General features: G+C 62.2%; 52 protein-coding genes and 1 tRNA gene. 31 read left to right on the top strand and 22 right to left on the bottom strand.

The genetic code is table 11. The features are described 5' to 3' along the window. Window positions 1-294 precede the first annotated feature (294 nt). Together RCO31_RS02725 and RCO31_RS02720 are read left to right on the top strand one after the other, a co-directional pair. On the top strand, window positions 295-882 hold the full coding sequence (locus tag RCO31_RS02725; RefSeq protein ID WP_308966666.1) for an N-acetyltransferase: 588 nt from the start codon (window positions 295-297) through the stop codon (window positions 880-882). Window positions 883-989: 107 nt separating this feature from the next. Further along, window positions 990-1,274 (top strand): cyclophilin-like family protein, encoded by a 285-nt coding sequence (locus RCO31_RS02720; RefSeq protein WP_308966683.1) that lies wholly within the window; start codon window positions 990-992, stop codon window positions 1,272-1,274. Here RCO31_RS02720 and RCO31_RS02715 read toward each other — a convergent pair whose 3' ends face one another. The 5 genes from RCO31_RS02715 to RCO31_RS02695 all read right to left on the bottom strand — a co-directional run bounded on the left by RCO31_RS02715 (window position 1,275) and on the right by RCO31_RS02695 (window position 6,289). Further along, entirely contained in the window at window positions 1,275-2,024 is a 750-nt protein-coding gene (locus tag RCO31_RS02715; RefSeq protein WP_308966664.1) for an SDR family oxidoreductase, read from the bottom strand. A gap of 55 nt (window positions 2,025-2,079) precedes the next feature. Beyond that, window positions 2,080-2,826, bottom strand: a complete 747-nt coding sequence (locus RCO31_RS02710; protein WP_308966662.1) for a peptidase — start codon at window positions 2,824-2,826, stop codon at window positions 2,080-2,082. 120 nt (window positions 2,827-2,946) lie between these two features. After that, entirely contained in the window at window positions 2,947-3,774 is an 828-nt protein-coding gene (locus tag RCO31_RS02705) for a transglutaminase family protein (protein WP_308966661.1), read from the bottom strand. A 149-nt stretch (window positions 3,775-3,923) separates the two neighbouring features. Next, window positions 3,924-4,868, bottom strand: coding sequence for an alpha-E domain-containing protein (locus tag RCO31_RS02700; protein ID WP_308966660.1), 945 nt, complete (start codon window positions 4,866-4,868; stop codon window positions 3,924-3,926). 2 nt (window positions 4,869-4,870) lie between these two features. After that, window positions 4,871-6,289 (bottom strand): circularly permuted type 2 ATP-grasp protein, encoded by a 1,419-nt coding sequence (locus RCO31_RS02695; RefSeq protein WP_308966658.1) that lies wholly within the window; start codon window positions 6,287-6,289, stop codon window positions 4,871-4,873. Window positions 6,290-6,512: 223 nt separating this feature from the next. Between RCO31_RS02695 and RCO31_RS02690 the strand changes: the two genes are divergently transcribed. Together RCO31_RS02690 and gpt are read left to right on the top strand one after the other, a co-directional pair. Then, the gene (locus RCO31_RS02690; protein ID WP_308966657.1) at window positions 6,513-7,250 is read left to right on the top strand and encodes a molybdopterin-binding protein; all 738 of its coding nucleotides are present in this window, start codon (window positions 6,513-6,515) and stop codon (window positions 7,248-7,250) included. Between the two features lie 205 nt (window positions 7,251-7,455). Continuing rightward, window positions 7,456-7,968, top strand: coding sequence for a xanthine phosphoribosyltransferase (gene gpt / locus RCO31_RS02685; protein WP_308966656.1), 513 nt, complete (start codon window positions 7,456-7,458; stop codon window positions 7,966-7,968). 63 nt (window positions 7,969-8,031) lie between these two features. Here gpt and RCO31_RS02680 read toward each other — a convergent pair whose 3' ends face one another. Then, window positions 8,032-9,054, bottom strand: coding sequence for a methionine synthase (locus tag RCO31_RS02680; RefSeq protein WP_308966655.1), 1,023 nt, complete (start codon window positions 9,052-9,054; stop codon window positions 8,032-8,034). A gap of 138 nt (window positions 9,055-9,192) precedes the next feature. Between RCO31_RS02680 and RCO31_RS02675 the strand changes: the two genes are divergently transcribed. Both RCO31_RS02675 and RCO31_RS02670 read left to right on the top strand, forming a co-directional pair. Further along, the gene (locus tag RCO31_RS02675; RefSeq protein WP_308966654.1) at window positions 9,193-9,807 is read left to right on the top strand and encodes a 2-hydroxychromene-2-carboxylate isomerase; all 615 of its coding nucleotides are present in this window, start codon (window positions 9,193-9,195) and stop codon (window positions 9,805-9,807) included. A gap of 167 nt (window positions 9,808-9,974) precedes the next feature. Then, window positions 9,975-10,955, top strand: coding sequence for an NADPH:quinone oxidoreductase family protein (locus RCO31_RS02670; protein ID WP_308966653.1), 981 nt, complete (start codon window positions 9,975-9,977; stop codon window positions 10,953-10,955). A 161-nt stretch (window positions 10,956-11,116) separates the two neighbouring features. Here the strand turns inward: RCO31_RS02670 and RCO31_RS02665 are convergent, their stop codons facing one another. Continuing rightward, a complete protein-coding gene (locus RCO31_RS02665) occupies window positions 11,117-12,007 on the bottom strand; it encodes a crotonase/enoyl-CoA hydratase family protein (RefSeq protein WP_308966652.1) in 891 nt (296 codons plus the stop codon). A gap of 182 nt (window positions 12,008-12,189) precedes the next feature. On the opposite strand from RCO31_RS02665, the gene RCO31_RS02660 reads away from it, so the two are divergent. Next, window positions 12,190-12,278 (top strand) — tRNA-Leu (locus RCO31_RS02660). A gap of 34 nt (window positions 12,279-12,312) precedes the next feature. On the opposite strand, the gene RCO31_RS02655 is transcribed toward RCO31_RS02660, so the two are convergent. Both RCO31_RS02655 and RCO31_RS02650 read right to left on the bottom strand, forming a co-directional pair. Next, window positions 12,313-12,723 (bottom strand): VOC family protein, encoded by a 411-nt coding sequence (locus RCO31_RS02655; protein WP_308966651.1) that lies wholly within the window; start codon window positions 12,721-12,723, stop codon window positions 12,313-12,315. 13 nt (window positions 12,724-12,736) lie between these two features. Next, window positions 12,737-13,351, bottom strand: coding sequence for an HAD family hydrolase (locus tag RCO31_RS02650; protein ID WP_374991410.1), 615 nt, complete (start codon window positions 13,349-13,351; stop codon window positions 12,737-12,739). A gap of 264 nt (window positions 13,352-13,615) precedes the next feature. Here RCO31_RS02650 and RCO31_RS02645 point away from each other — a divergent pair, with 264 nt between their 5' ends. The 4 genes from RCO31_RS02645 to RCO31_RS02630 all read left to right on the top strand — a co-directional run bounded on the left by RCO31_RS02645 (window position 13,616) and on the right by RCO31_RS02630 (window position 18,859). Beyond that, window positions 13,616-14,077, top strand: coding sequence for a GNAT family N-acetyltransferase (locus tag RCO31_RS02645; RefSeq protein WP_308966649.1), 462 nt, complete (start codon window positions 13,616-13,618; stop codon window positions 14,075-14,077). A 224-nt stretch (window positions 14,078-14,301) separates the two neighbouring features. Further along, a complete protein-coding gene (locus tag RCO31_RS02640; RefSeq protein WP_308966647.1) occupies window positions 14,302-15,414 on the top strand; it encodes a MaoC family dehydratase N-terminal domain-containing protein in 1,113 nt (370 codons plus the stop codon). A 36-nt stretch (window positions 15,415-15,450) separates the two neighbouring features. After that, a complete protein-coding gene (locus RCO31_RS02635) occupies window positions 15,451-17,856 on the top strand; it encodes a CoA transferase (protein ID WP_308966644.1) in 2,406 nt (801 codons plus the stop codon). Then, on the top strand, window positions 17,750-18,859 hold the full coding sequence (locus RCO31_RS02630; protein ID WP_308966643.1) for a tripartite tricarboxylate transporter substrate binding protein: 1,110 nt from the start codon (window positions 17,750-17,752) through the stop codon (window positions 18,857-18,859). Before RCO31_RS02635 ends, RCO31_RS02630 begins: the two co-directional genes overlap by 107 nt. A 57-nt stretch (window positions 18,860-18,916) precedes the next feature. On the opposite strand, the gene RCO31_RS02625 is transcribed toward RCO31_RS02630, so the two are convergent. Then, window positions 18,917-19,828: a LysR family transcriptional regulator gene (locus tag RCO31_RS02625; protein WP_308966642.1), complete on the bottom strand. Its 912-nt coding sequence runs from the start codon at window positions 19,826-19,828 to the stop codon at window positions 18,917-18,919. Between the two features lie 122 nt (window positions 19,829-19,950). On the opposite strand from RCO31_RS02625, the gene RCO31_RS02620 reads away from it, so the two are divergent. Both RCO31_RS02620 and RCO31_RS02615 read left to right on the top strand, forming a co-directional pair. Continuing rightward, window positions 19,951-20,991: a tripartite tricarboxylate transporter substrate binding protein gene (locus RCO31_RS02620; RefSeq protein ID WP_308966641.1), complete on the top strand. Its 1,041-nt coding sequence runs from the start codon at window positions 19,951-19,953 to the stop codon at window positions 20,989-20,991. Window positions 20,992-21,049: 58 nt separating this feature from the next. Then, complete coding sequence (locus tag RCO31_RS02615; protein WP_308966640.1) at window positions 21,050-22,231, top strand: CoA transferase; 1,182 nt, start codon at window positions 21,050-21,052, stop codon at window positions 22,229-22,231. 98 nt (window positions 22,232-22,329) lie between these two features. Here the strand turns inward: RCO31_RS02615 and RCO31_RS02610 are convergent, their stop codons facing one another. From RCO31_RS02610 to RCO31_RS02600, 3 genes are all read right to left on the bottom strand, one after another. Beyond that, window positions 22,330-23,127 (bottom strand): N-acetylmuramoyl-L-alanine amidase, encoded by a 798-nt coding sequence (locus RCO31_RS02610; RefSeq protein WP_308966639.1) that lies wholly within the window; start codon window positions 23,125-23,127, stop codon window positions 22,330-22,332. 14 nt (window positions 23,128-23,141) lie between these two features. Then, window positions 23,142-24,188, bottom strand: a complete 1,047-nt coding sequence (locus tag RCO31_RS02605) for a LysR family transcriptional regulator (protein WP_308966637.1) — start codon at window positions 24,186-24,188, stop codon at window positions 23,142-23,144. Window positions 24,189-24,259: 71 nt separating this feature from the next. Continuing rightward, window positions 24,260-24,877, bottom strand: coding sequence for a hypothetical protein (locus tag RCO31_RS02600; RefSeq protein WP_308966636.1), 618 nt, complete (start codon window positions 24,875-24,877; stop codon window positions 24,260-24,262). Between RCO31_RS02600 and RCO31_RS02595 the strand changes: the two genes are divergently transcribed. The 5 genes from RCO31_RS02595 to ggt all read left to right on the top strand — a co-directional run bounded on the left by RCO31_RS02595 (window position 24,864) and on the right by ggt (window position 28,547). After that, a complete protein-coding gene (locus tag RCO31_RS02595) occupies window positions 24,864-25,475 on the top strand; it encodes a GNAT family N-acetyltransferase (protein ID WP_308966635.1) in 612 nt (203 codons plus the stop codon). The two genes, RCO31_RS02600 and RCO31_RS02595, sit on opposite strands and share 14 nt — an antisense overlap. Window positions 25,476-25,491: 16 nt before the next feature. Beyond that, complete coding sequence (locus RCO31_RS02590) at window positions 25,492-26,061, top strand: isochorismatase family protein (protein ID WP_308966633.1); 570 nt, start codon at window positions 25,492-25,494, stop codon at window positions 26,059-26,061. Then, window positions 26,058-26,345 carry a hypothetical protein gene (locus RCO31_RS02585; protein WP_308966632.1) on the top strand — a complete coding sequence of 96 codons (288 nt, stop codon included), beginning with the start codon at window positions 26,058-26,060 and terminating at the stop codon, window positions 26,343-26,345. Before RCO31_RS02590 ends, RCO31_RS02585 begins: the two co-directional genes overlap by 4 nt. A gap of 82 nt (window positions 26,346-26,427) precedes the next feature. Next, window positions 26,428-26,814: a helix-turn-helix transcriptional regulator gene (locus RCO31_RS02580; protein ID WP_308966630.1), complete on the top strand. Its 387-nt coding sequence runs from the start codon at window positions 26,428-26,430 to the stop codon at window positions 26,812-26,814. 50 nt (window positions 26,815-26,864) lie between these two features. Continuing rightward, the gene (gene ggt / locus RCO31_RS02575) at window positions 26,865-28,547 is read left to right on the top strand and encodes a gamma-glutamyltransferase (protein ID WP_308966629.1); all 1,683 of its coding nucleotides are present in this window, start codon (window positions 26,865-26,867) and stop codon (window positions 28,545-28,547) included. Between the two features lie 8 nt (window positions 28,548-28,555). Here the strand turns inward: ggt and RCO31_RS02570 are convergent, their stop codons facing one another. Beyond that, entirely contained in the window at window positions 28,556-29,362 is an 807-nt protein-coding gene (locus tag RCO31_RS02570) for an NAD(P)-dependent oxidoreductase (protein ID WP_308966628.1), read from the bottom strand. A 32-nt stretch (window positions 29,363-29,394) separates the two neighbouring features. Further along, on the bottom strand, window positions 29,395-30,171 hold the full coding sequence (locus RCO31_RS02565; protein ID WP_308966627.1) for an FCD domain-containing protein: 777 nt from the start codon (window positions 30,169-30,171) through the stop codon (window positions 29,395-29,397). A gap of 165 nt (window positions 30,172-30,336) precedes the next feature. Here RCO31_RS02565 and RCO31_RS02560 point away from each other — a divergent pair, with 165 nt between their 5' ends. The 4 genes from RCO31_RS02560 (at window position 30,337) to RCO31_RS02545 (ending at window position 33,723) form a co-directional block, all read left to right on the top strand. After that, the gene (locus tag RCO31_RS02560; protein WP_308966626.1) at window positions 30,337-31,329 is read left to right on the top strand and encodes a TRAP transporter substrate-binding protein; all 993 of its coding nucleotides are present in this window, start codon (window positions 30,337-30,339) and stop codon (window positions 31,327-31,329) included. Window positions 31,330-31,416: 87 nt separating this feature from the next. Then, window positions 31,417-31,935 (top strand): TRAP transporter small permease, encoded by a 519-nt coding sequence (locus RCO31_RS02555; RefSeq protein ID WP_308966625.1) that lies wholly within the window; start codon window positions 31,417-31,419, stop codon window positions 31,933-31,935. 9 nt (window positions 31,936-31,944) lie between these two features. Then, window positions 31,945-33,231 (top strand): TRAP transporter large permease, encoded by a 1,287-nt coding sequence (locus RCO31_RS02550; RefSeq protein ID WP_308966624.1) that lies wholly within the window; start codon window positions 31,945-31,947, stop codon window positions 33,229-33,231. Window positions 33,232-33,321: 90 nt separating this feature from the next. Then, a complete protein-coding gene (locus RCO31_RS02545; RefSeq protein ID WP_308966622.1) occupies window positions 33,322-33,723 on the top strand; it encodes a twin-arginine translocation pathway signal in 402 nt (133 codons plus the stop codon). Window positions 33,724-33,730: 7 nt separating this feature from the next. On the opposite strand, the gene RCO31_RS02540 is transcribed toward RCO31_RS02545, so the two are convergent. Beyond that, window positions 33,731-34,954, bottom strand: a complete 1,224-nt coding sequence (locus RCO31_RS02540) for an FAD-dependent monooxygenase (protein ID WP_308966621.1) — start codon at window positions 34,952-34,954, stop codon at window positions 33,731-33,733. Then, complete coding sequence (locus RCO31_RS02535) at window positions 34,927-35,172, bottom strand: zinc-finger domain-containing protein (protein WP_308966620.1); 246 nt, start codon at window positions 35,170-35,172, stop codon at window positions 34,927-34,929. Before RCO31_RS02535 ends, RCO31_RS02540 begins: the two co-directional genes overlap by 28 nt. Before the next feature lie 287 nt (window positions 35,173-35,459). Between RCO31_RS02535 and RCO31_RS02530 the strand changes: the two genes are divergently transcribed. From RCO31_RS02530 to RCO31_RS02515, 4 genes are all read left to right on the top strand, one after another. Further along, a complete protein-coding gene (locus RCO31_RS02530) occupies window positions 35,460-36,563 on the top strand; it encodes a hypothetical protein (protein WP_308966619.1) in 1,104 nt (367 codons plus the stop codon). 46 nt (window positions 36,564-36,609) lie between these two features. Beyond that, window positions 36,610-37,362 carry an alpha/beta hydrolase gene (locus RCO31_RS02525; protein WP_308966618.1) on the top strand — a complete coding sequence of 251 codons (753 nt, stop codon included), beginning with the start codon at window positions 36,610-36,612 and terminating at the stop codon, window positions 37,360-37,362. A 211-nt stretch (window positions 37,363-37,573) separates the two neighbouring features. Next, window positions 37,574-38,395: a serine O-acetyltransferase gene (gene cysE / locus RCO31_RS02520; RefSeq protein ID WP_308966617.1), complete on the top strand. Its 822-nt coding sequence runs from the start codon at window positions 37,574-37,576 to the stop codon at window positions 38,393-38,395. A gap of 108 nt (window positions 38,396-38,503) precedes the next feature. After that, a complete protein-coding gene (locus tag RCO31_RS02515) occupies window positions 38,504-38,719 on the top strand; it encodes a DUF3126 family protein (RefSeq protein WP_308966616.1) in 216 nt (71 codons plus the stop codon). Window positions 38,720-38,735: 16 nt separating this feature from the next. Here RCO31_RS02515 and RCO31_RS02510 read toward each other — a convergent pair whose 3' ends face one another. After that, on the bottom strand, window positions 38,736-39,443 hold the full coding sequence (locus tag RCO31_RS02510) for a hypothetical protein (protein WP_308966615.1): 708 nt from the start codon (window positions 39,441-39,443) through the stop codon (window positions 38,736-38,738). 369 nt (window positions 39,444-39,812) lie between these two features. Here RCO31_RS02510 and RCO31_RS02505 point away from each other — a divergent pair, with 369 nt between their 5' ends. From RCO31_RS02505 to RCO31_RS02490, 4 genes are all read left to right on the top strand, one after another. Beyond that, window positions 39,813-40,142 carry a DUF6949 family protein gene (locus RCO31_RS02505; RefSeq protein WP_308966614.1) on the top strand — a complete coding sequence of 110 codons (330 nt, stop codon included), beginning with the start codon at window positions 39,813-39,815 and terminating at the stop codon, window positions 40,140-40,142. A 68-nt stretch (window positions 40,143-40,210) separates the two neighbouring features. After that, window positions 40,211-40,822, top strand: coding sequence for a class I SAM-dependent methyltransferase (locus RCO31_RS02500; protein ID WP_308966613.1), 612 nt, complete (start codon window positions 40,211-40,213; stop codon window positions 40,820-40,822). A 97-nt stretch (window positions 40,823-40,919) separates the two neighbouring features. Then, window positions 40,920-41,450 (top strand): gamma carbonic anhydrase family protein, encoded by a 531-nt coding sequence (locus tag RCO31_RS02495; RefSeq protein ID WP_308966612.1) that lies wholly within the window; start codon window positions 40,920-40,922, stop codon window positions 41,448-41,450. Between the two features lie 295 nt (window positions 41,451-41,745). Further along, complete coding sequence (locus RCO31_RS02490) at window positions 41,746-42,597, top strand: alpha/beta hydrolase (RefSeq protein WP_308966611.1); 852 nt, start codon at window positions 41,746-41,748, stop codon at window positions 42,595-42,597. A gap of 132 nt (window positions 42,598-42,729) precedes the next feature. Here RCO31_RS02490 and RCO31_RS02485 read toward each other — a convergent pair whose 3' ends face one another. The 4 genes from RCO31_RS02485 to RCO31_RS02475 form a co-directional block, all read right to left on the bottom strand. Further along, window positions 42,730-43,350 carry a transglutaminase-like cysteine peptidase gene (locus RCO31_RS02485; RefSeq protein ID WP_308966610.1) on the bottom strand — a complete coding sequence of 207 codons (621 nt, stop codon included), beginning with the start codon at window positions 43,348-43,350 and terminating at the stop codon, window positions 42,730-42,732. Window positions 43,351-43,681: 331 nt separating this feature from the next. Beyond that, window positions 43,682-44,299: a PilZ domain-containing protein gene (locus RCO31_RS02480; protein WP_308966608.1), complete on the bottom strand. Its 618-nt coding sequence runs from the start codon at window positions 44,297-44,299 to the stop codon at window positions 43,682-43,684. Between the two features lie 122 nt (window positions 44,300-44,421). After that, window positions 44,422-44,598: a hypothetical protein gene (locus RCO31_RS34655; RefSeq protein ID WP_374991412.1), complete on the bottom strand. Its 177-nt coding sequence runs from the start codon at window positions 44,596-44,598 to the stop codon at window positions 44,422-44,424. 144 nt (window positions 44,599-44,742) lie between these two features. Continuing rightward, entirely contained in the window at window positions 44,743-45,318 is a 576-nt protein-coding gene (locus RCO31_RS02475; protein ID WP_308966607.1) for a PAS domain-containing protein, read from the bottom strand. 367 nt (window positions 45,319-45,685) lie between these two features. Between RCO31_RS02475 and RCO31_RS02470 the strand changes: the two genes are divergently transcribed. Next, window positions 45,686-46,447 carry a rhomboid family intramembrane serine protease gene (locus RCO31_RS02470; protein ID WP_308966606.1) on the top strand — a complete coding sequence of 254 codons (762 nt, stop codon included), beginning with the start codon at window positions 45,686-45,688 and terminating at the stop codon, window positions 46,445-46,447. Window positions 46,448-46,492 lie beyond the last annotated feature (45 nt).

The following is a 46,492-nucleotide window of genomic DNA, read 5'->3' as shown; positions in this document are numbered from 1 at the left end:
GCGAATTTCTGATCCATAAACGACACTAGAATCATAAACTTGCTAGTGTCCTGATCGAATCCGAAGTTCGCTCTGAGCTCGCTGCAAAGTACGGCGAACTTCGGATTCGGGACACTAGAGCATTTTCCGGAAAGGTGGATACCGGCTTTCCGCAAGAAAATGCGACCACTGAAAGGAATCTGGAGCGTATTCCGTTCAAACTGAACCGAATACGCTCTCATGTTCCTTTTCGTGTGTACATGAGCGATACTTTGCACGCCAGATCGCCAGGTCGCTGAGAGGCGGGAGGACGCCATGAATTCTTCAACCGTGAGCGAGATGACGCCGGCTGACGAACCGCTGGCGAGCGACATCATGCTGCTTGCTTTCGCGGCCGATCCGGCCACGCGATGGACCTGGCCGCGTTCGGACGTCTACCTCGCCACCATGCCGCGGCTCGTGCATGCATTCGGAGGAAAGGCGTTCACCTGCGGTGGCGCGCACTGCGTCGGCGATGGCGCCGGCGCTGCGCTCTGGCTGCCGCCCGGCGTCGAGCCTGACCAGGATGGTCTTGCGGAGGTGATGCAGAGCTCGCTCTCCCCAACCCAACTCGAAAGCGCACTTGCCTTGTTTCAGCAGATGGCCGCCTACCATCCGCACGAGCCGCATTGGTATCTGCCCCTGATCGGCGTCGATCCGGCGCAGCAGGGCAAAGGGTTCGGCGACGCCCTGATGTCCTATGCGCTGGAGCGCTGCGATCGCGACCGCGCGCCGGCCTACCTTGAATCCTCAAACCCTCGAAACATACCGCTCTACCGCCGCCACGGTTTCGAGCCGTTGGGCGAAATCCGTGCCGCCTCGTCACCAACGATTGTTCCAATGCTACGACGGGCGCGCCGTTGAGAGCGCCGCTTGCAAGGATCTGCCATGCGCGTTCGCTTCGATTTCGGCCAGCTTTCGCTTGACGCTGAACTGCTGGATACGCCGACCGCGAAAGCGATCGCGCGGCGCTGCCGATCACTGGCGCCGCGTCGGCCTGGGGTGAAGAGGTCTATTTCGCCGTCCCGGTGAAAGTGCCACGCGAGAAGGATGCGCGTCCGGTTATCGTCCCCGGCGAGATCGCCTACTGGCCTGAAGGCAACGCCATCGCCATCGGTTATGGGCGGACGCCAATCTCAGAAGGCGACGAGACGCGGCTCGTCAGCCCCTGCAACGTCTGGGCAAGGGCGCTCGGCGATGTGAAGACCCTCGCGAAGGTGAGGGCGGGGAGGACGATCAAGGTGACCGCCGTTTAGTCATCCCCGTCCGACGAACGGCATCTTGGTCGCCATGATGTTCAGGAACAGCGCGTTGGCGTCCGGTGGGCGTGTCGCCATGAAGACGATGGCGTCGCCGACATTCTGCACGTCCATGCGTGGCTCCGGCACGGTCTGTCCGTTCGGCTGCAGCTGACCGGCCGACGATCGCTCGGTCATCGGCGTGAGCGCGTTGCCGATATCGATCTGGCCGCAGGCGATGTCGTAGGCCCGGCCGTCGAGTGCGGTCGCGCGCGTCAGTCCGGATATGGCATGCTTGGTCGACGTGTAGGGCGCGGAAAACGGCCGCGGCGCGTAGGCCGAGATCGAGCCGTTGTTGATGATTCGGCCGCCGCGCGGCGTCTGATCCTTCATGATGCGAAACGCGTGCTGCGTGCAGAGGAACGGCGCGGTGAGGTTGGTGTCGACCGTGGTCTTCCATTGTTCGAGCGTGAGATTTTCCAAAGGCATCGGCGGGGTGCCGACGCCGGCATTGTTGAACAGCACGTCGAGCCGACCGTAGGCCTCCATCGTCTTGGCGAACAGCGCGTCGATCTGCTCCGGCTTCGTCATGTCGGAGACGACGACGAGGCTCATGCCTGCGGGGCCGGCCTTGGCGGTCTCTTCGAGCTTGTCCTTGCGGCGTCCGGTGAGCACCACATGATAGCCCGCCTTCATCAGTCCCAGCGATGCGGCGCGACCGACGCCGGTGCCTGCGCCGGTGACGAGGGCAATCTTCTTTTCAGCCATGGGAATCCTCCGAAGTCTCTTGTTGGTTGCAGGATCGAATTGCGATTGATCGCCGTCAGGTCGTGCCTTTGTAGGGCGGCCGTGGAATATTCTGGTGCGCGGCGCGCAGTGCCGCGGACCAGCGCGAGCGAAGGTCGTGGAAATAGGGCTCGCCGGCCTCGATGCGGTAGTCGAGGTCGGCGCCGGCGGTGTCGGGCCGCACCACCAGCACGTCGATCGGCATGCCGACGCCGAGGTTCGAGCGCATGGTAGAGTCCATCGAGATCAGGCCGATCTTCAGCGCGTCGTAGACGTCGACATCGTAGGAGATGGCGCGGTCGAGCACCGGCTTGCCGTATTTGTGTTCGCCGATCTGCAGGTAGGGCGTGTCGGTGGTGCATTCGATAAAGTTGCCCGCCGGATAGATCATGAACAGGCGCATGCGCGAGCCTTTGATCTGCCCGCCGAACAGGAACGACACGTCGAAACTGATATCCTCGCTCTGCAATACCTTGCCTTCGGTGGCGTTGAGCTGCCGGATGACGGCGCCGATGCGCTGCGCCGCCTTGAACATGGTCGGCGCGTCCATCAGCGTTTCGATGTTGCCGGTATCCGGGTTCTCCACACCTTCGTTGAGCGTGGAGAGCACCGACTGGCTGATCGCCAGGTTGCCCGCGGTCGCAATCGCCATGATGCGCTCGCCGGGCCTGCTATAGACATGCAGCTTGCGGAAAGTAGAAATGTTGTCGAGCCCCGCATTGGTGCGGGTGTCGGCGATCATCACCAACCCGTCGCGCACCAGAATTCCGCAGCAGTAAGTCATTGCACTGTCCTGTCGTCGCTTTTCCTTCAGCTCCCCAGTCGGCTCCATTGGGGGAGACAGTCGACCGCATGTGTCGCAAAGGCGCGATGCTCTTACAAGGTCACTATTGCAGGCAATGAACTAGTTCTGGCTCTGCCGGCCGGCCTGGTCGATCTTGACGGCGACCGACAGGGTCTCTCCGCCGCCGCCGAAATAGGTGCCGCGCACCGGGGCGGCGCCGAGATAGTCGAGGCCGACCGCGACGCGCGCATGGGCGTCGGTGGTGCAGACGCCATTGACAGGATCGAAACCGACCCAGCCGAGTTGCGGTACGAAAGCTTCGGCCCAGGCGTGCCCCTCGCGCGATTGTTTTCCATCGGCGCTGTAGAAATGCCCCGAGACAAAGCGGGCTGGAACGCCGGCGGCGCGCGCACAGGCCGCAAAGATGTGCGCGTGGTCCTGGCAGCCGCCTCGCTTGTGCTTGAAGGCTTCCGTTGCCGAAGCGGCTCCAGCGTCGGCTGCGGCGCTGGCGTCGAAGGTCAGGCGGGCGCCGAGCTGAGCCAGCAGGGCGTGCAGAAAATCCAGCGTGTCGCCGCCGGCGTCGGCCAGCAACCTGCGCGACAAGTCCGCCATCTCGGCGCAGGCGCCGGTAAGTGCTGTCGCGCGCAGGAAGAAGCCCGGCGGAAACCGCTCGATGGTTCCTTTCAGCACGCCGCCCGTGTCCTGCGTCTCGACGAGGCCCGAGACATGCACCGTCAGCTCGCTGAGTGGGCCATGGCTGAACACATGCGTCACATTGCTGAACGCATCGTGCTGCATATGCAGCCGCGCATCGACCGACACGTCCACGTGCCAGTCGGCGACGTATTGCCCGTCATGATTGCCGGGCGTCAGCCGCAGCACCTGGATCACACCGCTCGGCGGCGGATCATACGCGTAGGTGGTGACATGGAAGATCTTCAGGCGCATCGCGGCTGTTCCATCGTCATTGCGAGGCATAACCGTTTGAAAGAACGGCGTCGCTTCGCTCGCCTATGGGCTACGAAGCAATTCAGCGCGGCATTTGCCTCAACTGCTGACTGGATTGCTTCGCTGCGCTCGCAATGACGGAACATGCGTCAGATCAAATACTGCTTGGCGATGATGTCGCCGAGCCGGCTGTTATCGGCGATGAGCTCCTCGATGAATTCGTGCAGGCCGTGCTGAAAGATATCGTCCATCTTCGAGTGCTCCAGCCGGTTGCGGACGCCGCGCGCATGGCGCTGCGCGGGTCCCTGGCGTCCGTAGGCGACGCCGATCTGGTCGAGGTTGCGGACGAGATTGTCGTAGCAGCTCGCAAGCGATCGCGGCAGCGAGTTGTTGAGGATCAGCAGGTCGGCGATCAGCCACGGTTTCAGCGTCTCGCGATAGACCCAGTGATAGGCGGTCAGCGCCGACACCGAGCGCAGAATTGACGTCCATTGATAGTAGTCCAGCGGGCCGCCGATGTGCTCATCCTCCGGCAAAAGCATATGATACTTCACGTCGAGGATTCGCGCGGTGTTGTCGGCGCGCTCCAGGTGCAGGCCGAGGCGGGAGAACCAGTAGGCATCGTTGCGCAGCATCGTGCGGTAGGCCGAGCCGTCGAAGCGCAGCGACGTCTCCTGCACGAAGCGCAGAAAGCGCGAGAGGTTATCGCGGGTGCGCGGCGCATTCACCCACACCTGCTGCAGTTCGATCCAGGCGCCGTTGATCGTATCCCACATTTCGACGGTCAGCGCCGTTCGTACCGACCGCGAGTTGAGGCGGGCGATCTCAATGCAGTTGCGGATCGAGGAGGGATTGTCGGTTGCGAAGGCGAGGTAGTCGACGACGCTTCTCTCATCGGCCTGCTCGTGCTTTCCGAAGAAACCGTCTGCCACGCCGGCGGTGTAGATTGCTGATTCCCACTCGTTGCTCTTGCCGACATAGGCGCTTGGCAGCGCGGTGGCGCGCAACGTCGCATCGATCGTGCGTGCGAGATATTCGGCGCGTTCGACGTAGCGTGCCAGCCAGTAGAGGTTCTCGGCGGTGCGGGAGAGCATGGTTATTCGTCCAGCACCCAGGTGTCCTTGGTGCCGCCGCCCTGGCTTGAGTTGACGACCAGCGATCCCTCCTTCAGCGCCACGCGCGTCAGCCCGCCAGGCACAATCGTGGTGTGCTCGCGCCCCGTGAGCACGAAGGGTCTCAGGTCCACGTGACGCGGTGCCAGGCCCTGCTCGGTGGCGATGGGACAGGTGGACAGCGCCAGTGTCGGCTGGGCGATGAAGTTGTCCGGCTGTGCTTTCAGCCTGTCGCGGAAGCTCGCAATCATCTCTTTGGTCGCCGAAGGGCCGATCAGCATGCCGTAGCCGCCGGATCCGTGCACCTCCTTGACGACGAGGTCGTGCAGGTTATCGAGTACATATTTGAGGTCGTCGGCCTGCCGGCAGCGATAGGTCGGCACGTTGTTCAGGATCGGCTCTTCGTCCAGATAGAACTTCACGATCTCCGGCATGTAACTGTACACGGCCTTGTCGTCGGAGATGCCGGTGCCGACCGCATTCGCCAGCGTGACGTTGCCGGCAGTGTAGGCGGTCATCAGCCCGGGCACGCCGAGCATCGAGTCCGGGCGGAAGGCCAGCGGATCGAGGAAGTCGTCGTCGAGACGGCGGTAGATCACGTCGACCCGCTTCAGCCCCTCGGTCGTGCGCATGAACACCTGTTCGTCCCTGACGAGCAGGTCACGCCCCTCGACCAGCTCGATGCCGAGCTTGTCGGCGAGGAACGAGTGTTCGTAATACGCTGAGTTGTAGATGCCCGGCGTCAGCAGGGCGATATTGGGCTCGGCAGAGGCGGTCGCCGGCGCCACAGAGCGCAGGGCGGCCAGCAGTTCGTCGGTGTAGTTTTCCACCGGCGCGACGCGATGCCGCGCGAACAGGTCCGGAAACAGCCGCATCATGATCTCGCGGTTTTCCAGCATGTAGGAGACGCCCGAGGGCGTACGCGCGTTGTCCTCCAGCACGTAGAACTTTTCCGGGTCGACGCGAACGATGTCGATGCCGGCGATGTGCACGTAGATGTCGTGCGGCACGTCCTGCCCGTTCATCTCGGGCCGGAAGACCGGGTTCTGGTAGATGAGGTCCTCCGGAATGGTCCCGGCGCGCAGGATGTCACGTCCGTGATAGATGTCGGACAGAAACAGATTCAGCGCCTTGACCCGCTGCTTCAGGCCCGCTTCGAGAACCGCCCAATCCCTGGCGGAAATGATGCGTGGGATCACATCGAACGGGATCAGCCGCTCCTGCGCCTCGGCCTCGCCATAGACCGCGAAGGTGATGCCGATCCGGCGAAACAGCAGCTCCGCTTCCTTGCGGCGATACTCCAGGGCGTCCGGCGGGGTATCGTTGAGCCAGAGCGAGAGTTCCTGATACGCCTGACGCAAACTGCCGTCGGGCTGGTTCATCTCATCGAACGCAACTGCCATGAGCCGTCAGACCATCCCCGGGAGCCCCACCTTGAGGGTGGATGGCTCGCAGGCAATGGTAGCAAGGGGCGGGCCAGCGCGATATGCATGGGTTGCGAGCCATTGGTAGCGGGTCCAGATGGTCTCGTGCCACAATAATAGGCGAGGGTTTGCCGTTTCGGCGGGCATCTCGCTGCAATGCGAAGCCTGGCGGCCGAAATCTGCCGGTGAGGAGTCTGGTCCGATGAGCGAAATTGTTACGGCGGGAATTCTGGTGATCGGTGACGAGATCCTATCCGGCCGGACCAAGGACAAGAATATCGGCTTCATCGCCGAGTACCTGACCAATATCGGGATCGACTTGAAGGAAGTCCGGATCGTTGCCGATGACGAGGACGCGATCGTCGAGGGTCTGAATGCGCTGCGCCATCGCTATGACTATGTGTTCACCACGGGCGGCATCGGCCCGACCCATGACGACATTACCGCCGACAGCGTCGCCAAGGCGTTCGGCGTGCCTATCAACCACCATTCGGACGTGGTCGAACGCTTTCGCAAGCGCTTTGGCGCAGATTTGAATGAGGCGCGGCTTCGCATGGCGCGGGTGCCGGACGGCGCGGCGCTGGTCGAAAGCGCGACGATCATGGCACCGGGATTCTGGATCGGCAACGTGATCACGATGGCCGGCGTGCCGAGCATCATGCAAGCGATGATGGATATCGTCGCGCCGAAGCTCCGGTCCGGCCCCCGGATGCTGTCGGAGAGCGTCAAGGCCAATGCACGCGAGGGTGACATCGGTGGCCCGCTGCGCGAGATCGCGCTAGAGCATCCGGACACGGTGATCGGCAGCTATCCGTTTGTCGACGAGGACAAGAAGCCGAACACCAACCTGGTGGTGCGCTCGCGCGACCCGGACAAGCTGCGCGCAGCCATGGACGCGGTGCAGGCGATGCTCGCCCAGCTGAAGGTGGCGCGGTCATGAGAGGCGTCATTGCGAGGCATAGCCGTTCGAAGAACGGCGTCGCTTCGCTCGCCTGTGGCGACGAAGCAATCCATCGCGGCATCTGCCACAACCTCAGACTGGATTGCTTCCGCCTGCGCGCTTCGCGCTACGGCGGACAAGTCGCTTCGCCTTGCCCCGGCGTAGCCCCAAAGCGAAGCCGGCTCGCAATGACGGGAAGAGGGCCATGACCAGTCCGTCCGCGCCGTCGCCGGAAAAGATCTTTCCTGTCTCCTGGGACCAGTTCCATCGGGACTGCCGCGCATTGACCTGGCGGCTGAACGGGATCGGACCGTTCGCGGCGGTCATCGGCATCACCCGCGGCGGCCTTGTTCCGGCGACGATCGTCGCACGTGAGCTCGGCGTGCGTATGATCGATACGGTCTGCGTCGTCAGCTACGAACACCAGACGCAAGGTGAACTGACGCTGCTGAAGCCACCGTCCGAACAGACGATGGCGCTCGGCGGCGGCACCGGGAAGGGGCTCCTGATCGTCGATGACCTGGTCGACACTGGAAAAACCGCACGCGTGGTGCGCGACCTTCTTCCCGACGCGCATTTCGCGACCGTTTATGCCAAGCCAATGGGCAAGCCGCTGGTCGATACCTTCATCACCGAGGTGTCGCAGGACACCTGGATATTCTTTCCCTGGGACACAGGGCTCGCCTTCCAGCCGCCGCTGAGGGACGGGTCGGCATAGGTCGTCATTGCGAGGCATAGCCGTTCGAAGAATGGCGTCGCTTCGCTAGCAATGACGTGACTCTTACCCAAACCTCTTCCTGGCCAGCCGCGCGCCAGCGCCCAGCGCCACCAGCTTGGCTTCGGCGATCTCGCGCCGCATCGGCGCCATTCCGCAATTCGTCGTGGCGATGATGTTTTTCTTCGGTACATGCTTCATAGCTTCGCCGATCACCGCAGCGACGTCCTCGGACGTCTCGATCACATCGCTTGCGACGTCGATGACGCCGGCCTGAACCACCTTGCCCTCGAGCAGCGCCATCAACTCCATCGGCACGTGCGAGTTGCGGCATTCGATCGCCACCTGCTGGATCGTGCTTCTGGCGATTACCGGGAACGTCGCCTCGTATTGCCGCCACTCACGGCCCAGCGTTTCTTTCCAGTCGGTGTTGGCCTTGATACCGTAGCCATAGCAGATGTGGACGGCGGTAGCGCAGGTGAGTCCCTTTGCCGCGCGCTGCAGCGCTTCGATGCCCCAGTCGCGCACCTCGTCCATGTAGACGTTGAACGCCGGCTCGTCGAACTGGATCATGTCGACGCCGTCGGCTTCGAGCGCGCGCACTTCCTCGTTGAGCAGGTCGGCAAAGGCGAACGCCATCTTGACGCGGTCGCCATAGTGGCGGTCGGCGATCGTGTCGATGATCGTCATCGGTCCCGGCACGGTGAATTTGAGCTTCGCCTTCGTATGCGCGCGTGCTTGGCGCGCTTCATCCGCGTGCACGCGGCCGCGCAGCCGCAACGGCGCGACCACCTGCGGCACCATCGCTTTGTAGCGATCCTTGCGGATGCCCATCTCGACCTTGTTGGAAAAGTCTATTCCTTCCACGCGCTCGAGAAAGCCGTGCACGAAATGCTGCCGCGCCTGCTCGCCTTCGGTGACGATGTCGATACCGGCGTCTTCCTGCAGCTTGACCGCAAGCAGCGTGGCGTCGCGCTTGGCCGCAGCCAGCGCCGCGCCGTCCTGCTTCCAGGGCGCCCACAGCATGTTCGGTTCAGCGAGCCACGCCGGTTTCGGCAGCGACCCGGCGATGGTGGTCGGAAAGAGCATGGCATTTCCCCGAAAGTTTCTCGACCTGCAGGCTGGCATGTCGCGAGCGTTGCGTAAATGCACAGCTTGGCGAAGTTTCCTGGCATAGCGGGGCGGCAAAACAGCGGCTAAGAAGGAAAGAAACCAAAGGAAACGCGAATGATCGAGTTCTTCTTCGACTGCTCCAGCCCCTGGACCTATCTCGCCTTCCACAACATCCAGCCGATCGCCAAACAATACAATGTGCCGATCACCTGGCGGCCGGTGCTGGTGGGCGGCATCTTCAACGCCGTCAACCCGAGCGTGTACAACAGCCGCAACGACCCGGTGCCGGCCAAGCAGCGCTACGGCAAGAAGGACCTGCAAGACTGGGCCCGCTCGGCCGGCTTGAAGATCAAGATGCCGCCGACGATATTTCCGGTGAATGCGGTCAAGTCGATGCGCGGCTGCATCCTGCTCGACAAGGAAGGCAAGCTGCTGCCGTTCGCCACCGCCTGCTTCGAAGCCTATTGGAGCGACGACCAGGACATCTCCAAGGACGAGGTGCTGGCGAAGATCTGCCAGCGTGTCGGCGTCGACCCCCAGAAATTCCTTGCAGGGATTGCCGAGCAGCCGATCAAGGATCAGTTGAAGGCGAACACCGACGAGGTGATCGCGCGCGGCGGCTACGGCTCGCCGACGATGTTCGTCGACAAGACGGACATGTACTTCGGCAATGACCGGCTGCCGCTGCTGCGCGAAGCGCTGGAGCGGAAGCTGGGGCTCCGGAGTTAAGGGCTGGCGTCGACGAAGACATGGTGATTTAACGCCGGCGCAAGCCACTCGTTATTGCGAGCGTAGCGAAGCAATCCAGTCTGCAAGTGTTTGCAAGCGCTGGTGCTGAACCGCTGCGTCGCCAGCCTTCACTCGCAATGACGGCAAAAACAACAAGGGACTACTGAATGCCGAGAGCTGTTGTCTGCCGCGAACTGGGTGAACCTGAGCAGCTGCGTCTGGAGGAGTTCGAGAGCAAGCCGCTCAAACCGGGACAGGTGCGCGTGGCCGTCCGCGCGGCAGGGCTGAACTACCCGGACGTGCTGATCATTGCCGGCAAATACCAGCACAAGCCGACGCTGCCGTTTGTGCCGGGCATGGAGGCTGCGGGCGACGTCATTGAAGTGGCGGCCGATGTGAAAGACTTCGCCGTTGGCGACCGCGTCATGGTGAAACCTCGCGAGGGCAGCTACACCGAGGAGATCATCTCGGTGCCGGCCGACCTGAAGCTGATGCCGCGGACGTTCGATTACGCGCAGGGCGCGACCTTCTTCGCCGGCCACGGCACAGCCTATTACGCGCTGGTCGATCGCGCGCAGATCAAGGCCGGCGAAACGCTGCTGGTGCACGGTGCTGCCGGCGGCGTCGGCCTCGCCGCGGTGGAACTTGGCAAGGCCTACGGCGCGAAGGTGATTGCGATCGCCTCGACCGACGAGAAGCTTGCGGTGGCGAAGGCCCGTGGTGCCGACCACGTGCTGAAATCCGGCGAGCCGTTCCGCGACAGGGTCAAGGAGTTCACGAATGACCGCGGCGCCGACGTGGTGTTCGATCCGGTCGGCGGCGAAGCGTTCGAAGAATCCTTGCGCTGCATCAACTGGAATGCTCGGCTCTGCATCATCGGTTTCCTGCAGGGCGTCGGCGTCGCCAAGACCAATCTGGTGCTGATCAAGAATGCCACCGTGCTTGGCGTGCGCGCCGGCGAAGCGATGCGGCGCGACCCCTCGCTCGCAGGCCCGCGCCAACGCGACCTCATGCGGCTTGCAGAGGAGGGCAAGATTTCGCCAAACATCTCCCACCGCCTGCCGCTCGAACGCTGGGCCGAAGCGATGCGCCTCCTGATCGACCGCAAGGCAATCGGAAGGGTCGCGCTGGTGATGAACGAGAAGTAGCCGTCATCGCGAGGACCCGGCTTCGTCCATGGGCTACGCCTGGGTAAAGCTCAGCACCGTAGCCCGGGTGAGCGAAGCGATACCCGGGGCCGCTCTCTACCAAGGCTCACCCTGATGTCGCTGCGCTCATCCGGGCTACCGGCTACACGTCCGCGCGGAAATTACTCGTACTTCCGCTCCTGCCACCAGGGGAAGTACGGCGGCAGATCCTTGGACACCGTGTCGGTGAACTTCGCGGGCCGCTTCTCCAGGAACGACACGACGCCTTCCTTCACGTCCGCCGACGCGCCGCGCGAATAGATGCCGCGTGAGTCGACCTTGTGCGCCTCCATCGGATGGTCGGCGGTCAGCATCTTCCACATCATCTGGCGAATCAGCGCCACCGACACCGGCGCGGTATGGTCGACGATCTCCTTGGCGATCGCGCGCGCGGTCGGCAGGAGTTGATCCGGCGGCACCACTTTGCTGACCAGACCGCCTTCCAGCGCTTCCTGCGCAGGGAACACACGGCCCGAATAGGTCCATTCCAGCGCCTTCGAGATGCCGACCAGACGCGGAAGGAACCAGCTCGAGGCAGCCTCCGGCACGATGCCGCGGCGAGAGAACACGAAGCCGAAGCGGGCATCTGTCGAGGCAATGCGGATGTCCATGGGCAATTGCATCGTCACGCCGATGCCGACGGCGGGGCCGTTTACCGCAGCAATCACCGGCTTGAGACATTCGAAGATGCGCAAGGTGACGCGGCCGCCGCCGTCGCGCACCACATCGCTGCTGTAATCCACCGAGCCGTCAGCTTTTGTTGGCGCAGCCCGACCGCGCGCGGCCCGGTCGAACGTGTTGCCGCCAGAGGAAAGATCGGCGCCGGCGCAGAAGCCGCGGCCGGCGCCCGTGACGATGATGGCGCGGACGTTGTCGTCCTTATCGGCGCGGTCGAACGCGTCGATCAGTTCCGCCTGCATCGTCGCCGTGAAGGCGTTCAGCTTGTCGGGGCGGTTCAGCGTGAGGGTCAGCACCTTGTCCGCGACGTCATAGAGAATGGTTTCGTAGGCCATCGGCGCTTCTTCCTTCGTTTCTTATGCAGGGGCGGATGACGGTTGCCATCCCTTCAGGCGGACATTGCTGCATGCGGTGTGGCGCGAGGTCAATCTGCAGACGCCGGGGGGCCGCCTGCGTCATGCGTTATCCAGGGGCGGCCTTTGAGTGCGGCGGGTGACGGTGCTACAAGGCGCCTCGCGCGGGCATGGCGGAATTGGTAGACGCAAGGGACTTAAAATCCCTCGGCTCGAAAGAGCCGTGCCGGTTCGACTCCGGCTGCCCGCACCAGCACATTGCTTCTCGCTTCATTTTGGCTGCATGTTCAGGCTTCAGATTTGCCGTAGGTCGCGATTTCGATGAGGTTGCCGTCGGGATCTCGGCAATACACCGACGTCATTGGGCCGCGAGCGCCGAGGCGCGTTCCCGGTCCTAGTTCGACGGGGACCCCGCATTCGCGGAGATGGCTGACGACGAGGTCGGGATCGGACGATGTCACAAAGCACAGGTCGTCGCTGCCGACCGTGGCATTGGCCGCCGTGAACCAATCGCGCTTGCTTGCGGCAACTGGACGCAAGTTGATCTTCTGTCGTCCAAAATGAACTGAGGTCCGCACCGGTGTCCCGGGCGTATCCTGCCGCGTCACGCCGAGCACACGTTGATACCAGGCCGCGGAGACTTCTACGTCGGATACGTTGATGACCAGATGATCAAGCCCATCAATCCTGAATGACATGGCCGTCCTCTCCTCAGAATTTCAATCCGAGCGCGCGCAGATCCGCTTCGCATTGATCCGCCGTCGTGAAAAGTCTCGCTTCAAGTCCGGCGGACCTCGCGCCCTCGATATTCGGCGGGTGGTCGTCGAGGAAGACCGTCTCCGATGCGCCGATCTCGAAGGTCTCCAGCAGGTGGCGAAAGATCTCCGGGCTGGGCTTCATCAGACCGATCTCGGCCGAGACGATGGCACCTTCGAACAGGGGCCAGAATTTGTGCCGCGATTTCAGGTGGGCGACGATCTCGTGCACGTTGTCGGTCAGTGCAAACACGCGATAGCCGGCGTCTTTGAGGCGATGCGCGATCGCCAATGTGCCGTCGATCATCTCCTGGTGATCCATCACGTGGAAGAAGAGCTTTCTGGTGTCTTCCGGTGTGAGGCCGAGCTCCGTCTGGTAGGCCAGTTCGGCTTCGGCCTGTGTCAGTTCGCCGAGGTTCAGTCGGATCCAGATCGGGCAGCGAAACAGCGCTTCCGCGCGCTTGCGATTGGCGTCCGTGCCCGCCTCGAGATCGAAGCATCGCATGACGACTTCCGACGGAGACCACCGCACGAAGACGTTGCCAACGTCGAAAATGACATTCCTGATCATTTTGAACAATCTCTCGCTTTCAATTCGGAAGGGATGCCGGCTCCGATGTCCATCCATTTCTGAGTCGAGGTGGTTATGTCGTCGGTGATTATGTCGTCAATATCACTGGCGTTTCAATCGGGCGTGATGCGAGCGACGGCATTACAGTTGCGTAATGCGCGCCCACGCTGAGGCGCTGCTGACACAAACCGCCATCAAAATTGAGTTGAGACATCGCCGTCAGAATTTATTGCTTGCTTGCGATAGAGGGGGAGGGGTGCATCGATGGATGCGAAGGTGCTTGTGCGGTCGGTCGTCGACCAGGACTACGACCAGTGGCTTCCGCTCTGGACCGGCTACAACGCATTCTATGGGCGCGCCGGGGCGACGGCGCTCGCTCCCGAGATCACCCACATGACCTGGTCGCGCTTCTTCGATGCATATGAGCCCGTGCATGCGCTGGTCGCCGAGAGTGAGGGGCGGCTCGTTGGCCTTGTACATTATCTCTTTCATCGCACCACGACGGCGCTGCATCCGCTCTGCTATCTGAATGATCTCTTCACCAGCGAAGAAGCGCGCGGCAAAGGTGTGGGCCGTGCATTGATCGAGTCGGTCTACGACAAGGCGCGGCTCGCGGGCTCACCGCGCGTCTATTGGCAGACGCAGGAAACGAACCGGACGGCGAGACTGCTCTACGACAGCGTCGCGGAGCTGTCCGGCTTCATCGTGTACCGCAAGCCGCTTTGACACGGTTGTCACGCAGACGAATCCGCTGAGTTCGTCGCGGCTTCTGTCGCGCGTGGCACGTGGCCTTCGTCAGAACGCTGCAGGCGCGTTAGCGCCATCATCCCTCAAGATTGGATAGCGATGTTCTGTTGAATAGAACGTCGTTCTAAAAGCTTGACAGCTTCTGGATTGCCCGACAGGATTTGCGCGGCTCGAAGCTCATCAAGAAATCAAGAAGAAGAGAGATGGTGGAAACAGCTCAAGCGACCGGATCGAAGATTACCGAGGAAGCTCTCGACAAGCTGCGCAAGATGATCGGACGCGAGTATCCGCTCGACGATCAGTACAACACCGTCGCGACTGAAGACGCCATTCGTCACTACGCGCTCGGCATCGGTGACGATAACCCGAGATGGCTCGACCCGTCATATGCGAAGACCACGCGATGGAAGGGCATTACAGCTCATCCGACCTTCGTGATGACATGCGGTTTTGCCCGGTCGCACGGCCTGCCGGGCGTCCATGCATTGTTTTCGGGCATCGATCTTCAGTGCCATGCACCCATTCGCGCGGGAACGCGGATCAGCGCAACCGCATCCCTGCACGACCTTGTCGAGAAGCAGGGGCAGTATGCGGGCCGCCAATTTCAGCAGATCTACGAAACGAAATACCGCGACGAGTCCGACACGCTGCTTGCGACGTTGCACTCCTACAGTTTCAGGACCGAGCGCCAGACGGCATCCTCGAAGGGGAAGTACACCAGGATCGAGCGGCAAGCCTGGACGGATGATGAGCTTGCGAAGGTCGAGGAAGACATCGAGCGCGAGCGCGATCTGCGCGCCGGGGGGACTCCTCGATTCTGGGACGATGTGTCGGTCGGCGACACCGTTGGCCCAATCGTGAAAGGGCCGCTCACCGTCACGGACTGCATCTGTTTTCTTATGGGCTTCGGCTACATTTTTGTTCGCGCACACCGCCAGTGGCACGAATTCCGCAAGCTGTATCCCAAGGCGGGCATCAAGAACAGCCACGGCATTTGGGACATCCCCGAGCGTGTGCATTGGGAAGAGGAAATGCCGACCAAGATCGGCATGCCGGGTCCCTATGATTACGGCAATCAGCGTGTCGCCTGGTTCGACCATGGCATTCACGATTGGATGGGAGACGACGGCTGGCTGCGTCGTCTGAAAGTGCGGATCAGCGCGCCGAACTTCATCGGCGATGTGACGTGGTTAAAGGGCCGGGTGAGCGCCCTGAGCGAAGCGGACTCCAGTGTTGTCGTTGACATGGAGGCAGTCGACCAGCGCGGCCGAACGACGGCGACGGCCATTTGTGAGGTCGTGCTGCCCCGCCGATAGCAACGAGAGACGCGTTCTCAGCCGGAGATCAAGAAGATGATTCAACCATCCGCCGGCAAACGCCCCGGTGAAAGCACGTCGACCGGCGCGTTTCCCCTGCGAGGCTTGAGAGTGGTCGATCTGTCGGCCGGACTTGCAGGTTCGTTCTGCACGTTGCTTCTCGCCGATCTCGGCGCGGACGTTGTCAGAATAGAATTACCCGGGGATCATCGTCATCGGGACGAGATCGACACCATCGCGCTTCAGCGCAACAAGTCCGTCGCCGGGATCGATCCAGCGAATCCGTCGGACAGGCGAGCGCTGGGCGCATTGATCGCCGAAGCGGATGTTCTGGTTGAGAGTGTTGCCGAAGACAGCATGCGAACGTCCGGGCTCGATCTCGCGGCAACGACGGCCGCTAACCCCGCGCTGATCCGCTGCAGTCTGACATCCTTCGGCCTCTCCGGTCCATCCATGAACAGGAAGGCCAATGATCTGGTTGTGCAGGCGCTGACGGGCGCCATGGATATCACCGGAGAGCCGGATCGTCCGCCCGTGAAGATGGGAATTCCGCTTGGAGAGGAAATTTCGGGGCTTATAGCGGCTATCGTCATCCTTGCAAAAGCTGAGCAGCGCGAGATGTCGGGACGCGGCTGTCTCATTGATGCGGCGGCGTTTGACGCGAACGTCGCCATGATGAGCTACATGGCAAACATCTACTTCGCGACGGGCAAAAGTCCAAAGAAGCTCGGATCATCTCACCCCACTATCTTTCCCTACAACGCTTTCAAAACAAAAGATTCTTACATCGTTGCTGCGCCATTTACGCAGATCTTCTGGAAGAAGCTTTGCGATGTCCTCGGCCGAAGCGATCTCCCGCTCAATCCGGCATACAAGAGCTTTGCCGAACGCTTGAAAAATCGAAACGAGCTTGCGGCAATCATCGATACTGCGTTTCTTGAAAGTACGACGGCGGAGTGGCGCGAGCGTCTGGATCGGGGCGACGTTCCCAATGGCCCGGTCAATTCGGTAGGCGACGCACTCGCCATGGAGCAAACGCGCTTTCGTGGAATGGTTTCACAGATTGCGACCTCCGACGGCCAACCGGTGGGGGCCCTCGGAACGCCCTTTCGTTTTGATTTTGAGGGACGGGCATCCTTCAAGCCGTCCTACGCCAGACCGAAGCATGTAGACGATCCGGCGCGGTACTGGGCGCCCCGCGAGGTTCCGGTGCGAGGCCTCAAAGGCGAAAGCTCGAAGCTCCCTCTTGCCGGGCTGCGTGTGCTGGATCTCACGCGCATGTTCGCCGGCCCCTATTGCTGCCTGTTCCTCGCCGATCTCGGTGCCGAAGTCATCAAGATTGAGGAGCCGCGCATCGGCGATCCGACCCGTCGCAACATTCCGATGGTGAACGGCGAAAGCACATACTTCATGGCTGTAAACCGCGGCAAGAAGAGTGTGACGCTGGACCTGAAGCAACCGGCGGCACGCGACGCGCTACTTCGACTTGTCGAAAAGTCGGACGTTGTGGTCGAGAATTATCGGCCCGGCGTTATGGAGCGGCTCGGGCTTTCCTACGACGAGCTGCGCAAGCGTAAGTCCGACATCATCCTTCTGTCGCTATCGGGTTTTGGCCAGACCGGTCCGATGCGGGACAGTATCTCGTTCGATATCGTCAACCAGGCAATGGCCGGGGTGATGTCGGTCACCGGTGAAGAAAATCGTCCGCCCGTCCGTATAGGGGTTCCGGTCGGCGATCTCGCCGGCGGGATACTCGGCGCTTATGCCGTGCTGGCGGCGTTGCGTGCGCGACGTGTGACCGGGCTTGGCTCCGCAATGGATCTGAGCCTCCATGATCTGATGATGACCTTGCTCGGTCCGCTCGCGCAGATGCAGCTGTCTACGGGCGTTTCGCCGGGCACGATGGGGTCGTCGGATCGTCGTATCGTGCCCTCGCGTGCTTTCGAGGCGGCCGATGGCTGGCTTGCGCTCACCGCCTCAAGCGACGCGGAATGGAGAACATTGGCTGCCATTCTCGGCCGGCCCGCAATCGCCGACGATCCGCGCTATAGGACAAACACAGATCGCCTCGGCAACAGAGAAGCGGCTGATCGAGAGGTCCAGGATGCGGTCCGGCGGCAGACAGTGACCCATTGGGTCGACGTACTCTCGGCCAACGGCATAGCGTGTGCGCCAATTCGGTCGTTGGGAGAAGGGGTTGATTCCGAGCAGGCACGCGCTCGCGGGATGATCCTGTCCTACAAGCACGCGATCGCAGGTGAGTGCCGCGGCGTTGGAACAGCGATGCGCGTCGATGGCAGTTTGCTGACGGCGGAACTGCCGCCGCCGGCGCTGGGTGAGCATTCGAAAGAAATATTGCGCAGGTTGGCAGGTTTGTCTGAGGCCGAATGGATTGAACTCGGCTTTGCTTCAAAAAGCGAAGTTGTGGCCGGCTCCGCGTGAGCTGGCGACGCGAAACAGCAGGAGGGTGATCATGAAACGGGCCCAAACCTCCATTGCAGCCCTGTTTGCTTCGGCGCTGTGTCTTTCTTATCCCGCGACCGCGCAAGACTATCCCAATCGACCCATCACCATCATCGTGCCGTTCACGCCAGGCGCGTCGACCGACGCAATCGCACGCGTTGCCGCGCAGGAGTTGAGCGCCAAGATCGGGCAGACCGTGGTTGTCGAGAACAAGCCCGGCGCCGGTACGGTGTTGGGGGCCGTGGCTGCAAAGAATGCAAAGCCCGATGGTTACACGCTGTTCATGGCGACCAACAGCTTCTACGCTTCTGCGCTGACACTCAAGAATCCAGGATACGATCCGGTCAACGATTTTGTGCCGCTCGTTGCGCTAGGAGTAGCGCCGTATGTGTTGATCGCGCCAGCAAGCGTGCCATCCAAGTCGCTCAAGGAGCTTGTTGGATATGCCAAGGCGAATCCAGGTCGAATCAACTACGGCTCGTTGGGGCGTGGAACATCTCAGAAAATTCTGGCGGAAGACGTCAAGGAAGCCACGGGAATGGATTGGCAGGAAATTCCCTACAAGGGAGGCACCGAGGGGGTCGCGGCCGCCATGGCCGGCGACATACATGGCTACTTCGCAACTGTAAGCCTCGCAGCGCAGCACGTCGATCAGCCCAAGCTCAATCTGGTGGCGATCGCCGCTCGCAAGAGATCGGCGTATCTCCCTGCCGTTCCAACTTTCGCTGAAGCAGGTTATCCTAACATCGTGGATGAGACCTGGTACGCATTGTTCGTTTCGTCGAAGACGCCGCAGTCCATTGTGGATCGGCTCAGGGCGGAACTCGCAATCGTTGCGAAATCTCCTGAACTGACCGTTCAGCTCAAGAAAAACTCCATCGAGCCCTACGAGGGTACGCTCCAGGAATTTGAGCGGGACGCAAGCAAGACGCACGAAAAGTTTGCCGCCAGCCTCAAGAAGTTTGGCATCGAACCAGAGTAGCGCGACGTGGTCTCCCCAATTTCGGAAGGTATGACGCAGTTCTTGCAGGACAGAGCGCTACTTGTTTTTGGACTTGGACAGCTTGCTGAATTCGGTACGAACCTGGGCGACGAACCGCGTCGCGGCCGGCGAAAGGCTGCGACCCGCCACGCGAATGAGCGAGACCTGGCGATCGAGCGCGGGGCGTACCAATGGCTTTGCGACCAAAGTGGGAAACTGCCGCGGGAGGACAATGTAGTCCGGCAGAATTGAGACGCCGAGGCCCGCTGCGGTCATCGACAGTGCGGTATTGAAGAGCGACACCTCATACGTCGGAACGAAGCTTTTTCCGAACCTGGCGAGCGCTGCGTCGATATTGATCCTGATCATCGTCTCCCGCCGCATGGCGATGGTCGGGAATGCGGCAAGATCATCCCATGCGATCTGCTTCTTCGCTGCGAAGGCGCCTCGGTCGATACCCACCGCGCTCAGTCGCCCTTTCAGGATCGGTTCAATCGAGACGTCCGGAACCTCGCCTTCAACGCTGCCAAGCGCGAATTCTGCTTCGGTCGTGAGCAGCCGGTCGACGAGATGATGCGCGGGAACATCGTAGAAGACGACGTCGATTCCCGGATTGAATTTGTGAAACGTCGCGAGAATTGGCGGCATGAAGGTCGAAGCAAAACCTGCGGAGGCGGCGAAGGTCACCTTGCCGGTACTCCCGTCGTTGAGGTTGCGCATGTGGTTCGTGAGGCCGGAGGCGGCCGTGAGGATCTGCTCTGCGGCCGCGACGGCTTCCGTCGCGGCGCCGGTGGGGTGGACGGCTCTGGTCGTCCGGTCGAACAGGCGCAAGCCGAAGACGTCCTCCAGCTGTCGAAGCTGCAGGCTCACCGCAGACTGCGTCAGCCCAAGTTGAGTTGCGGCGCGGGTCAGATTCCCGGCGCGATAGACATGCACGAATATCTGGAGCTGTCGGATCGAAAGATTCATGAGTTTTCCTGATGAAGAAATCACAAGATCACAGATTAACTTGAAAATGGAGATTGACTAGTTTCGCCGACGATCAATGGAGGCCGACAAGGCCTTGGAACGAAACGGACACCAGACCGACGATGAAACTGCTCCTGGACGTTGAACAGCCGGACATTCGCGCGATCGCCAGCCGCATGCTGAGCGTTGCGGGATGGTTGCGGTTCACTGTGCTTGGCCTTGTGCTCGGTCTGTTCGTTGCGCTTGCAAATGCGGCGCTCGCCGATGATGCTTATCCCGTCAGGCCCATTCGGCTCGTCGTGCCGTATCCTCCCGGCGCCATCACCGACGCGATGTCCCGAATTATTGCAACGGAGCTGCGCAAGGTCGTTGGCCAGAGCGTCGTCGTCGAGAACAGGCCCGGTGGCGGGACGGTCGTCGGGACGCAAGCCGTGAAGAATTCCGCAGCTGACGGTTACACCGTGCTGCTTCAGTTGAGCGCGTTGGCGACCAATTTATACTCACTGAAACAGCCTGGTTACACGCTGTCGGATTTCACGCCCATCAGCATGCTCGGCAAGAGCGCGTATGTACTGTTCGTGTCGTCGAAATACCCGTTTCACTCCCTGCAAGACCTGCTGGCCTACGGCAAGGCGCATCCCGGTGAGTTGAATTTCTCAACGACCGGATTTGGCGGCACCGCGACGATCATCAGCGCCAGGATGAAAGAGGCAGCCGGCGTCGAATGGACCGAGGTCAACTACAAGGGCGGAGCGGATGCGACTCAGGCTGTCATGAGCGGCGACGCTCACTTTTCATTTCTGACGCAGGCAGCGCCGCTCATTCACAGCAATCCGGACAAGCTGCGGTTGCTGGCGGTGAGCAGTGAGAAACGGCTCGACTTTCTGCCCGATCTTCCGACATTCAAGGAACTCGGCTATCCCACGATCGTCAGCGAAACGTGGTTCGGCCTGTTCGTCAGGTCCGAAGTACCGAAACCGGTGATCGACAAACTGCGATCGGCGATGGCCGAGGTCATGAAGTCGACTTTGATGCAGGAGCAGCTTAAGAGCCTGCGTGTTTCGCCCTATGACGGGACGTTGGAAGATGTTCCGGCCAAGCTTCAGCAAGAACTCGCCGAGTTCAAGGACGAAGCAAGAAAGATCGGCATTGCGCCTCAGTAGTTGAGGGAGGGCATCGTCCGCTTCTCAACTGAATCATTCGACTGCATCGGGGAACATCATGCGACCGTTGGAAGGAATTCGCGTCATCGATCTTACACATGTGCTGGCCGGTCCGTTCGCGACCCACCAGCTCTGCATGATGGGCGCTGACGTCATCAAAATCGAAAGGCCGGGAGATGGCGATCAAACCCGGGGGCTTGCCTTGCGGCCCGAATTGAAGGGGCTCGCGCCGGGCTTCGTCGCAATCAATTCCGGCAAACGCTCCGTTGTGCTCGATCTGAAGACCGAAGAAGGTCGCGCCGCGATCGAGAAGCTGGTGGCAACCGCCGATGTTTTCGTGGAGAACTTTCGTCCCGGCAAGGCCGCAAAGCTCGGCCTTTCGCCGCAGCGCCTGCAGTCGCTCAATCCAAGATTGATCTACTGCTCCATATCGGGCTGGGGCCAGATCGGCCCGAACGCAGCCCGCCCGGCTTACGATCATGTTATTCAGGCGGCGACTGGAATGATGTCGCTGCAGGGAGACGATCCGGACGCGCCGCCGATGAAGGTTGGTTTCCCGGTGATTGACATCGGCACCGGCATGCTGGCCGCAGAGGCCATTCTCGCCGGGCTGTTGCGGCGCGCCCGCGGTGACACGGCGCCGATCGTCCTTGATGTGTCAATGGTGGACGCCTCGGCGTTGCTGATGGGAGGCATGGTGGCGAACTATTGGCTCTCGGGCGCTGCGCCGCGCCGGGTCGGCAATCGCGGCTTCGTCGGTAGTCCCGGTGCCGACACGTTCCCGACCGCTGATGGCTGGATCTCGACTGCGGCGAATACGCTGCGCCAGTTTCAGGCGATGTGCCGCGTGCTCGGCCGTCCAGAAATCGTTACCGACAAGACGCTGCTGCCCAGGCTGCCGGATACGCCCGATGGATTTCTGTCTGATCTCGGCAACAAGGCCGTGCGCGACCAGCTGGTGAAGGCCTTCGCCGGCGACACGTCGGCGGCCTGGGAGGAGAAATTGACCGCCGCAGGTGTTCCCGCGTCCAAGGTGCATACGGTGCCGTCATATCTTGATGGCCATTACATGCAGACGGGCAGGGCGGATTGCGAGCTGCCGGCGCACCCGCTGGGCGGTGATGCGCCGGCACGCATCCTCAACGAGGGATTCCGTTGGACGGGCGAGGTCGCTTTCTCCATCGGCCGTCCGCCGCGACTGGGGGAACACACCGACGAGGTCCTCAAGCAACTGGGCTGAAGCGCCGGGGCACGATCGCGGATCCGCATGGCATGCGTTCAAGCTGAAGCTTGACGCATGCCGGCGCGAGTGCCGTTACGGTGGCGCCATTTCGTCCTTCATCCGCTCCGGGCGCCGGCGCGGGCGATCGGCTTGCCAGCATCATGCGGGGGCGGTCCGATTTTCCGGTGCTTGCAGAATTCCAGCGCGGCGTTCGTGATCGCGCGTGCCAGCAGCGATTGGCGTTCCGCGGTCCGCAGCACGATTTCGTCCTTCCTGTTGATGATCAGGCCGGCCTCGAGCAGGACGGCTGGCACTTGGCTGTCCCGCAGCAGGACCAGGTTGTCGTAGCGATAGATGCCGAGCTCTGCGTCGATCAGCGGCAGGCGGGCGCCGGGGATGTCTTCGGCGTGCTGCGGTGTGTATCTCAGGTTCGCGGACGCGAGTTCGCGGCCGAGGAGCGCAGCAAACTCCGTGCTTTGTCTGCGAAATAAGTTCTTGAAAGAGACGAATAGCGAGTGGCCCGAGAACTTGTCGCTGTAGGGCCGTTCTACGCCGGCGAACTCCCATTTGCTCAGATAGCGCTCACGGGTGCTGTTCGGCGAGGTGCGGTTGACGATGGCGGCCCGTTGCGCGAGCTGCGCGTAGCCCTTGCCCCGGGCGAGCAGCAGTGTCGTCTGGCTAAAGCCGGCATCGACGAGCTGTGCCATCGCGACGTTCGCGAGGCTCAGGTTGAACTCATATTCGGTGTTTCCGTGGGCGCTGGTTGCGCCGGTCTCTTCCGGCGTGTGGCCGACGTCCAGCAGGATCTTGAAACCAGCCGGCTTGCAGGCCTCAGTCGCGCCCGCTTGCGCGCAAACGACAAGAAACAGCGTCAAACCGCTGGCCAACAGCCCGGCCAGGAGGCGCCGCCGCATCGCCCGCGAGCCGCTCAAAGCGGCCTTGGGGCGGTGTAACCCTCGATGCCGACCGCTTCGCGCGCCCCCTCCATCATCGGCACGAGGTCATTCGGATGAATGAATTCGTCGCGGAAACAAGGGTAGGTCTTCGAGTCGAAGATGCGCCGCAGCCAGTCGACCACGATCATGTGAGGCTGCGAGTTCTTCAGGTCGCGATGATAGGTGAGCCACAGGTCCATGTTGTGATTGAACGGGAACGTCACCGGAACTAGCGGCGCGCCGAGCGCCTTGGCGCAGCTTGGAAGAAAGCCGATGCCTGCGCCGCGCTCGACCGCATAGAGCGTCGCTGTGGAGGAGTTCGTTCGAATGCCGGTGACGCCCTCGAGCGTCTCAAGCCCCAGAACCCTGGCGTAGGCGCTCTCGTCCAGTTGCGGCGCCACCTGCACCACGATACGATGGAATTGCCACTCGGTGGGCGAGGCGGGCAGCCCGTAGTTGCGGACATAGACTTCTGACGCAAACGGATAGATGTGCAGGCGGCCGAGCCGGGTGCAGATCAGCTCCGGATTGCGCGGCTTTTCGAGCTGGATCGCGATGTCCGCCTCCAGACGGGTGACGTCGGCCTGCTCCATCGCGCACCGCAAGTCGACCGTTAGCGTCTGATAGGTGTTCTGGAAGTCAATCAGACGGGGCAGCACCCAATAAGTCCCCGGACCCTCGGTTACCGCGACGCGTACGAGGCCGGTCGGCACTGCGGCCGCTTGTGCCGCGGCACGGCGAACATTGAAACTGAGCCGCTCCATTTCCTTGACGTCGTCAAGGATGCTCTTGCCCGCGTCGCTCAGCAGCAATCCGGATTGATGGCGAACAAACAGCTTGGTGCCGAGTTGGTGCTCGAGGCGATCCATCCGTCGCATCAGCGTCGTGTTGGTGAGGCCCAGCACGTCCGCCGCACGCCGAAAGCTACGATGCTCGGCGCAGACGAGAAACACGTGCAGGTCGTCCCATAGGGCGTCCGGCACGTCCGCCGCTTCTGCCTGCTGCGCTGACGCAGCGCCCCGCTGCACAACTTGCTGCATCGCCCACCCTGGCCAGTTGCTAAAAATTCCGTGCCGAACCCAAGCTAGTGGGAGACAAAATGCTTAGTCAATCAAACAAATTGTCGTCTCATGCGGTCCGTCATGACTTCGATGGCCTGCTGCCGGTCAAAGGCATCGACGTTCATCCGGCGACGCAGACGGAAATACCCGTACTGGCGGCATTGGCGCGTGAAATGGTGCCCGGAGTACGGCTGAGCGCTGCCGAACTTGATGGTTATTGCCAGCTTAACCGCCGTACCGCGTTTGCTTTCGCGAGAAACGGCCATCTGCTTGGTGGCATTGCGTTTCTTTTCCTGAACGAGCTCGGGCTCGACGCCCTGATCCTTGATGATATCGACCTGCGGCGGCCGCAACCGCGCTTCCTGGCCGCCACGGAGGAGGTGCCCGCCGCGATCTACTGGTGGGCGCTGGCAGCGAAGGGACGCGGTGTGGCCGCGCTTGGCGAACTTGCTCACGTCTTCGCGAGCCCGCAGTACAGGTATGCCGATTTTTACACGCAACCGAGCAGCCGCGACGGCGAGCGAACCGCGATCACATTGGGTTTCGAGCGCGTGCCGAGCTGGCAAGCCGATTTGTGGACCTATCGCCGTGCAGCGAATCGCGGCGGCCGCCGTCCCGAGACCGAATTCCGTCAGGCCGCTTGAGGAAACGATAATGCTCGACAGCATCTCACGTTCTCATTCCCAGAAGACCGTCGGCAAGCAAACGTCGGTGCGTATTGCCCGCACGCTCAACGATCTCATGACTGTGACGGCTATCCGCTCGGCGGTCTATCTTGCCGAGCAGGATTGTCCGATTGAGGAGGAGTTTGACGGCAACGATCTGGTCGCTGCACACTTCATCGGCTATGTTGGTGACGAGCCGGTCGCTTGCCTCAGGGTGCGCTTCTTCGGCGATTTTGCGAAAGTTGAGCGGCTGGCCGTTCGGCACCAGTATCGCCGCTCAACGGTGGCGTTCAAGCTGGTCAAGGCCAGCGTCGAATATTTGAAGCGGAAAGGTTTCCGCAAAATCTATGGCCAGGCTCAGGATCGTCTGGTCGACTTCTGGGCGCATTTCGGCGCAAAGCCCGTCCCGAATTCACGGCCGATCATCTTCTCCGACTTCTCCTACACGGAGATGGTGCTGGAGATCGAACCCGGTCCGGATGCCATCACGCTGGAAAGCGATCCTTACGTAATCATTCGCCCTGAAGGGGAATGGGACACGCCCGGCGTTCTCGATCGCTCCAGGAACCGGGCCGCAACGAGCCCATTGCGTCAACCCTGATACCCGGGTTTCGGCCATGCCTCTCAGCTTGCAGGATTTCCAACCTCTGCCGCCGCTTCTCGTTTGCGCGGATCTGCAGGGAGACGAACTTGGCCCCGACATGCGGGGGCGCTGTGATGAGACCCTCGACAAATGTCGGCGGCTGATGGCGCATTGGCGGTCAAGACATTGGCCGGTCTTGCATCTGAAGCGCATCGCACGCGCCTCATGGTTCGACATCTCGCATGCGGGGTCGGACTGGATGAAGGATTTCAGGCCGCGGCCCGGCGAGCTCACATTCGAGCACGCGCTACCGTCCGCCTACTCCTCCTCCCGTTTCGTCGACTACATGCGAAACGTGCGGCCGGAGACCAGCATTATGGTTGGTCTGTCACTTGACCAGACCATCCTGTCCAGTGCCATCGATGGATTTCACCGCGGCTACCGCCATCAGGTCGTGGCCGACGCCGTCGACACAACCCGGCAGCCACCGTCGTCCCGCGACACGTTGGTGACGGTTTTGAGCAACTTCAGTTCGACCATACAGACTTCCGGGCTGCTGAGGCCCGACGAGCGCGCAGAAAAAACAGGGGAATCTCGCAAATGAGAAATGGTACAAAAATCTCCACCCCGGACTGGGACTCGGCGGTCGAATTCATTGTGTCGAACGTGCCGCGGTCGGCGCTGATCGAGATGTATTACTGGGTCCAGGAGCCGGACCTGCTCAAGATCATTCGTGCCCTGGCCGGCGCCCCGGCCGAAACGCGCGAGGCGCTTGCCACCTTTTTCGACAGCGCCCGGCATGCCCAGCAGGAGGTGCGGGCCGGCAGCGACGGCGAGGACCTCATGCTGCGGAAGGATATGGTGTCCGAGCCGGTGGTGCGGCACTGAAATGCCGCATTGACAGGCACTGGATCGGCTGGAAATCCACGAAAGTTGTGGTAAGCGAGTTCCTTTCGGCAGGGAGATTCAGGTGGCAGGTAAGGCAGCCAATGAGGTCGACGTCGCGGTCGGCGCGCGCATCAGAAATTTGCGATTGAGGAATAAGCTGTCGCAGGAGGAGGTCGGGCGACGGCTCAATGTCAGTTTTCAGCAAGTCCAGAAGTACGAGAAGGGTACCAACCGAGTCGGCGCCGGGCGCCTTTCCGAACTGGCAAAGCTTTTTGAGGTGCCGGTCGGGGCGTTCTTCAGCGAGACCGCGCCAGCGGTAAAAGACGAGGCGCCGTCCCAGACGATCGACCAGCTCACGGTACGCAATGAGATCCGCCTGCTCGAGGCTTATCAAGCCCTGGGCGACAAGCGGCTCCAGAACGCGTTTGTGAGCCTCGCCGAGGAGCTGGCGCGCGTCCACGGCAAGTAGGCGCCGGCCCCTTACGGCGAACTTTAAGCACTGAGCCGGGGGCAGGAGACATGACGAAAGACTGGCGGAGCCGGGCAGGTACCATCTTCACCTGCCAGAAGAAGACCGCCTCGGGCAGCCGCGGCATGGTGGTGAGCAACCACCCGCTCGCTTCGGCTGCGGGTGCCGAGATGCTCGCCGCCGGCGGCAACGCAGTCGATGCCGCGATCGCGACGCTGTTCACGCTGACCGTGGTCGAGCCGATGATGGTCGGCATCATCGGCGGCGGCATGGCGCATGTCCGCCTCGCCGACGGCAGCCACCGGTTCATCGACGGGCAGAGCACGGTGCCGCTGGCGGTAAAGCCGGACGCCTATCGCTCAAAGCCGGGATCAGCGCATGACGTGTTCGACACCGTCGGCGATGAAAACCTGGTCGGCCCGAAGTCGGTCGGCGCGCCGGGCTCCTTGAAGGCCTGGTGCGAGACGTTGCGTCGGTTTGGGACCATGAGTCTTGCCGACGTGATGCAGCCGGCAATCAAGCACGCCGCGCGTGGATATCCGGCGACGCCCTACCTGCATGAATGCATCACCGACGCTGCAACCGATCTGGCGAAGGACAAGCCGATCGCGAAGATTTATCTGCCGGAAGGCGTGCCACTGAAGCCCGGCGAGCGGGTCGTCCAGGCCGAGTATGCTGAAACGCTGAGGACGATCGCGCGCGAAGGTGAGGCGGCGCTCTATTCCGGACCGCTCGGCGACATTCTCGTCGATTACATGAAGCAGCATGGCGGCTTCATCACTCACGATGATCTCCGGTGGTACAAGACCGTCGAGCGGCAGCCGATCAAAGCGAGCTATCGCGGCTGGGACATTCTCGGTCCGCCACCGCCTGCAGCCTCTGGCGTTCACATCGCGCAGATGCTCAATATCCTCGAAGGTTACGATGTCCGCAGCATGGGGTTCGGCACGGCCGAGACGATCCATCTGCTTGCCGAGGTGTTGAAAATCGCGTTCGCGGATCGCGCGGCCGCGAGTGGGGATCCCGACTTCATCGACGTGCCGGTCGCCCGTCTGACGTCGAAGGATTATGCGGACGAGCGTCGCGGAGCTATCGATCCGAAGCGGGCGCAACGCTGGGGCGCAGGCGTCAAGCAGTTCGAAAGTGCCTACACCACGCATATGACCGCGGCTGACGCCTTCGGCAACGTGGTCGCGACCACGCAGACGATCAACAACCTGTTCGGCGCAAAGATCATGATCCCGGGCCTCGGGGTGGTGCCGAACAACTACATGAACTTGTTCGATCCGCGACCGGGGCGCGCGCTGTCGGTCCAGCCCGGCAAACGCGTCACCACCTCGATGTCACCGATGATGGCGCTGCGTGAGGGACGGATCGTCTACGCCTTCGGCCTGCCTGGCGGAAAGCGTATCTTTCCGAGCGCGTTCCAGGCGCTGGTCAACCTGATCGATCACGGCATGAGCCTGCAGGAGGCAGTCGAAGCGCCACGGGTCTGGACCGAAGGCAACGCGCTTGAGGTCGAGCTGGCCGTGCCGGACAGCGTGCGGGCGCAGCTCAAGGAACGCGGCCATGATGTGCTGCCGGCAGCGACGGTGGCTGGCGGGATGAACGGCATCGAATTCCACGACGATGGCACAATGTCAGGCGCCGCCTGCTGGCGCGCCGATGGCACGCCGATCGGACTTGCCGGCGGACTAGCGAAGGCCGGCGTACGCTTCGGTATCGGCCGGTAGCTTCGCTATCACCAGACATCCTCGGCCGATGCCGAGTACTCCGCCGAGCAGAACGTTCCGCCTTGATAGAAATCTCCGACCGGATCTGCGGGCAATTTCGCCTGTTCGGCGAGCGCATAATCGCGATGATCCTCGGCACGATGTTTGGGCCTGTAGCCGAAACGGTAAGCGGCGGAGTTGTCCCACCATGTGCGTTCGTTCAGCGAGGCGCCATAGAACACTTCATTGCGAATGTCCGGATGCTCCAGGGCGATGCGGCAAAGCTGCAGCAGGTCATCCGGATGCAGCCAGATCGAGAGGCGGCGGTGGTCGAGCGGCTTGAGACCCACATTGCCGATGCGCAGCGAGGTGACACCGATGCCATGCTTCTCGGCATAGAGCGCGCCAAGCGCTTCGCCGAACACTTTCGAGACGCCGTAGCGGCTGTCGGGGCGAGGCGTGACATTGGTGCCGATGTGCGTGGTCCGCGGATAAAAGCCGATGGCATGATTGGAGGAGGCGAAGAGGATGCGCTTGACGCCTTTGGTACGTGCGGCTTCGAACAGATTGTAGCAGCCCTCGATATTGGCGGTGCGGATCTGGTCCCACGTACCCTCGATCGAGTGGCCACCGAAGTGCAGAATACCGTCGATGCCGTCACAGGCCTTCGCGACCTCGTCGAATTTCGTCAGATCGGCGGTGACGAAGCTGCTGTCGGAGGCGCCTTGCGGCCTTCTGATGTCGGACAAGAGCAGTTCGGGATAGATGCTGCGCAACATCGGCGTGAGCATCGTGCCGATGCCGCCCGCTGCTCCGGTCATCAGAACGCGCTTCATCGTCGGTCTCCTCAAGTTCGAACGGTGTGCGGCTACATGCCGGCCAGCTTGGCGAGCCGCCGATAACGCACCAGGCTGTTGCCGAGATGCATCCGCATCGTACGGCGCGCGGCGGCCGGATCGCGCGCGCGGATCGCCGACCCGATTTGCCGGTGCTCGCCTTGGATCTTTTTCAGATATGTCGTCTGCTCGGCGCCGGTGGTTACGGTCGCGCGTACGCTCTGCCGCGGGATCACGTGCCGGCCGAGAAAGCGCAGAAACTCGGCATAGTGCGGATTGGCAGTGGCCTCGGCGATCGCGCGATGAAACGCGAAATCCTCCGAGACCGCCGCATCACCGCGGCGGATCGCGCGATCGATGTCGCCCAGCGACCGGTCGATTGCGCGCAAGTGCTGCGCGGTCGCCCGTTCGGCCGCAAGCGCCGCAGCCTCGATCTCCACCGCAAGACGAAGCTCCATGACGCTGATGACATCGGCGATCGACGAAAGCCCGTCGGGATCAATACGGAACGGCACGCGCGCCCGATCTGGTGCGACGAACGCGCCGGCGCCCTGACGCGTGATCACGAGTCCGTCCGCCTTCAGCGCGGAGACGGCCTCGCGCACCACGGTGCGGCTGACGCCCATCGCGCTCATCATTTCCTGCTCGGTCGGCAAACGCGCCCCGGGCTTCAGCCGGCCGCTGGCGATCTCGTTGGAAATGCGGTCGATCACTTCAGACGTCCGGTTGCGAACCGGACGCAGCGGGGTCAGCAGCGCGACCTTGTCAGGTTTACTGCTTGCTGGTAGCTTTTCAGGATGTACGGTCATCGTACAAATTTCTAGCATTACGATATTTTCGGAGCAAGGTATCGACAGCACGAATTGGCAGAGACTGCAAATAGAAGCGGCCGCGACGACGAAGCGTCGTGAAGCCGCCGGATGGTCCGGACAGAAACTCTGGACAGAAACGGTGCAGATCAAGGGAGAGCAAACGTGAAACGACGCGATTTTCTCATGCTCGGCGCGGCGGCGACCGCAGCCGGCGCGATCGGCGCACCTGCTTTCGCGCAAGCAAAGCTCGTGCTCAAGGCGACCGACGTTCACCCGCTCGGCTACCCGACCGTCGAGGCGGTCGAGCGGATGGGCAAGAAGCTCGATGCGGCCACCAACGGACGCATCTCGATCCAGATGTTCCCGGCGATGCAACTCGGCGGCGAAAAGGAGATGATCGAGCAGGCCCAGGTCGGCGCGCTGCAGCTTGCGCGCATCTCCGTCGGGCCGATGGGACCGCTTGTGGGCGAGTTCAATGTCTTCAATCTGCCGTTTGTCTTCCGCGACGCCGCGCATATGGAGAAGGTCATCGACGGGCCGATCGGCGACGAACTGCTGAAGAAGCTTTCCGATCATCCGACCGCAGGCCTGATCGGGCTCTGTTACATGAACGCCGGGAGCCGCCACGTCTACAATTCCAAGAAGCCGATCGCCAAGCTCGAGGACCTCAAGGGTCTCAAGATCCGCATGATGGGAAATCCGCTGTTCGTCGAGACGATGAACTCGCTCGGCGGCAACGGGGTGGCGATGGGCTTCGACCAGCTGATCAACGCGATGCAGACCGGCGTGGTCGACGGCGCGGAAAACAACGAGCCGAGCTACGACTCAGGCCAGCACTACCGGTACGCGAAGTATTTTTCCAAGACCGGACACCTGATGATCCCTGAGCTTCTGGTGTTTTCCAAGGTCAGCTGGGAGAAGCTGTCGAAGGACGATCAGGCGCTGATCGGCAAGCTCGCCAAGGAAGCGCAGCAGGAGCAGCGCAAGCTCTGGTACGAGCGCGAGAATGAATCGATCAAGCGCATGAAGGACGCCGGCGTCGAGATCAACGAGGTGGCCGACCGCAAGCCATTCCAGGATGCGGTGAAGCCGGTGTGGGACAAGTACGGCGGAGCGCACAAGACGCTGATCGAGCGCATCCAGGCGGTGAAATAGCAGGGGCGCCATGGGCGGGCTTCGGCCGGCTTCGCATCGCGGGGCCGGCCGAAGCTATCTTGGATGGCTTCGAGTGCGGGCAGACGTATGCAAGCTTACTTCAACGCAATGGATGTCCTGCACCGCGCCTGCGTGTTCATCGCCGGCGTCGCTCTGGTCGTCATCGTCATCATCATTCCTTACGGTGTCTTCACCCGGTACGTGCTGAACAGCGCATCGTCGTGGCCGGAGCCGATGGCGATCCTGCTGATGATCGTGCTGTCGTTCCTCTCCGCGGTCGTCTGCTATCGCGAGCACATGCATATCGGCGTCGGCCTGCTGCCGAGCGCACTGCGCGGCCTGCCGCGCACGCTGCTCGGCATCTTCATTGAGCTTGCGATGCTCGCAACCAACCTGTTCCTGCTCTGGTACGGCATCCGTCTGGTGCAGCGGACCTGGCACCAGAGCATCGCCGAGTTTCCGGTCGTCTCGGTCGGCGTGTCCTACCTGCCGGTGCCCATCGTCGGCTTCATCACTATCCTCTTCATCATCGAGCGCTTCATGAAGGGTGACTGGTTTCCGCCGCCGCCGGATCCCGACGATCCAAACATCATCTCCACGGAGTGAGCTGAAGCGATGGATGCGCTGGTACTGATCGGATCGTTCACGGCGCTCTGTCTGCTGGGCATGCCGGTTGCTTATGCGCTGGGCCTGGCGGCGATTGCGGCAGCGCTCTGGATGGGCATTCCGCTGGAGGCGATCGCGCTCAAGACCTCCGACGGCATGGATGACTTCCCGCTGTTGGCGATCCCGTTCTTCATCCTTGCGGGCGCCATCATGGGCGAGGGAGGCATGGCTAGCCGCATCATCGATCTAGCGAAGGTCTTTGTCGGCTTCATTCGCGGCGGACTGGCGCTCGTCAACATCGTCGCCTCCACCATGTTCGGCTGCATCTCAGGCTCCTCGGTCGCCGATACTGCCTCGATCGGCTCGGTGATGATCCCGCAGATGGTCAAGGCCGGTTATCCGCGGCTGTTCGCGGTCAATGTGACGATCTCCGGCGCACTACAGCCGCTGCTGATTCCGCCGTCGCACAACATGGTGATCTATTCGCTGGCCGCCGGCGGCAGCGTTTCGGTGGCGCACCTGTTCATGGGTGGCGTGATCCCGGGCCTGCTGCTTGGCCTGTCGCTGATGGGGCTGGTGCTGATCTATGCCTACCGCAACGACCTGCCGAAGGGCGAGCGCGTCCCATTGCGGAAGGCGCTCTGGATTGCGGTGGATTCTGTTTGGGGTCTCGTCACCGTGGTGATCATCATGGGCGGCATCCTGTCCGGCATCTTCACGCCGACCGAAAGCGCCGCGGTCGCCTGCGTCTGGGCGTTCTTCGTCACGATGTTCATTTATCGCAGCTACAAATGGAGCGAGCTGCCGCACATGATCGGCCGTGTCGTCCGCACGGTCGGCATGGTGATGATCATGATCGGCTTCTCGGTCGCGTTCGGCTACATGATGGCGTTGATGCGCATTCCGGCGCTGGCCTCGGAGTTCTTCTCCACAGTGGCGAGCGACAAGTACACCTTTCTGCTCTACATCAACCTCCTGCTGTTGTTTCTCGGCACGTTCATGGACCTCGCGCCGATGCTACTGATTTGCACGCCGGTGTTCCTGCCGGTGATCGCTAAATTCGGCATCGATCCGGTGCATTTCGGCATCATCATGATCTTCAACCTCGGCATCGGCCTGCTGACGCCGCCGGTCGGCCCGACGCTCGCCGTCGGCTGCGCCATCGGCAAGGTTTCGATGGAGGCCGTCTCGCGGAGCATCATGCTGTTCTACGTGCCGATGCTGATCGTACTCGGGCTGGTCACCTATCTTCCCGAACTGACATTGTGGCTACCGCGGGTGCTGCTCGGCAGGTAATGCGGGGGCGGGGCGGCGCAGAGCAGCCACATTGTCGACACCCGTCGTTGCTTTACAGCCCGTCAACGATGCTCCTGTAACAGTTGAAACATGTCCCTCACGACAAAGAGAATAGCGCGCGTTCTTGTGCTGATGGCGTCAGGAGCGATGCTCGGTGGCTGCGCCACCACGACGGTGGACGAGTCGACGTTCTTCGTCGACCCGGCGCGCTATGCGATGTACGACTGCCAGCAACTCGCCCCAGTGCGCACCAGTGCGGCCCAGCGGGTGGAGGAGCTGCGGGGCCTCATGCGGAAAGCCGAAGGCGGGCCTGCGGGATCGATCGTCTCCGAAGTTGCGTACCGGCCGGACTACCTGTCCGCACAAGGCACGCTCAAGGCGGCCAATGCCGCGTGGGAGCGAAACCGCTGCACCGAAAGCCAGCCCGCCAATCCGGGATCGGCATCTCGATCGCCGGCAGCGCCTGCCGCGGGCCGCAGTCGCGCCTATTGATGCACAGTCACGCGAGCCGCCAGTCGTAGATCCAGTCGCGCTGCGACAGCAGCCGTCGGCCGCCGAGAAGCTTCATCGACAGATTGCGCGCGAGCGCGACCGGCGCCGGCAGGTGATAGATTGCCCCCGCCTGCCACGTGGTGCGCCGCACCTGTGCGACGCGCGTCTGCCGCTGGGCGGCGTAACGGCGGAACGCCTCGGTGGCCGCGTCGGGTTGGCGCACGAGGCAATCGGCCAATACGGCAGCATCCTCGATCGCCATCGCTGCGCCCTGGGCCGCGAACGGCAGCATCGCATGGCCGGCGTCGCCCAGGAGCGCGACCGGACCCTTTGCAAGCCCGGCGCCCTCGACCGTGAACAGGGCCCACTTCCGCCAGTTGTCGGCAGCCTCGACGATCTTGCGCGCGCCGGCAGACCAGCCGCGCGAGGCGAATTCGGCGGCGATCTCGCTGGCGTCGCCGGCCTCGTTCCAGCCCGGCCGGTCCCAGTGTCCGGCGACGATGGCGACGATATTGATCAGCGCGCCGCCGCGCACCGGATACGCGACGAGGTGTGCGCCGGCGCCGAGCCAGAGTGTGATCCGGTTCTGGCTGACGTCGCGCGGCAGCTTGAAGGCATCGACAGTGCCGCGCCAGGCAACGTGGCCGGAAAGGGATGCAGGCACGCCGCCGAAATGCTGATGGCGGACATTGGACCAGACGCCGTCGGCACCGACCAGTGCCACCGCCCGTCGGCTCGTCTGCTGCTGCGCCTCGCGGTTGATCACGGTCACGCCGCTCGCATGAAGCGAGACATCCTCGAAGGGGGCGTCCAGCTGTAGGTCGATGTCGGGATTTTCTCGCGCGCGCCTGAGCAGTGCGGCCTGCAGATCCGCACGATGAATGATCCAGTACGGCGCCCCATACCGGGTTTGTGCCGAGGCGCCGAGAGGGATGCGCACGATCGGTCTGCCGCTTCGTGCGGCGATGATGGAGATGTCGTCCGGCGTGACGACATGGTCGGCGAGATGTTTCTCGAGGCCGAGCCGGAGCAACACGCTGCTGGCGTTGGGCGACAGCTGGATGCCGGCACCCGCCTGGTCGAGCTGTGGAGCCTTTTCGAGAACGATGACGTGAAAGCGTTGCTCGGCCAGTGCGATCGCCGCCGTCAGACCTCCAATGCCTGCACCGGCGACGACGACGGTCCGCGATGCGGGCGCGGCTGTCAGGCTGCCTTGTCCTTCAGGGCGCACTCGGGAGGCCGGGAGTCGCCGGCAGCGAGATCAGGCGCGTGCCGATAGAGCGTCGAGCAATAGGGACAGATGATCTCGCGGTCGTCGCCCATGTCGAGAAACACGTGCGGGTGATCGAACGGCGGACGCGCGCCGACGCACATGAACTCCGTCGCTCCGATTTCGATCACGGAAACCCCCGCATCATTCTGGAAATGCGGAACGACATGTTCGGCCATCGTCAAAACCCCAAACTTCTGGTCCAGTTGTAACAGCGCAAGGCCTTTGTGAGCCCCTTCAAGCCGCGCGCACCATACTGATACACCGCACTGATTCCTAGGGGAGCAGCGGGCACTGGAGAGACCGCATTGCCTCGCGTCAGGATGCTAAATTCGACACAATCGCAGGCCTTAAGGAAGGCCTTCTTTGGTAGCAGCGCAAGGTTCATGCATTGCGCACGAAAAAGCCGTAGTTATTTGAGCGCGACGAGAACGGGCACGGGTCTCGTTCCGAAATGGAAACGGACATGAAGCTGCTGCTTCGACTGGCCGCCAGCCTGGCCTGCCTGACGGCGTTTGCAGCCGCGCTCGTCCATGTCTGGCCCCACGCGCGCGATGCGGTGGCGATCTTTGCAGCGCAGGACGATCCGGCATTGCTCAGCGAGTTGCAGATCCGCAAAGCCGTTGCCGTCGATCCGCTCCTGTTGGAGCGCGAAATTGTCGCCGCATTGGCTTCAGCCGATTTTGATCTCGCGCAAAGCTTCGCCGATCTGGCGCAGGCCCAGAATGTGCCGATCTCGGTCGACGTGCTGGCGCAACTCGATGAGGCAGCTGCGCGTTCGCGGTCGATGACGCATCTTGCCGGCCGCTTTGCGACCGGCTTTCTGACCGGGACGACCGACGATGTCGCAAGCTTGTCCGGAACCGTGGCCGGCGATCTGTTCACGTTCGGCGACATTCGTGATCTTGTGCGTGAAGGACGTCACCTCGTGCTTGGCGACGAGCCGGATCGTCTCGTGCTGGGGCTAGCGGCCGCAGGCCTTGCCGTCACCGCTGGAACTTACGCATCGGCGGGCGCTGCGAGCCCCGCGCGGGCGGGGCTGAGCCTGTTGAAGGGCGCGCGCAAGAGCGCGCGGCTCAGCGCCGGCTTGAGTGATTGGGCGCGGCGATCCGCGTCCGAAGTGGTCGATACAGGAGTGCTGCGGCGCGCCGTCGCTGACGTCTCACTGACGCGGCCGATGCAATCGTTCGGTGCGCTCAAGGCTGCGGTGAAGACCGAGAAGGCGGCGCTGCTCGTCACCGCAGTCAAGGACGTCGGCCGGGTCGGCGAGAAAGCCGGCGCGCGCGCCGCGCTCGACATCATGAAAGTGGCGGACAATCCAAAGGAACTTGCGCGCGCTGCCAGATTGGCCGAATCGAGGGGAAGCCAGACTCGGGCGATCCTGAAGATTCTCGGTCGCGGAGCATTGTTCCTGGCCGCTGGCGCCTTCAACCTCGCAAGCTGGCTGTTCAGTGCGCTAGTGTTCCTGTTGGGCGTCGTCGCCTCGATCAAGTCGCTGACCGAGCGGCTGACAATGGCCTGGCTGCGGCGAGCCCGCGCGCGACGTGCCTGCGCCGACGCCTTCGCGTAACTCATCCACAATCCCATCAACACCAGCAACTTATCAGCGATACGTCATGCCGAGTTTCAAGAATGCCGGTGTCGAGATTGCTTATCTCGACGAAGGCGAGGGGGATCCCATCGTGCTTGTGCACGGCTTTGCTTCGACTAAGGACGTGAACTGGGTTTATCCGACCTGGGTCTCACATCTGCGCAAGGCCGGCCGCCGCGTCATTGCGCTCGACAATCGCGGTCATGGGCAATCCGCCAAGCTCTACGATCCCGAGGACTATCACATCGGCACGATGGCCTGTGACGTGCGCGCGCTGATGGATCATCTGGCGATCGCACGCGCCGACATCATGGGCTATTCGCTTGGCGGGCGCATCACTGCATTTCTCGCATGCCACCATGCGGATCGCGTGCGCCGTGCAATCCTCGGCGGCATCGGCATCGGCCTGATCGCCGGCGGCGGTCCGGGCGAAAACGTTGCGAAGGCGCTCGAGGCTCCGTCGCTGGATAGCGTCACGGACAAGATGGGGCGGATGTTTCGCGCGTTCGCCGATCAGACGCGCTCGGACCGACGGGCGCTCGCCGCCTGCCTGCGCGGTTCGCGGCGTTTGATGACGCGGGAAGAGGTCGCCGCGATCGCCGTTCCGGTGTTGATTGCGGTCGGCACAAAGGACGATATCGCCGGCTCGGCGCACGAACTCGCCGCAATCATTGCCGGTTCCGAAGTGCTCGATATCCCCGGCCGCGATCACATGCGCGCGGTCGGCGATAAGGTCTACAAGGACGGTGTGCTGACGTATCTTGCAAGCGAAAGCTGAGCCGCAGGCGTTGCTGCGGCGATACGAGGCGTTCGATCCTAGAGACAAGCGTTTGATTCTGCTGACAAGTTGGTGGAAGCGCGTGCCCGCTACAGCCAAACATGACAGTGGCATATCTTTACCCAAAGCATGGGCTTGATGGTCATTGCGGCCTTGCGGCGGCGCACTATGTGGTATGATCAGTTTCATGGGAACTGCCGGGACAACACGGATGCCAAAGACCCAACTCGATCCTCAATCCGCCTTAAGCAAGCTCGATCCAGTCTGGGCGCATGTCCGGCAGGAAGCGGAAGAAATTGTTCGGCGCGAGCCGGAGCTCGCGACCTTCATCTACTCGGCGGTGCTGCACCACGAGCGACTGGAGGATTCGATCGTTCATCGTGTCGCCGAGCGGCTGGATCATCCGGAGCTGTCAGGCGATATGATCCGCAAGGCGTATCAAGACGCGTTGCGCGATGACCCGGATCTGGGCAACGCGTTTCGCGCAGACATGGTGGCTGTCTATGACCGCGACCCCGCCACTTCGCGCTTCATCGATCCGCTGCTCTATTTCAAGGGTTTCCACGCCATTCAGACGCATCGTCTGGCGCACTGGCTGTGGCACAAGGGCCGCAAGGATTTCGCCTACTACCTGCAAAGCCGATCGTCGGCGATTTTCCAGGTCGATATCAATCCGGCGGCGAAGATGGGCCGCGGCATCTTCCTGGATCACGCCACAGGCTTCGTCATGGGCGAGACTGCCGTCGTCGAGGACGACGTGTCGATCCTGCACGGCGTGACGCTCGGCGGCACCGGCAAGGAGAATGAGGATCGGCATCCGAAAATCGGCCGCGGCGTGATGATCGGCGCCGGCGCGAAGATCCTCGGCAACATCAAGGTTGGCCATTGCGCCCGCATTGCCGCGGGTTCGGTGGTCGTGAAACCTGTTCCGAATAACGTGACAGTCGCCGGCGTTCCCGCCAGGGTGGTCGGCGCCGCGGGCTGCGCTGAGCCGTCGCGAACCATGGACCAGATGCTGAACGGCGGCGAGTAAATCCGGTCCAATTCCCGCCGTTTGGGTCTGGCGCTCAAGCACGACACGCAATAAAGGTTGGCCGCAACAATTCCGTGCGCTGCGGCGCGACCGGACCGGGAGACGGCTGTGGACGTTCAGGAAGTCAGGAAACTCGATACCTATTTGAAGCGGTTGTTCGGCAACCAGAAGATCCGCGTGGTGCCGCGGCCGAAGAAGGATGATTCCGCCGAGGTCTATATCGGTGAGGAGTTTGTCGGCGTGCTGTTCGTCGACGACGAAGACGACGATCGCTCCTATCAGTTTCAGATGGCGATCCTCGAGACCGACCTCGACGAGGGCTGAGACGATCGCAGTCGCGCTAGTTCGTCTTGCTCTGCATCTGCTCGACGAGCTTGTCCATCGACGCGGCGACCTGGCGCCAGTCTGACAGCCAGCTTCGTGGAAAACGAAAGGTCAGATGCGCGCCGTCGACCCGTCGTTCGCTCAAGCACACGCCGGGCGTCATCGCGTCGCGTGTGCAGCGGCTGACGAAGGGCGGCTGTTCGGCCGTGAAGAGATCCTCGTCGCGATAGGGTGAACTGTCACGGAATGCGCGGCCGATGAGGCCGTCGCGCGTCTTGGCCTCTGCCTCGACATAACGTGGGTAAATCGTGCGGGCGCGCTCCGTCGGCGTGACGACGTCGCCATCGGCGGCGATCGACAGGAAGATGCGGTCGGCCGCGATCGGTTTGGCCTCGACGGTCTCCGCGGTCACGTGTGGCTGCGGCGTCGGCGGCGCAAGCGAGGGATAGTCGAACGCCAAATCGATCCGCTCCTGCGGCCCTGCGCGGCGCTGCATATGCATGCGGATGGCGTTCGCCGGCACGTTGAACAGGGCGCTGCCGACGGTGATCGGCAGGCGTTCCGGGTCCTTTGGCGTTGTCGCGCGCCACGTCGGCCACAACAGGTAGATGACGAGTGCCAGCATCGCGCCGCTGACGAGCGACGAGAGACCGAGCGGTCCCAGGCTCGAGCGCGAGCGGTTGCCAAGCGGCGTGGGTCGGGGCGGGGAAGAGCGGGGTTTCATGGCAATTGCGTGTCGAATCAGCGGCTGGTGCGCGCTGGGTTTGACGTTCGTACCACCATTTGCCGCAAGTCCTGCGTACGAACGTCAAATCCGAAAAGTGTACTAGAATCATAAAGTTGGTAGGGTATTTTTGTTTTGACGCTCGCACGGAGGCCTCGCGGCGAGGTGATGCGAGCGTCAGAAACAGGACACGAGTATCGCACGCGAACCGTTTCGTCGGAGGCGCGAGCAGACGATCGTACGACAGGTTTAAGTCACACGTTTGAAACGCCCCCCAGCCATGTTAACCTTTTTTTAAGGATGCGCTGGCGCACGGGGTGACCTTCTGCGAAGCGTTTTCCAGATCCTGTTTGTACCGCGTGAGTTCGGATGCCCCCTGAAACATTGCAGTCCTTCATCGCCGTCGGCATTGGTTTTGCGCTGGCGGGGGCGCTGGTCAGCGCCTATCAGGCGTTCGCGCAGCGGCCCGCCGGTTTTGGACTGCTCGCCCAGGGGCCAGGCCCACAGGCCTTCGCCGCGGTTCCTTTCTTGGTGTTCGCCGCGCCTTTCATCATCATGCGCAACACCGTGCGCGGCCGCAGGACCGACAATCGACGCGTCGAGTTCGTCATGCTTGCGAGCGTGCTGGCCGGTTTCTGGAGCGGAATGTCCGGCACCTTCTTCGTGATGTTGTTGCAAGCGGTCGGCTTGCTCGCTTAAGCGGACATCGACGTTCCGGCTGGCGGCAAATGCCGCCGGCCCGCTTACCAGCATGTGGGTCGTCATTCATGTCAAACAAAGGCGCCGCGCACGATCCCGAGACGCTCGCGTTCTATGATCGAGAGGCAAAGAATTACGCGGTGCGTCCGAAGCCGGAGCGCAACAAGCGTCTCGAACAGTTCCTGACCAGTCTCGCTCCCGGCGCGAAAATTCTCGAACTCGGCTGCGGTGGCGGACAGGATTCCGAAGCGATGATCCGCGCAGGCTTCGACGTGACGCCGACCGATGGCTCGCCGGGCCTCGCGCGCGAAGCGGAGCGACGACTGGGACAGCCCGTCAAGATTCTGCGTTTCGAGGATCTCGACGAGCGCGCCGCCTTTGACGCGGTGTGGGCAAGTGCGTGCCTGTTGCACGTTCCGGCCGACCGACTGGCCGACGTGCTAACGAACGTCCATGCCGCCCTGCGAGGCGGCGGCCGCTTCTATGCGAGCTACAAGATGGGTGACGGCGGAGACCGTGACAGCCTTGGCCGCTATTACAACTTTCCGTCACGCGAGAAACTGGCAGCGGCCTACAAGCAAGCAGGCGATTGGGCCACCGTGACGATGGAAGAGGCCGCCGGCGGCGGCTACGACGGCGTGCCGCGCACGTTCCTGCATGTGACGGCCGTAAAGGCCTGATATCTCGGAATATAGGTCGACCGATCTCGCCAACCGCGGAGATTTCGTGGCAAACTCGGCGTGTCGCTTTCAAGAACAATGTTCCCAAGGACAAGGCATGGCACTTTACGAACTCGACGGGCAGGCGCCCGAACTTCCCGCCGACGGAGACTATTTCGTCGCCGACAATGCAGTGCTGATCGGCAAGGTGCGGCTGAAGAAGGATGCCAGCGTCTGGTTCGGCAGCGTGCTGCGCGGCGACAATGAATGGATCGAAATCGGCGAGGGCTCGAACATACAGGAAAACACTGTCTGCCACACCGACCCCGGCAAGCCTCTCGTCGTCGGCAAGAACTGCACCATCGGCCACAATGTCATCCTGCACGGTTGCATCATCGAGGACGGCGCGCTGGTCGGCATGGGCGCGATCGTCATGAACGGCGCGCGAATCCGCAAAGGAAGTGTGATTGGGGCCGGAGCGATCGTCACCGAGGACAAGGAATTTCCAGAGAACTCGCTGATCATCGGCGCGCCCGCCAAGGCCGTGCGCACGCTGACGGCGGAGCAGGTCGCGCAATTGACGCGTGGCGCGCCGCGGTATGTGCAGAACAGTAAGCGTTTCAAGGCCGGTCTGAAGAAGGTTGGTTGATGTCGGCCCGGCAGCGTGTTGTCGTCAAATCGCCAGACAAAGCTGATCTTTATCGCGTGATCTTCGACATGCGATGCAAGCCGGCCTGAATAGGCGGCGCCGATACGGGCACTCGCAGCCACGACGGCGCTGTCTTTGCCGACCGCATACCGGAACGACGAACGGTGTGCCGCAGTTCGTGAAACAACGACAGCGCCAGGCAAAGCGGATTGCGCAGGTTGCGCTGATTCAACGGGCGATCGAAGACATTAAACCAGACAACGACGAATATTGCTGAAAGCCAGGGGAGGCTGCGATGCCGTTTGCAACTGTCAATGGAATCCGGCTGTTCTGGGAGAGCGTTGGGGAAGGTATGCCGCTGCTGTTCATACACGGCGGTTACGGCGGAGCGCCAACCACGCTCGCTCCGCAGAACCATCCGATGAAGGCCATCCTGCCGCGCGACAAGGTGCAGACGATCCTCTACGACCGCCGCAACGCCGGTCTTTCGGACTACACTGACGCGCATTACACGCTTGCCACACTGGCAGATGACGCGCTCGGCGTCCTGGACCACCTCGGACTGGGGAGGGCGGTCATCGTCGGCACATCGGCCGGCGGGCCGATCGCATTGGAGATCGCGCTATCGAGGCCCGAGCGCGTCATCGCGCTGTGCCTTCCAAACACCGGCGCCAACTTGGCCTCTCTTGAGCGTCCGCAGGGAAAGACACGGCTTGAACTGGTGCAGCGTAGCCGCTCGGAGGGCGACAGGACCGTGTTCGAAGCGCGCAAGCAGTCGCTCCGCGTGTCGGCTGCGAGCGACTCCAACGATGCGGCGGAGATCGCGCGGCAGGCGAAGCTGGCGGCCGCGCTGCGAACCGTCTCGGACGACGATCTGTATCGCTATTCCGTGGGCGAGATTAGAAACTACGAGGCCTATCTCGGCGTCGACTGCACGCCAAGGCTGGCTGAGCTGAAGATGCCCGTCTGCATCATTCACGGCACTGCGGATCGGGTCGTCCCCTATGCCTGGGGCGAGGCGCTCCACAAGGCGATCATGCAGTCGGAAATGTATCCGATCCCCGACGCCGACCACGGCATTCTGGCTTACGATGGCGCAGCTGTAGCGCTGCGCGACTGGGTTGGACGAGTAGCGAGCGGCGCGTAGCAGCCGAATCTCGCGATCAAAAAGGGGTGCGGCCGAGCCTGGGGGAGCTCGGCCGCGCGCGAACCGGTCTGGGACGGGGAGGGGTGGGGATGTGACCGGATCGCGGTTGCGTATTCCTCTTCGTTGAATTCATCAGCGGGAGCTTGCGGTGGCGACATTCGGGCGGGCATCGCCGAGTGCAACCCACATATTCTGATCGATCTGCGACTGGCGCTTGACGAAGCGGTAGCCGGTGTCCTGCCACGACAGGACGCTTTCATTCTGATTGTCGAGAATGAACTCGCCTTTGTCGGATTTCACCGTCAGCACTGCGTGTCCGTCGCCCTTCTTGTCCCGCACCACGGTGACGAGCAGCGCCTCGAGCGGCCATCCTGCCTCGATCAGCATCTTGCGCTTCAGCAGGACGTAGTCCTCGCAGTCGCCATAGCCGTCAGTCGGATAAGACCAGCGCTCGACGATGCCCCAGTGTTCCTGGTCCGTCATCGGCTTGATCGTTTCGTTGACCCAGCGGTTGATCCGAACCAGGTCCTTCCATGCGCTCTGCGTCATCACGATATCGCGCGGTTGCGATGTTTCGAGCCGGCAGTCCCTTGGATTGTCCGCGCAAAACTCCACCCATCCGATCGGCGCACGTGAGGTTTCGCCGATACTTGCGTAGATCGCTCGCTCGCTTGCACTTGCCGCACCTGTCAGCGCCATCAGCGCGACCAGCGCGACCAGCGCGGTCCAAATCCCCTGTCCCCGAAGTGACATTGCAGTCCCCTGTTTTCGTTGGGGACATCATTCACATAAAGCATTTGCGCTGCCGCTAAGCGGACCAAGTACAATTGAAGCGAATACTCGGAAAAACTGAAGCTAATTCGACGAATACTTGAATCGAATTTGAATCAAATTCGAAACAACTGCATTTGATTCAAATTTTATGCATTAACGCGGCAAAGGCCGTAAAACCTGGCGTTGCATGCAACTACAGCTCTCGCGATTAACCGACGAAGGCTGCCAGCGAGAGATGCCGTGGCGCGGCGAGGGGCTCGCGAAGCGCCGGATAGGATGGAGAAGGGAAGAGGTCGAACCGCGGCGCCGTTTACCTGGCGGTGACGCTATCTTCGACAGTATCGGGAAGTTGCGCGTGAAGGAATTCGATCGCGAAGCCTTCCTCGAGATGGCGCACCACCCGTGCCTGCACACGTCCCAGCATGAGAAGCGTTCCGAGCTCGGGACGCGTGGTGCTGCTGACGGCCGCCCCCGAGAGTGACAGGTCGATGATCCGGCAGGGTACCTTGCTTCCGCCCTCGAGCGTCAGCAAGCCGCTGGGGTTGCGCGGGATGATGCGGTCGTGGCGACGGTCTTCGGGAAGATTCAGGATATCGCGGTTGGCCAGCCACGTGAGCTGTGCTGCGAGCTTGTCGCGCTTGCGCGGCGTGGCCGAAACCGTCATCGCAAAGCCATTGTCGATCAGGCGGGTGATCTTGCCTTCAACGCGCCCGATGTGATCGAGATAGGCGATAACCCGTTCGCCAACCGCGCCGATGCCCGGAGCATACATGGCAAGACCGCCGGGCGACATGTTCACCACCTGGCAAGGGAATTCCCTCTGGTCCTGAAGCATGTACCGCCCCAGCAGATGGACCTTCACGCGTTGAAAGCGCCGTCGTTCTTCGCGAACCGGTGTGGGCGGCGGAAATTTGTGTGCCAACGCCATTTCATCCCAACCGGCTGACCGGCTTCGTCGATGCTCCGGGACCCTAAGGCGGACAGGGTTAACGGCGCGTTTACAGGTTGCACGCGCGAGGTAGCTGAGCTTCCTAGGCGTATAGCTTCGATTCAGAGGTCAGCTCGGGAAGCGTGACGTTGGGTATGGACGATTTTCTTCTCGAAAGCCTCGACATGCACAACCGTCGCCCCATTGGCGTCGGCCCAGTAGACTAGAAGACATCGGGCCGGATCGGCACGGCGGAGTAGCGTACGGTCTCTGCGCGATGCTCCAACGGTTTGGCGGATGCTGGAAGTCGAAGCGAAAGCCGAAGTCGCTGAAGCTCACTTCGTAGACATGGCCAAGAGCCGGATACGCTGCCACCATGCTGAGTTTCCTCTGGCCGGGTTGTGGGCCTGATCGCGCTGACCCTCGGCGCCGGCAATCTGCGATCAGTCGCCGCGCAATCCCTCATAGGCCATGAAGCCTCTGGCAAGCGCGAGTCGCCGCACCGCGCGTTGCCGCAGCGTCCGTGGCTGATGACCGGCATGTCGCCAACTGGTCAGCGAGAGATCGTGCAGGCCGGACCGTTCGAACTGCGTCTGCAGCGTCAGTGGCACCAGCGAGCCAGTGACGCATTGCGGCGCGAGCATCGATGGCGCGAAGGGAAGGAGCAGCAACTCCAGATGGACCGGCGACAGCTCGTCGGTGAAAGCCGTGACGCCTGCGGCGGTTGCGAGGCATTCTTCGGTCGCGATGGAAAGGAAGTCCTCGACCTGGCGACGGCTGGCCGGCGCCCAGAGGTGGAGAAAATCATCACCCTTGATATCGCGCCCGATCATCGCGCAGACCCGCGTGCCCGCGACTCGCAGCGGAAAGCATGAGGGATGATCGCATGAGACAACAAAGGTGTTGCCGATCAGATGGCGGATAGGGCCTGGTTCCATCGCGCCACGGTCGGGCGCAGGCGCTCCGGCGCGTTGCTTGTCCCAGTAGTCGTACAGTTCACGCGTTGCGGGATGCTTCATGACCGGCCTGACTGACGTCGCCCCTTCTGACGGCCGGAACAGCATTGTGTCGATTTGGAATGCCGAACCCCGGAATACGTCTCTCGCAAGGGAGCACTGCAGCGTCCATGCCGCGGGCGCCGAAATGTCCGGGTTGCCCCGTCCTTTGTGCTGTTAAGGTTAAATTAACCATGCGGTTGTGGTCCCGCGCGGCGCCGGAGGAGGGGCGGTGCAAGGGCACTGCAGGGATGAGCTCGCTCCAGACATGCTGCCGTCGGAGGTCGATGCCGTTCTTTTCTTTTTGTAATCAGGAGGATAGCGCTACGCTTGCACAGGCCGCGCAAGCCGCTTATTCCGGCGCATCGTCCTGTGATGGAAAATCCCCTTCGTGACCGAGTCTGACCTCCCGCGCGAACCGGTCCTCAACCTGCCGGGCGCGCTGATCGCGATCCTGATCGTACTCGCGGGCATTCACCTGTTCCGCTCGATCTTGCCGCCAGAGTCCGATCAGTGGCTGATCTGGACTTTTGGCTTCGTCCCGGCGCGTTTCGACACGTCGGTGCTGGTGGACCGCTTTGCCGAGTACGGCGGCAAGGGCGCGAAGGTCTGGACATTCCTCACCTACAGCCTTTTGCACGCCAACTTCACGCATCTCGCCGTCAACGTTCTCTGGCTGCTGCCTTTCGGCAGCGCCGTCGCCCGGCGGTTCGGTGCGATCCGTTTTTTCCTGTTCCTGGCCGTCGCAGCGATTGCAGGCGCGGGCGCGCATCTCATCACCCATCCGCGCGAGCTGGCGCCGATGATCGGCGCCTCAGCCGCGGTGTCCGGAGCGATGGCGGCGGCCATTCGTTTCGCCTTCGCTCGCGGAAGCTTCCTCTCCTTCCGGCGCGGAGATGCCGACGCCGCGGCCCGCGTTCCGGCGCAGCCGCTGCTCAGGGCGTTGCGCCAGCCGCGTGTGATCACTTTTCTTGCGGTCTGGTTCGCCATCAACATTATCTTCGGCCTCGGCTCGAACCCGTTCTCGGACCAGGCTGAAAGCATCGCCTGGCAGGCGCACATCGGTGGATTTCTGGCCGGCTTGCTGCTGTTCTCGCTGTTCGACCCAATTCCTCCCGCATCGCGGAAGGTGGCCGGGGCCCCGGCCGCCTGAAGGCGCGGGCGGCGTGCTCGTGCCCCTATGGTGCTGATTTCCTTG

It is taken from the genome of Bradyrhizobium sp. LHD-71 (assembly GCF_031157255.1).
Classification (GTDB): Bacteria; Pseudomonadota; Alphaproteobacteria; order Rhizobiales; family Xanthobacteraceae; genus P52-10.
The sequence above is the reverse complement of the archived record's forward strand: the minus strand, read 5'-3'. Positions and strand labels throughout refer to the sequence as shown.

What these genes read in the sequence shown, in the direction of transcription:
- RCO31_RS02565 (WP_308966627.1), bottom strand. Translation starts at nt 30,171, where the DNA reads ATGACCGTACATCCTGAAAAGCTACCAGCAAGCAGTAAACCTGACAAG.
- RCO31_RS02675 (WP_308966654.1), top strand. Translation starts at nt 9,193, where the DNA reads ATGATCGAGTTCTTCTTCGACTGCTCCAGCCCCTGGACCTATCTCGCC.
- RCO31_RS02700 (WP_308966660.1), bottom strand. Translation starts at nt 4,868, where the DNA reads ATGCTCTCCCGCACCGCCGAGAACCTCTACTGGCTGGCACGCTACGTC.
- RCO31_RS02650 (WP_374991410.1), bottom strand. Translation starts at nt 13,351, where the DNA reads ATGATCAGGAATGTCATTTTCGACGTTGGCAACGTCTTCGTGCGGTGG.
- RCO31_RS02595 (WP_308966635.1), top strand. Translation starts at nt 24,864, where the DNA reads ATGCTCGACAGCATCTCACGTTCTCATTCCCAGAAGACCGTCGGCAAG.
- RCO31_RS02500 (WP_308966613.1), top strand. Translation starts at nt 40,211, where the DNA reads ATGTCAAACAAAGGCGCCGCGCACGATCCCGAGACGCTCGCGTTCTAT.
- RCO31_RS02635 (WP_308966644.1), top strand. Translation starts at nt 15,451, where the DNA reads ATGATTCAACCATCCGCCGGCAAACGCCCCGGTGAAAGCACGTCGACC.
- RCO31_RS02600 (WP_308966636.1), bottom strand. Translation starts at nt 24,877, where the DNA reads ATGCTGTCGAGCATTATCGTTTCCTCAAGCGGCCTGACGGAATTCGGT.
- RCO31_RS02725 (WP_308966666.1), top strand. Translation starts at nt 295, where the DNA reads ATGAATTCTTCAACCGTGAGCGAGATGACGCCGGCTGACGAACCGCTG.
- RCO31_RS02475 (WP_308966607.1), bottom strand. Translation starts at nt 45,318, where the DNA reads ATGAAGCATCCCGCAACGCGTGAACTGTACGACTACTGGGACAAGCAA.
- RCO31_RS02535 (WP_308966620.1), bottom strand. Translation starts at nt 35,172, where the DNA reads ATGGCCGAACATGTCGTTCCGCATTTCCAGAATGATGCGGGGGTTTCC.
- RCO31_RS02615 (WP_308966640.1), top strand. Translation starts at nt 21,050, where the DNA reads ATGCGACCGTTGGAAGGAATTCGCGTCATCGATCTTACACATGTGCTG.
- RCO31_RS02655 (WP_308966651.1), bottom strand. Translation starts at nt 12,723, where the DNA reads ATGTCATTCAGGATTGATGGGCTTGATCATCTGGTCATCAACGTATCC.
- RCO31_RS02695 (WP_308966658.1), bottom strand. Translation starts at nt 6,289, where the DNA reads ATGGCAGTTGCGTTCGATGAGATGAACCAGCCCGACGGCAGTTTGCGT.
- RCO31_RS02625 (WP_308966642.1), bottom strand. Translation starts at nt 19,828, where the DNA reads ATGAATCTTTCGATCCGACAGCTCCAGATATTCGTGCATGTCTATCGC.
- ggt (WP_308966629.1), top strand. Translation starts at nt 26,865, where the DNA reads ATGACGAAAGACTGGCGGAGCCGGGCAGGTACCATCTTCACCTGCCAG.
- RCO31_RS02590 (WP_308966633.1), top strand. Translation starts at nt 25,492, where the DNA reads ATGCCTCTCAGCTTGCAGGATTTCCAACCTCTGCCGCCGCTTCTCGTT.
- RCO31_RS02705 (WP_308966661.1), bottom strand. Translation starts at nt 3,774, where the DNA reads ATGCGCCTGAAGATCTTCCATGTCACCACCTACGCGTATGATCCGCCG.
- RCO31_RS02525 (WP_308966618.1), top strand. Translation starts at nt 36,610, where the DNA reads ATGCCGAGTTTCAAGAATGCCGGTGTCGAGATTGCTTATCTCGACGAA.
- RCO31_RS02510 (WP_308966615.1), bottom strand. Translation starts at nt 39,443, where the DNA reads ATGAAACCCCGCTCTTCCCCGCCCCGACCCACGCCGCTTGGCAACCGC.
- RCO31_RS02480 (WP_308966608.1), bottom strand. Translation starts at nt 44,299, where the DNA reads ATGGCGTTGGCACACAAATTTCCGCCGCCCACACCGGTTCGCGAAGAA.
- RCO31_RS02710 (WP_308966662.1), bottom strand. Translation starts at nt 2,826, where the DNA reads ATGACTTACTGCTGCGGAATTCTGGTGCGCGACGGGTTGGTGATGATC.
- RCO31_RS02490 (WP_308966611.1), top strand. Translation starts at nt 41,746, where the DNA reads ATGCCGTTTGCAACTGTCAATGGAATCCGGCTGTTCTGGGAGAGCGTT.
- RCO31_RS02610 (WP_308966639.1), bottom strand. Translation starts at nt 23,127, where the DNA reads ATGCGGCGGCGCCTCCTGGCCGGGCTGTTGGCCAGCGGTTTGACGCTG.
- RCO31_RS02585 (WP_308966632.1), top strand. Translation starts at nt 26,058, where the DNA reads ATGAGAAATGGTACAAAAATCTCCACCCCGGACTGGGACTCGGCGGTC.
- RCO31_RS02550 (WP_308966624.1), top strand. Translation starts at nt 31,945, where the DNA reads ATGGATGCGCTGGTACTGATCGGATCGTTCACGGCGCTCTGTCTGCTG.
- RCO31_RS02545 (WP_308966622.1), top strand. Translation starts at nt 33,322, where the DNA reads ATGTCCCTCACGACAAAGAGAATAGCGCGCGTTCTTGTGCTGATGGCG.
- RCO31_RS02605 (WP_308966637.1), bottom strand. Translation starts at nt 24,188, where the DNA reads ATGCAGCAAGTTGTGCAGCGGGGCGCTGCGTCAGCGCAGCAGGCAGAA.
- RCO31_RS02505 (WP_308966614.1), top strand. Translation starts at nt 39,813, where the DNA reads ATGCCCCCTGAAACATTGCAGTCCTTCATCGCCGTCGGCATTGGTTTT.
- RCO31_RS02530 (WP_308966619.1), top strand. Translation starts at nt 35,460, where the DNA reads ATGAAGCTGCTGCTTCGACTGGCCGCCAGCCTGGCCTGCCTGACGGCG.
- RCO31_RS02645 (WP_308966649.1), top strand. Translation starts at nt 13,616, where the DNA reads ATGGATGCGAAGGTGCTTGTGCGGTCGGTCGTCGACCAGGACTACGAC.
- gpt (WP_308966656.1), top strand. Translation starts at nt 7,456, where the DNA reads ATGACCAGTCCGTCCGCGCCGTCGCCGGAAAAGATCTTTCCTGTCTCC.
- RCO31_RS02665 (WP_308966652.1), bottom strand. Translation starts at nt 12,007, where the DNA reads ATGGCCTACGAAACCATTCTCTATGACGTCGCGGACAAGGTGCTGACC.
- RCO31_RS02715 (WP_308966664.1), bottom strand. Translation starts at nt 2,024, where the DNA reads ATGGCTGAAAAGAAGATTGCCCTCGTCACCGGCGCAGGCACCGGCGTC.
- RCO31_RS02555 (WP_308966625.1), top strand. Translation starts at nt 31,417, where the DNA reads ATGCAAGCTTACTTCAACGCAATGGATGTCCTGCACCGCGCCTGCGTG.
- RCO31_RS02620 (WP_308966641.1), top strand. Translation starts at nt 19,951, where the DNA reads ATGAAACTGCTCCTGGACGTTGAACAGCCGGACATTCGCGCGATCGCC.
- RCO31_RS02680 (WP_308966655.1), bottom strand. Translation starts at nt 9,054, where the DNA reads ATGCTCTTTCCGACCACCATCGCCGGGTCGCTGCCGAAACCGGCGTGG.
- RCO31_RS02485 (WP_308966610.1), bottom strand. Translation starts at nt 43,350, where the DNA reads ATGTCACTTCGGGGACAGGGGATTTGGACCGCGCTGGTCGCGCTGGTC.
- RCO31_RS02640 (WP_308966647.1), top strand. Translation starts at nt 14,302, where the DNA reads ATGGTGGAAACAGCTCAAGCGACCGGATCGAAGATTACCGAGGAAGCT.
- RCO31_RS02670 (WP_308966653.1), top strand. Translation starts at nt 9,975, where the DNA reads ATGCCGAGAGCTGTTGTCTGCCGCGAACTGGGTGAACCTGAGCAGCTG.
- cysE (WP_308966617.1), top strand. Translation starts at nt 37,574, where the DNA reads ATGCCAAAGACCCAACTCGATCCTCAATCCGCCTTAAGCAAGCTCGAT.
- RCO31_RS02690 (WP_308966657.1), top strand. Translation starts at nt 6,513, where the DNA reads ATGAGCGAAATTGTTACGGCGGGAATTCTGGTGATCGGTGACGAGATC.
- RCO31_RS02570 (WP_308966628.1), bottom strand. Translation starts at nt 29,362, where the DNA reads ATGAAGCGCGTTCTGATGACCGGAGCAGCGGGCGGCATCGGCACGATG.
- RCO31_RS02495 (WP_308966612.1), top strand. Translation starts at nt 40,920, where the DNA reads ATGGCACTTTACGAACTCGACGGGCAGGCGCCCGAACTTCCCGCCGAC.